General features: G+C 32.0%; 52 protein-coding genes (1 of these 52 running past the window's edge). 16 read left to right on the top strand and 36 right to left on the bottom strand.

Annotated elements, in window-relative coordinates:
- The 9 genes from Q0050_RS09975 to Q0050_RS09935 all read right to left on the bottom strand — a co-directional run.
- Positions 1–775, bottom strand: the 5' end (the start) of a protein-coding gene (locus Q0050_RS09975; protein WP_298394989.1) for a PDZ domain-containing protein. 1,085 nt of this gene lie to the left of the window's left edge; 775 of the gene's 1,860 nt are visible here — the first part of the coding sequence; its start codon is at positions 773–775; its stop codon lies beyond the left edge, outside the window.
- Between the two features lie 51 nt (positions 776–826).
- The gene (locus Q0050_RS09970; protein WP_298394987.1) at positions 827–1,765 is read right to left on the bottom strand and encodes an alpha/beta hydrolase; all 939 of its coding nucleotides are present in this window, start codon (positions 1,763–1,765) and stop codon (positions 827–829) included.
- A 57-nt stretch (positions 1,766–1,822) separates the two neighbouring features.
- The gene (locus Q0050_RS09965; protein ID WP_298394985.1) at positions 1,823–2,098 is read right to left on the bottom strand and encodes a TIGR03643 family protein; all 276 of its coding nucleotides are present in this window, start codon (positions 2,096–2,098) and stop codon (positions 1,823–1,825) included.
- A 100-nt stretch (positions 2,099–2,198) separates the two neighbouring features.
- Positions 2,199–3,026 (bottom strand): sterol desaturase family protein, encoded by an 828-nt coding sequence (locus Q0050_RS09960; RefSeq protein WP_298394983.1) that lies wholly within the window; start codon positions 3,024–3,026, stop codon positions 2,199–2,201.
- A 32-nt stretch (positions 3,027–3,058) separates the two neighbouring features.
- Complete coding sequence (locus tag Q0050_RS09955; RefSeq protein ID WP_298394981.1) at positions 3,059–3,661, bottom strand: alpha-ketoglutarate-dependent dioxygenase AlkB; 603 nt, start codon at positions 3,659–3,661, stop codon at positions 3,059–3,061.
- A gap of 80 nt (positions 3,662–3,741) precedes the next feature.
- Positions 3,742–4,113, bottom strand: a complete 372-nt coding sequence (locus tag Q0050_RS09950; protein WP_298394978.1) for a DoxX family protein — start codon at positions 4,111–4,113, stop codon at positions 3,742–3,744.
- A 76-nt stretch (positions 4,114–4,189) separates the two neighbouring features.
- Complete coding sequence (locus Q0050_RS09945) at positions 4,190–5,095, bottom strand: DMT family transporter (protein WP_298394976.1); 906 nt, start codon at positions 5,093–5,095, stop codon at positions 4,190–4,192.
- 71 nt (positions 5,096–5,166) lie between these two features.
- Entirely contained in the window at positions 5,167–6,333 is a 1,167-nt protein-coding gene (locus Q0050_RS09940; RefSeq protein ID WP_298394973.1) for a DUF1501 domain-containing protein, read from the bottom strand.
- 19 nt (positions 6,334–6,352) lie between these two features.
- Complete coding sequence (locus Q0050_RS09935; RefSeq protein ID WP_298394970.1) at positions 6,353–7,747, bottom strand: DUF1800 domain-containing protein; 1,395 nt, start codon at positions 7,745–7,747, stop codon at positions 6,353–6,355.
- A gap of 95 nt (positions 7,748–7,842) precedes the next feature.
- Here Q0050_RS09935 and Q0050_RS09930 point away from each other — a divergent pair, with 95 nt between their 5' ends.
- Positions 7,843–8,436: a murein L,D-transpeptidase catalytic domain-containing protein gene (locus tag Q0050_RS09930; protein WP_298394969.1), complete on the top strand. Its 594-nt coding sequence runs from the start codon at positions 7,843–7,845 to the stop codon at positions 8,434–8,436.
- Between the two features lie 59 nt (positions 8,437–8,495).
- On the opposite strand, the gene Q0050_RS09925 is transcribed toward Q0050_RS09930, so the two are convergent.
- From Q0050_RS09925 to htpG, 7 genes are all read right to left on the bottom strand, one after another.
- Positions 8,496–9,356 (bottom strand): hypothetical protein, encoded by an 861-nt coding sequence (locus tag Q0050_RS09925; RefSeq protein ID WP_298394967.1) that lies wholly within the window; start codon positions 9,354–9,356, stop codon positions 8,496–8,498.
- Positions 9,357–9,416: 60 nt separating this feature from the next.
- Positions 9,417–9,713: a hypothetical protein gene (locus Q0050_RS09920; protein ID WP_298394964.1), complete on the bottom strand. Its 297-nt coding sequence runs from the start codon at positions 9,711–9,713 to the stop codon at positions 9,417–9,419.
- A 125-nt stretch (positions 9,714–9,838) separates the two neighbouring features.
- Positions 9,839–10,450, bottom strand: a complete 612-nt coding sequence (locus tag Q0050_RS09915; RefSeq protein WP_298394961.1) for a response regulator transcription factor — start codon at positions 10,448–10,450, stop codon at positions 9,839–9,841.
- The gene (locus Q0050_RS09910; RefSeq protein WP_298394958.1) at positions 10,447–12,219 is read right to left on the bottom strand and encodes an ATP-binding protein; all 1,773 of its coding nucleotides are present in this window, start codon (positions 12,217–12,219) and stop codon (positions 10,447–10,449) included. The genes Q0050_RS09915 and Q0050_RS09910 overlap by 4 nt, the downstream gene beginning before the upstream one ends.
- A gap of 58 nt (positions 12,220–12,277) precedes the next feature.
- Positions 12,278–12,814, bottom strand: coding sequence for a hypothetical protein (locus tag Q0050_RS09905; protein ID WP_298394955.1), 537 nt, complete (start codon positions 12,812–12,814; stop codon positions 12,278–12,280).
- A 111-nt stretch (positions 12,815–12,925) separates the two neighbouring features.
- Entirely contained in the window at positions 12,926–13,333 is a 408-nt protein-coding gene (locus Q0050_RS09900) for a DUF2721 domain-containing protein (RefSeq protein ID WP_298394952.1), read from the bottom strand.
- A 109-nt stretch (positions 13,334–13,442) separates the two neighbouring features.
- Positions 13,443–15,329, bottom strand: a complete 1,887-nt coding sequence (gene htpG, locus Q0050_RS09895; protein WP_298394949.1) for a molecular chaperone HtpG — start codon at positions 15,327–15,329, stop codon at positions 13,443–13,445.
- 195 nt (positions 15,330–15,524) lie between these two features.
- On the opposite strand from htpG, the gene Q0050_RS09890 reads away from it, so the two are divergent.
- The 4 genes from Q0050_RS09890 (at position 15,525) to Q0050_RS09875 (ending at position 18,899) form a co-directional block, all read left to right on the top strand.
- Positions 15,525–15,998, top strand: a complete 474-nt coding sequence (locus Q0050_RS09890) for a lipocalin family protein (protein WP_298394946.1) — start codon at positions 15,525–15,527, stop codon at positions 15,996–15,998.
- A 21-nt stretch (positions 15,999–16,019) separates the two neighbouring features.
- Positions 16,020–16,715, top strand: a complete 696-nt coding sequence (locus Q0050_RS09885; RefSeq protein ID WP_298394943.1) for an OmpA family protein — start codon at positions 16,020–16,022, stop codon at positions 16,713–16,715.
- A 152-nt stretch (positions 16,716–16,867) separates the two neighbouring features.
- Positions 16,868–17,539, top strand: coding sequence for a TetR family transcriptional regulator C-terminal domain-containing protein (locus tag Q0050_RS09880; protein ID WP_298394940.1), 672 nt, complete (start codon positions 16,868–16,870; stop codon positions 17,537–17,539).
- Positions 17,540–17,585: 46 nt separating this feature from the next.
- Complete coding sequence (locus tag Q0050_RS09875) at positions 17,586–18,899, top strand: AarF/ABC1/UbiB kinase family protein (protein ID WP_298394938.1); 1,314 nt, start codon at positions 17,586–17,588, stop codon at positions 18,897–18,899.
- A 67-nt stretch (positions 18,900–18,966) separates the two neighbouring features.
- On the opposite strand, the gene Q0050_RS09870 is transcribed toward Q0050_RS09875, so the two are convergent.
- From Q0050_RS09870 to Q0050_RS09860, 3 genes are all read right to left on the bottom strand, one after another.
- Entirely contained in the window at positions 18,967–20,574 is a 1,608-nt protein-coding gene (locus Q0050_RS09870; protein ID WP_298394935.1) for a hypothetical protein, read from the bottom strand.
- A gap of 133 nt (positions 20,575–20,707) precedes the next feature.
- Positions 20,708–22,801: a hypothetical protein gene (locus Q0050_RS09865; protein WP_298394932.1), complete on the bottom strand. Its 2,094-nt coding sequence runs from the start codon at positions 22,799–22,801 to the stop codon at positions 20,708–20,710.
- Between the two features lie 90 nt (positions 22,802–22,891).
- Positions 22,892–27,013: a MopE-related protein gene (locus tag Q0050_RS09860; RefSeq protein ID WP_298394929.1), complete on the bottom strand. Its 4,122-nt coding sequence runs from the start codon at positions 27,011–27,013 to the stop codon at positions 22,892–22,894.
- A gap of 500 nt (positions 27,014–27,513) precedes the next feature.
- On the opposite strand from Q0050_RS09860, the gene Q0050_RS09855 reads away from it, so the two are divergent.
- Positions 27,514–28,434 (top strand): ABC transporter ATP-binding protein, encoded by a 921-nt coding sequence (locus Q0050_RS09855; protein ID WP_298394926.1) that lies wholly within the window; start codon positions 27,514–27,516, stop codon positions 28,432–28,434.
- Positions 28,435–28,485: 51 nt separating this feature from the next.
- Here Q0050_RS09855 and Q0050_RS09850 read toward each other — a convergent pair whose 3' ends face one another.
- Positions 28,486–30,894, bottom strand: a complete 2,409-nt coding sequence (locus Q0050_RS09850; protein ID WP_298394924.1) for a prolyl oligopeptidase family serine peptidase — start codon at positions 30,892–30,894, stop codon at positions 28,486–28,488.
- A gap of 152 nt (positions 30,895–31,046) precedes the next feature.
- Between Q0050_RS09850 and Q0050_RS09845 the strand changes: the two genes are divergently transcribed.
- From Q0050_RS09845 to Q0050_RS09810, 8 genes are all read left to right on the top strand, one after another.
- Positions 31,047–32,306 carry a T9SS type A sorting domain-containing protein gene (locus tag Q0050_RS09845; protein ID WP_298394922.1) on the top strand — a complete coding sequence of 420 codons (1,260 nt, stop codon included), beginning with the start codon at positions 31,047–31,049 and terminating at the stop codon, positions 32,304–32,306.
- Between the two features lie 82 nt (positions 32,307–32,388).
- Positions 32,389–32,721, top strand: coding sequence for a YegP family protein (locus tag Q0050_RS09840; RefSeq protein WP_298394920.1), 333 nt, complete (start codon positions 32,389–32,391; stop codon positions 32,719–32,721).
- Positions 32,722–32,882: 161 nt separating this feature from the next.
- The gene (locus Q0050_RS09835; RefSeq protein ID WP_298394918.1) at positions 32,883–33,890 is read left to right on the top strand and encodes a 3-oxoacyl-ACP synthase III family protein; all 1,008 of its coding nucleotides are present in this window, start codon (positions 32,883–32,885) and stop codon (positions 33,888–33,890) included.
- Positions 33,891–34,273: 383 nt separating this feature from the next.
- On the top strand, positions 34,274–36,049 hold the full coding sequence (gene argS / locus Q0050_RS09830) for an arginine--tRNA ligase (RefSeq protein WP_298394916.1): 1,776 nt from the start codon (positions 34,274–34,276) through the stop codon (positions 36,047–36,049).
- Between the two features lie 113 nt (positions 36,050–36,162).
- Positions 36,163–36,627, top strand: coding sequence for a hypothetical protein (locus Q0050_RS09825; protein WP_298394914.1), 465 nt, complete (start codon positions 36,163–36,165; stop codon positions 36,625–36,627).
- A gap of 125 nt (positions 36,628–36,752) precedes the next feature.
- Positions 36,753–38,090: a signal recognition particle protein gene (ffh, locus tag Q0050_RS09820; RefSeq protein WP_298394912.1), complete on the top strand. Its 1,338-nt coding sequence runs from the start codon at positions 36,753–36,755 to the stop codon at positions 38,088–38,090.
- A 96-nt stretch (positions 38,091–38,186) separates the two neighbouring features.
- Positions 38,187–39,071 carry a bifunctional 5,10-methylenetetrahydrofolate dehydrogenase/5,10-methenyltetrahydrofolate cyclohydrolase gene (locus Q0050_RS09815; protein ID WP_298394909.1) on the top strand — a complete coding sequence of 295 codons (885 nt, stop codon included), beginning with the start codon at positions 38,187–38,189 and terminating at the stop codon, positions 39,069–39,071.
- Position 39,072: 1 nt separating this feature from the next.
- Complete coding sequence (locus Q0050_RS09810) at positions 39,073–39,564, top strand: GNAT family N-acetyltransferase (protein WP_298394907.1); 492 nt, start codon at positions 39,073–39,075, stop codon at positions 39,562–39,564.
- 32 nt (positions 39,565–39,596) lie between these two features.
- On the opposite strand, the gene rluF is transcribed toward Q0050_RS09810, so the two are convergent.
- The 5 genes from rluF to Q0050_RS09785 all read right to left on the bottom strand — a co-directional run bounded on the left by rluF (position 39,597) and on the right by Q0050_RS09785 (position 43,816).
- On the bottom strand, positions 39,597–40,388 hold the full coding sequence (gene rluF, locus Q0050_RS09805; RefSeq protein WP_298394905.1) for a 23S rRNA pseudouridine(2604) synthase RluF: 792 nt from the start codon (positions 40,386–40,388) through the stop codon (positions 39,597–39,599).
- 70 nt (positions 40,389–40,458) lie between these two features.
- Positions 40,459–41,289, bottom strand: a complete 831-nt coding sequence (locus Q0050_RS09800) for an alpha/beta fold hydrolase (protein ID WP_298394903.1) — start codon at positions 41,287–41,289, stop codon at positions 40,459–40,461.
- A gap of 42 nt (positions 41,290–41,331) precedes the next feature.
- Positions 41,332–42,111, bottom strand: a complete 780-nt coding sequence (locus Q0050_RS09795) for a C4-type zinc ribbon domain-containing protein (protein ID WP_298394891.1) — start codon at positions 42,109–42,111, stop codon at positions 41,332–41,334.
- 3 nt (positions 42,112–42,114) lie between these two features.
- A complete protein-coding gene (locus Q0050_RS09790) occupies positions 42,115–43,230 on the bottom strand; it encodes a Nif3-like dinuclear metal center hexameric protein (RefSeq protein ID WP_298394889.1) in 1,116 nt (371 codons plus the stop codon).
- A gap of 22 nt (positions 43,231–43,252) precedes the next feature.
- A complete protein-coding gene (locus Q0050_RS09785) occupies positions 43,253–43,816 on the bottom strand; it encodes a hypothetical protein (protein ID WP_298394886.1) in 564 nt (187 codons plus the stop codon).
- A 50-nt stretch (positions 43,817–43,866) separates the two neighbouring features.
- Here Q0050_RS09785 and lpxK point away from each other — a divergent pair, with 50 nt between their 5' ends.
- Together lpxK and Q0050_RS09775 are read left to right on the top strand one after the other, a co-directional pair.
- Positions 43,867–44,883, top strand: a complete 1,017-nt coding sequence (gene lpxK, locus Q0050_RS09780; RefSeq protein ID WP_298394883.1) for a tetraacyldisaccharide 4'-kinase — start codon at positions 43,867–43,869, stop codon at positions 44,881–44,883.
- On the top strand, positions 44,855–45,667 hold the full coding sequence (locus Q0050_RS09775) for a purine-nucleoside phosphorylase (RefSeq protein WP_298394880.1): 813 nt from the start codon (positions 44,855–44,857) through the stop codon (positions 45,665–45,667). The genes lpxK and Q0050_RS09775 overlap by 29 nt, the downstream gene beginning before the upstream one ends.
- A 30-nt stretch (positions 45,668–45,697) precedes the next feature.
- Here Q0050_RS09775 and Q0050_RS09770 read toward each other — a convergent pair whose 3' ends face one another.
- The 11 genes from Q0050_RS09770 to Q0050_RS09720 form a co-directional block, all read right to left on the bottom strand.
- Positions 45,698–47,866, bottom strand: a complete 2,169-nt coding sequence (locus Q0050_RS09770; RefSeq protein ID WP_298394875.1) for an ATP-binding protein — start codon at positions 47,864–47,866, stop codon at positions 45,698–45,700.
- Between the two features lie 42 nt (positions 47,867–47,908).
- Complete coding sequence (gene gap, locus Q0050_RS09765; RefSeq protein WP_298394872.1) at positions 47,909–48,901, bottom strand: type I glyceraldehyde-3-phosphate dehydrogenase; 993 nt, start codon at positions 48,899–48,901, stop codon at positions 47,909–47,911.
- A complete protein-coding gene (locus Q0050_RS09760) occupies positions 48,894–49,775 on the bottom strand; it encodes a cation diffusion facilitator family transporter (protein ID WP_298394869.1) in 882 nt (293 codons plus the stop codon). The genes gap and Q0050_RS09760 overlap by 8 nt, the downstream gene beginning before the upstream one ends.
- Positions 49,776–49,781: 6 nt before the next feature.
- The gene (lipA, locus tag Q0050_RS09755; RefSeq protein ID WP_298394867.1) at positions 49,782–50,651 is read right to left on the bottom strand and encodes a lipoyl synthase; all 870 of its coding nucleotides are present in this window, start codon (positions 50,649–50,651) and stop codon (positions 49,782–49,784) included.
- A 178-nt stretch (positions 50,652–50,829) separates the two neighbouring features.
- A complete protein-coding gene (locus Q0050_RS09750; RefSeq protein ID WP_298394865.1) occupies positions 50,830–51,651 on the bottom strand; it encodes an energy transducer TonB in 822 nt (273 codons plus the stop codon).
- Positions 51,652–52,074: 423 nt separating this feature from the next.
- Complete coding sequence (locus Q0050_RS09745) at positions 52,075–52,626, bottom strand: sigma-70 family RNA polymerase sigma factor (protein WP_298394863.1); 552 nt, start codon at positions 52,624–52,626, stop codon at positions 52,075–52,077.
- Positions 52,617–53,723 (bottom strand): glycosyltransferase, encoded by a 1,107-nt coding sequence (locus Q0050_RS09740; RefSeq protein ID WP_298394860.1) that lies wholly within the window; start codon positions 53,721–53,723, stop codon positions 52,617–52,619. Before Q0050_RS09740 ends, Q0050_RS09745 begins: the two co-directional genes overlap by 10 nt.
- A 126-nt stretch (positions 53,724–53,849) precedes the next feature.
- Positions 53,850–54,863 carry a UDP-N-acetylmuramate dehydrogenase gene (gene murB / locus Q0050_RS09735; RefSeq protein WP_298394858.1) on the bottom strand — a complete coding sequence of 338 codons (1,014 nt, stop codon included), beginning with the start codon at positions 54,861–54,863 and terminating at the stop codon, positions 53,850–53,852.
- Positions 54,864–54,956: 93 nt separating this feature from the next.
- Positions 54,957–55,631, bottom strand: a complete 675-nt coding sequence (locus tag Q0050_RS09730) for a DUF2461 domain-containing protein (protein WP_298394855.1) — start codon at positions 55,629–55,631, stop codon at positions 54,957–54,959.
- A gap of 47 nt (positions 55,632–55,678) precedes the next feature.
- A complete protein-coding gene (locus tag Q0050_RS09725; protein ID WP_298394852.1) occupies positions 55,679–56,371 on the bottom strand; it encodes a rhodanese-like domain-containing protein in 693 nt (230 codons plus the stop codon).
- 56 nt (positions 56,372–56,427) lie between these two features.
- The gene (locus Q0050_RS09720) at positions 56,428–57,507 is read right to left on the bottom strand and encodes a DNA replication/repair protein RecF (protein WP_298394849.1); all 1,080 of its coding nucleotides are present in this window, start codon (positions 57,505–57,507) and stop codon (positions 56,428–56,430) included.
- Positions 57,508–57,671 lie beyond the last annotated feature (164 nt).

Below are 57,671 nucleotides of genomic sequence, written 5' to 3'. Positions count from 1 at the left end.
CGGCACCTAAAAATTTCTTTTGGGCACGCATGCATTTTTCTAAATCTGCAGAAAGTGTTTTGGCTGTGTGCTTATCATTTGGTGAATAGACACTTAAAAGAATGTCCATTCCGTCAACGTTGAAGGTAACGTAATCAGGCTTTGAATACATTATCGGATTGTCAACCAAATCATTATATCTTGAAACAACAAAAGTATCCGATAAATTGCTGCTGTCAGTGTCAATCAAAGAGGTTGCGCCAAACAGTTTTTCAGAATGGGTAATATTCAATTTATAAGTTAAATCTTTTTTGTTTTCAAAATATCCAACAAAACCGTGATTGTTTAACATAAAGTTTTTACCTTCAAGTATATTTGTTCCTGCAGGCGAAAAAATACCACTACCAAAACCACCGCCACTTTCAATATCGTAGGTGTCGTTCACTAAATAAGTTAATTTATCTAATTTTTTAGCTTCTTTAATTGTCCACGAATTAGTGCTTAGTTTCTCAACTTGAAGCGGATTTCCTTTTGCATCAAATGCTTTTACATCCTCAATAAATTTTCCATAATCATCTTCAGAATAGGTTCCAGGAATTATTTTCGGAACGTGATAAACTATTTCGTCTGTAGTTATTGTTGGCGCTGTTACGGTAACAAGAAGTTTGTCTTCTTTTACATCGTTTAAATTTATTGAAACATTAATTTCTGATTTTTCTTTTGTAGCAACAGTTGATGCTGATTTGCAACCATACAACAAGGAAACAAGCGCAATGGAAAGGATGTATTTTTTCATTAATAAATATTTTGAAGTATTAGTAGTTTAAAAATCAGTTTTGTTACAGAATTAAATGGAATTTGAAAATTTTGAAATGCACTCAATTAGTTCCGGTATAACTGGCAATTTTGAATTGGAATAAGATTTTAAATTCTCGTCGTCAACCTTTATTTCTTTAAAAACGTGATTCATATTTTCAATAATTTTAAGTTCCGATTTTGGATTGGCTTTGTTTAGTAAAACGGCATCTGATTCTGGAACTTGTAAATCTTTGGTTCCATTGATTATCAAAATTGGGATTTTTAATTTTTTTATTTCAAGCGTTGGATTGTATTTTATCCAAGAAATTAAGTAGGGTTGAATGGTCTCATTAAATAACGATTCCAGCATGGTGTTTTTGTTTTCAAATGTTTTTCCTTCTTTTAAAATAGCTAAACTTTTATCAGCAGCTTCTTTTAAAAATGGCGAACTTTTACCTATTTGTTCTGATAAGATTTCGTCAATTGGTCGTCCAGGTCCAGCAATCGATACATAGCCATCAGCGGTTCCGTTAGAGGCAATCATTCCTATCAAAGATCCTTCGCTATGTCCTGCGATAATTATTTTGTGGTATTTTTTTTGTGATTTAAAATAATTGATAACATTTTCGGCATCTTTTATATAATCTTCAAATACAATTGATTTTACTTCTTCTTTGGTAATGTTTTTTTTATTCAATCCTCTTTTGTCATAACTAAATACAGCAATTCCATTTTTTGTTAATCCTTCTGCTAAAAATTTTAAGGAATTATTTACACCACCAATGGTACTATTTCCATTTCTATTAGTCGGACCAGAACCAGCAATTAAAATTACAAGGTTCGTGTTTTTAGTAACTTCGTTCGGAGAAAATAACGATCCTTTAATAATTGTATTTACCTCAATCTCTTCTGTAAGAACTTCTTTTTTTTCTTGTGAAAATAAATAGGAGTTGCAAAGCAATAAAACTACCAGTGTAATTTTTTTCATTTTTTGTTTATTTAGTATAGTGATAAAAAAAACTCTTGCATAACAAGAGTTCTAATCTTAATCGAATTTATTTTTCATATAATATTTGCCATCCAAGTCGTCAAAGTCATCGTCAACCATTGGTTTTGGTTTTGGTTTACTTGCTGCAACTTTCTTCTTCCAAAGTTCAAAATTGTCTTTAGATAATCTTTTTCGCATTAATTCGGTAACTTCATTTTCAGTGATACCAAATTCAGCTTTTAATACTTCAAAAGGTTTTCGTTCCTCTTGAGCCATACTAACAACGCGTTCTAGTTGTTCGTTGTCAAGTTCTACTCTTTTACTTTTTTTCATTAGTTGAAAAGCACAATTTATGTTAATTCTTTACTAGCATTCAATTTATATACCAATATTAAGAAAAAAAATAATTACTTTTTAAAATGTTTAAAAAAAATTATTCTTCTTGTGGTGAACGTGTTGGTTGAAACGGAATTTTTAACAAACTAACTAATTTGTTATTTTCACTTGGATCCATATGCGTATCTACTCCATAAATGATTTGTTCTCTTTCGATGTAACTAAAAGTTCCAAAAATGCGATCCCAAATAGAGAAAATGTTACCATAATTACTGTCGGTATAAGGTAGCTTATAATGATGGTGTATTTTATGCATATCAGGTGAAACCAGAACATAGCTCAATAGTTTATCAAGTTTTTTGGGCAAACAAATATTTGCATGGGTAAATTGGGTAGCCACAACAGAAAGCGTTTGATACATAAAAACCATCCACATTGGACTACCAACTAGTAATACGCCAAGGGTTGTAAAAATAAATCTAATTACGCTTTCACCCGGATGATGACGATTGCCCGACGTGGTATCGATATAAGTATCAGAATGATGTATTAAATGAAAGCGCCATAAAAATTTGATTCGGTGTTCTGTAAAATGTGCTAGGTAGGCTCCAACAAAATCTAGCAATAATAAGCCTACAATAGTGAAGACAATCAAGTTCATTTTAGGCAACCAATTTAAAATCCCAAATTGAGATACGGTTACAAAATCAGCCGTTTTTAATAAAATAAAGGCTAATGCAAAATTGATTATAATCGTTGTTAAAGTGAAGAAAATATTAATTCCGGCGTGTTGCCATTTGTTGTATCGGAATTTAAAAAACGGCACCGCACTCTCAATGAGCCAAAATAATGCAATTCCACCAGATAAAATAAGCGCTCTATGACTGGAAGGAATGGTTTCAAAATATGATATAATGTCGTACATATGAATTTGATTTTATCAAAAATACTAAAATTTTATTTGATTATCCGAAAGGTCAAATTAATTCTTGGATCAATAGTTTTAGCCGTTTTCGGAATTTGATGTTTCCAAAAATGTTGTGTTTCACCTTTCATAACCAACAAACTTCCGTGTTCTAAGGTGATTTTTAATTTTGCATCAGCAATGGTGTTATGTTGCAAATGAAAACTTCGTTCGGATCCAAAACTTACCGAAGCAATGATCGGATTTCGACCAAGCTCTTTTTCGTTGTCTGCGTGCCAGCCATTACTATCTTTTCCATTTCTATATAAATTTAGTAATACTGTAGTGAAATTTTCTTGAACCACTTCTTCGATTTCATTTTTAATAAACATCAACAACGGATTCCATTGATGAGGTTGCATAACGATGTTAGAATAGGCGTAGGATTTTCCTTCATTTCCAAACAAAGCCGTTAATCTTGGTTGCGGATGAATTTTCCCGAAAACTTTAATATCGTCTTGTTGCCAAGGTATTTCGTTTAGCAATTTTTCAAAAAGTGTTTTGGATTTTTCGGCATCAAAAAAATTTGGATAATATTCAATTATCGCATTAGGTAAATCAAAGTTTATTTTTTCGGATGGAAATAATGAGTTCATTTTTCAAAATTAAAAAAAAACGACCAAGTTATTTGTGTCGTTTCAATTTAATTCGAGTAGGATATTAATTTTATCCAATATTATACGATTTTAGTAAAATCAGCATATTGAGAAGCCCAATAAATTAATACTAATTGTAGAGGTAATCTCAATAGCAAAACCCATTTCGGAAATCCTAAACCTGCTTTTTTATTGATAAGCATGTAGATATTTGCCGGAAAAATAAGTATTAATAAAATGATAATTGAAATAGCAGCCAAATTAGAAAAGATTGGAATAAATAGATAAACGCCAAACATAATTTCTAATAAACCGCTTAATTCGTTTATTAATTTTTTGTTTTTTAAAATTGGTGGGATTATTCTATAGTATACATCAGGCTTTCTAAAATGATTGATTCCGGCAAGGATATAAAAAACTGCCATGACATAGAGGTGCCAAGGTTTGTCCATAAGGTGTTAAATTTTAATTGCGAATGTAATTAAATTTTAACATCAAAATGTATTTTGTAGAATATATTCGACAAATTTATTGTTTTTTTGATAAAAAAGCCAATTTCATATTCATTATTACAATGGCTATGATTATTAAAAGGATACCCATCCATTGTAGAAAAACTACTTTTTCATCAAGAATAATAAAAGCCATCATTACTGATACTGGCAATTCTAAGGCCGAAACAATACTTCCTAAACCAATTCCGGTTATAGGAAATCCTGCATTCATTAATATTGGTGGAATTATGGTACCGAATAATGCCAAGAATATTCCCCATTTTAAGAAAATATCAAAATTGAAAGGTGTGTCTTGGGTGAATAATGCAAATCCGAAGACGATAACTGCGCCGCCAAGAAGCATAAATAAACTTCGTTGTGCCGATGAAATTGTAACCGCAATTCTATTGGCAGTAAACATTGTGGTTGTAAATGAGGCTGCTGCTAGTAATCCCCAAAAAATTCCTCTCCAATCAATCGCAATGGAATTGTTTAGAATATTGGTTGCTAAAATTGTTCCGATTAAAACGATGAACACTGCAATTGTTTTTTGTGTAGATGGCCTTCTTTTTTCTAAAAACCATTCTAATAAAACGCCCATCCAAACAGTTTGCATCAATAAGACAATCGCAATAGAAACGTCGATGTATCGAACACACAAATAATAAAACACACTAGTCATTCCTAATGATGTTCCAGCAAGCATTAGTTGAAAAATATTTTTTGGAGTTGCTTTTTCAACCACCTTTTTAGAAGTCGATTTTTGGAAAGCATTGATTAGTAACATACCTAGTATGCCATAAATAAATTGAGAAATGGTTACTTCTGCAGTTGTAAATTTTTCTTCATAAGCCAATTTTACAAAAGTGGCTAACATTCCATAACTAGATGCACCAAGTCCGACTAAAAAAACTCCTTTTAAGATACTATTTTTCGACATTTTTTAATTTTTAAAAAGCCGACAAAGATAGTCGTTTGTTTAAGAGTTCAAAAGTTTATTCTGCTTAATGTTTAGAATAATCCTTCTAATGGTTTGTTTGCAATACCAATTTTGGTGTAATCAAAGTTCATTTTTTGCTTTAATAAAGTTGCATAAACGCTTCTAAAATCTATCTGATGTTTTAAATCACCATTATCCAAGTCGGATAAATTTGGATTATTTCCGATGATTTTTGACTTATTGTTTCCGCCTATAATAAACATTGGCGCAGCTGTTCCGTGGTCGGTTCCGTTACCGTTATCTTTTACACGTCTTCCAAATTCTGAAAAAACTACAATAGTTACATTCTGAAGTAAATTGGCTTTTTTCAAATCGGTATAAAAACTAAAAATGGCATCGTTTAGTTCGGTTAATTTTCTTTTGTGAATGTCTAGCTGGTTATCGTGAGTATCGAATCCGCCAAGTGATGAATAGTATACTTTTGAATTTAGATTTCCTTTAATCAATCGTGCAATCCACTCTAAATTTTTAGCTAAACCAGTTTTGGGATAACTAATTTCTGCGGTAGATTTAGCTAAAGCTTTTTGAATTTCATCAGAACCTTCGGTCACAGAATTGGCAATTTTTCTAACAAAATCTAATTGCGGATTGTCTGATAATTTTACATTTTCATCTTTATCAAATCTGATTTTAAATCGATTAGGATCTTTTACTGTAATAGTGTTTGGCTCAACTCCTTTTAAGGCCAAATTATCAATAGAATCGATGTTTATTCCTGCAGTAGGTTGGTGTTCTTTGCATTGCAAATCTAAATACCTTCCGAGCCAACCTTCATTTAAATATTGATTAGATGCGGTTGCTGTTTGCCATATTTCTTGACTTCTAAAATGTGAACGCACAGGTTCAGGATAACCAACGTTTTGTATTACCGATAAGTCACCGTTTTGTTGCATTTGAGCAAAATCTTTCAATGCCGGATGAAAGGCCATTCCTTTATTTTTTCCGATGACTTCATTTTTATCGATGGCGATTTTGGTTCTTAAATCATAATACAGCGGATTTTCATAAGGTATAAAGGTATTCAATCCATCATTTCCGCCATTTAATTGAATAAAAACCAAGCATTGTTCACCAACAACCAAACTGTTTTGAGAACCAAAAGCGTGTAAAAAATCAGGTAGCAAAAGCATTCCTCCAGTAAACGTTCCGGTTAAGGATAAAAAATTTCTTCTGTTCATTTCTTTCGGTTTTAGGTTTTTAGATTAATTGGTATTCTGGAGTTTTGGTAATATAATTGAATAGTCTTAAAACGGCGTAATTGGCATTTTCACTTTTTGGATCAAAATCATATTTTAGTACATTTTCCATATCTTTTTGCATCGATTCATCAACTTTAAAAAGTAATCTATTTGATAATTCTGAAATGATTTTTTTATTGTTGCCATTTTTATCAAATGTAACTGCGACTTTAATATTTTCTATTTTCGTTTGCGGTTCATCATCTTCTTGCATCGCGTCTGATGTTTTTCGGCTTATGTTTTTACCATTGCATAGCAAATCACTGGTATTGTTTCGTTGCAAATAAATTTGAGACGTAAGCCAAGAATTTCCGCCATCCCAACCTTTTACATTGGGTTGGTTGAATAGGTCCATTCCTTGTTGCTTTAGAAATAAAGCTATTAAATTGCTGTTAGATTTGTCAATATTAAGCTCATTGCTGAGTTGAAATAAATAAGTTAACGGATCTTTAATTTTACTTCCGGCAGTATTTTTTGGATATTCTTCGTTAAAAATTTTTACTAATAATGGCTGGATTTCAAAATTCATTTTTTTAAAATAATCACCATAATAAACAACTAAATCTTCTGACGGATTATCATATATAAACCATTTTAGAAGCTTTCGTGTAATTAAATAAGGCGTATTTTTTTGTTCGAATATGATATCTACTAAGTCATCGGCTTTAAAATTTCCTTTTTTTCCGAAATATGTTTTGATGGAATTATCTTCTAGAAATCTTCTATAAACCGCACTTTCTTCGCCTAAATTTAATCCTGCCAAAGCTTTTGCACCTTCTTTAATATCATTTTCAGTATAATTTCCGATTCCGATGGTGAAAAGTTCTAATAATTCACGACTTAAATTTTCATTGATTTTGTCTTTTCGATTATCAACATTATCCAAATAACGAACCATTGCGTTGGATTTTACAATTTTTTTGGTGAGTTCTTTAAAATTTCCGAAGGCATTTTCACGCAAAATAGTGTTGTGCTGATAGATCCAATAAGTTGATTTCACTTTTAGTGATGTCGCTACAAAATGGTTATGCCAAAAGCAAGTCATTTTTTCGCGTAACGGATATTCTTCAGTTTGAAATTTATCAATCCACCATTTTTTTAGTTGAACGGCATTTCTAATTTGTTTTTTTATGGCTTTCTTTTGTTCTTCAGCATCGGCAGTTTTAAGAGATTGACGCAAAGCTTTCAATTCAGCAATTGTTTTGGGCTCATCTTCAAGAAAATCAGGTGCCTTTTTATCAAATGATGTTGCAAACGATTGATTTAAGAATTTTTCAATTCCCATTTTTTCAATAAGTGGTGCTTGCTTACTCGAAAAACCTAGTCGAAGTGACCAAAGATTGCTTTTGTTCATAATTAAAGTATTGAAATATAAAATTAGACTATAATTAACACAAATGGTTTAAATATTTTTAAAAAAATTGCGTTGTTTTATTTAAATCGTGTTTTATGAAATCTATTTTATTTGGATTGTTTTTGAGTTTTGTTTGTTGCAATAATGCTAAAGTAGAACCTGTGGTTAAAGAGTATGAAACTATTGGTGTTGAGGCTTTGGAGTATTGCAAGAAAAATGGCTTTAATGAAGACTATTATTTCTTAGTTGATTTAAGTATTCATCCCGGTAAGAATAGATTTTTTGTCTATGATTTAAAAGAGAAGAAGGTTATGGATAAAAATATAGTGACTCACGGAAGTTGCGATCAATTTCAAGAAAATCCTGATAAATGGGTGAAAGCTAAATTCAGTAACAAAACCGATAGTCATTGCTCTATGAAAGGGAAATATAAGATAGGTAAACGAGATTATAGTTCGTGGGGAATTAACGTGAAATATTGGTTACACGGGTTGGAAAAAACCAATGATAACGCGGTGAAAAGGGTAGTGGTTTTGCATTCTTGGAATGCCGTTGCAAATGAAGAAATTTATCCAGAAGTTTTGCCACTAAGTTGGGGTTGTCCAGCGGTTTCAAATGAGTTTATGAAAAAATTAGATGCTAAATTAAAATTGACCAAGAAACCAGTTTTATTGTGGATTATTGAATAAAAAATCCCATAAGTGTTTATGGGATTTAAAGAATTCTGCAAATAAATTAACTAACCTTATTATCGTCTACCACCAGAAGTTCTTATTCGTGCTGGTGTTTTTTTAACTTTAACTGCTTTAACATTTCCTCGTCTGTTTTTTGTAATTACAGTTGTATTACGATTGTTGCTTCTAACTACAGTTGTTCTTCTGTTGTTATGAACCACTACAGTTGAGTGATTCCTTCTTGGAGTGTATATTTTATGTGCAACAACAACTCTTCTTGTTGGAACTCTATGATAGTTTATTCTATGCGGCGCACATCTTCCGTAAAAAGTAACATAGTTGTATGGTCGCCAAGGTCGCCACCATTTTGGATAAAATCCCCATTTCCAAGGTGAGCGCCAAACTACATAAGTTGGAGCATATATAAATCTTACACTAGGCCAAAACCAAACATTGACAACAATGGGTTTTAAAATTAAATCGATAGTATTTGGACCGCCTTTTCCACCATTTAATTTTTCGATTACTTCATTTGGCTCTACAAAAGTGTTTTCTGCATACAATTCGACATCGCCTTCAATTTGCAAAGTGGCGCTTTCGTTTCCTGTTTTTTCAATTCCGATGGTAGCAATGTCTTGTTTTTCTTTTTCATCAATGAATGTGCTCAACACAATTGCGTGGGCATCACCTTCTTTAATATCTTCCACTAAAATATAATCAATCTCACCATCATCATTTAAATCAAGGTTGTTTACATTGTTGTTTTCTTCGTTGATTAATTTTTCAAATTCTTCGAGCGAGTTTGATTTTTTGAATAAAGCTAAAGCTCCTTCTAAACTAAAATTATCACCTGTATGTTCCGGTCTTTCGTCTTCTTGACTAAATCCGATATTTAAACAAAGAAGTCCTACTAAAAGTGTTGTTAGTTTTTTCATATCAAATAAGTTTTATTATTAGACCATAAAAAAAGCAAAAGGTTTAAGAAAATGAGTTTATTATTTTAATACTTCAATTTTTCGCCAATTCAATTGAATCCAGGTAGCAACATCTTCTTGTTTGTTTATTTTTGGAGGTAATTTCTCTCTGATGCAACGTTCAATTTTGATGCAACTTTCTTTTCGTTCCAAATCCCATAAATCAGCTAATTTATTAATTAAATACAAAACTTCATTTCCTTGCATTTTGTTGAATCTAGTTTCATCAAGTCTTCCGGATACTCTATCATCAAAGTTAGGTATCAAAGACCATTCGTAGTCTTGATAAAATAAATCGGTTTTGGTGAAAGTGATCATATAATTGGTTTTTAAATCTTTACAAGGTAGTTTATAAATTAGCTTTTGATTCTGATTTTTTTATGAAATGCAGGGTTTATTTTCTGAAAGCGGTTTTTAATTTCACAAATGGATAAAATGAGGTTTTAAAAATCATATTTTCTTTCGACTGCAAATCGAATTAAATCGGTTTTTCCCTGAATGTTTATTTTTTTTATAATGTTTTTTCGATGCGTATCTACTGTACTTTTTCCTATAAATAAGTTATCGGCTATTTCTTGAGATGTTTTACCTTCACCTATTAATTTCAGAATTTCTTTTTCACGAGAACTTAAAATTATTTCTTCTTTACTGATGGTATCGTTGGTTTGTATGGTATCATCAAAATAGCTTCCGTTTTTAGCAACAATTCTTATAGCATCTAAAACTTTTTTTAAAGAAGAATTCTTCATTATGTAGCCCGAAGCGCCGGCTTCTTTCATTTGATGAATGGCTTCTTCTTGATCAAACATACTAAAAGCAATTACTTTAGTATTCGGAAATTCTTTTCGTATTATTTTGGTAGCCGAAATCCCATCGCATTTAGGCATTCTAATATCGGTTAATACTACTTGAGGTTCTTTTTTTCGGACCAAATCAATTAATAGTTCGCCATCATTAGCTTCTCCAACAACACTAATATCGTCTTCATATTCTAAAAATGAGCGAATTCCGTCGATTAAAGCTTGGTGATCTTCTGCAATTACAAGTGTTATCATATTGGCATATCAATTATAATGGTTGTTCCTTTATTTATTACCGAATCAATTGTGAAAGTGCCTTCCATTTGTTCTACTTTTTTTTCAATGCTTTTCAAACCAATACCATCTTTTTTTGAAACTTTTTTTAAATCAAATCCACGTCCATTATCTTCAATGATAATATTAATATCAATTTTGTTGTGCTGCGTTAAGTAGATGTTTACTTCGGTGGCTTGTGAATGTTTGATAATATTTGTGCATAACTCTTGAATCATTCTAAAAAGTATGATTTCTTTTTGATTATCTAATCGTTCATCCATCCCAAAAGGAATTACATTGATGGTTAGTTTTTTAAGAATACTCATTTTTTCAGCCATTTTTTTAACGGCTATTTCCAATCCTTGACTACCTATAACACCAAGATTTTTTAAATGTGAAATATTTCTAACTTCTTGGTAAGCTTCATCAATGAGCGAATCTGTTTTTTCATAAAGTGCACTTTCTTTGTCTTTAAGATCCTGATTTTGACGCTTCAAATTTTGAAAGTTGAATTTAAGTGTCGATAATAAACTGCCGAGGTTATCATGCAATTCATTCGCAATTCTCTGTCGTTCTTTTTCTTGACTTTCAAGCATTACGTCTATTTCATGTAGTTCTTGTTCTTTTAAGGCTGATTCAAGTTTTTGAGTTTGAATTAGTTGTTCTTGTTCTGCAATTGTTTTCTTTTTGGAAACATTTTTATATGCTAAGATTCCTATAGTTACAATTATTATAATCAATGCTAAACCAGTTAATAATAAAATCCTGTTGGTTTGCAGTTTTGTTTTTAAAGTTAAATTTTGGAGCTTTGTTTCTTCAGTATTGTATTTTGTATCTAATTCTTTGATAGCTATTTTTTGTTCATTTTCGTTGATAATATTGATGAGCACTTTTTGTTTTTCAATAAATTCAATGCTTTTTTTGTAATCACCTTTTTCTTTATACAACTCTGATATATAACCGTATAATATTTCTTTGTTTTTATTTAAGTAACCCACTAAAGGAATGGAATCTGCTTTTTTGAAATAATATAGTGCATTGTCAAAATCCTTTTTTTTGTTGTAAGCAACGCCAGTATTAGTATATATATTAAAAAAGAAACTAGTTATCTTTTGTGAATTTGAATCAATTATTTTTTCATTTTTTAAAATGTTCAATGCTTGTTTATAAACCAATAGGGCAGAATCAATTTTGCGAATTTTATCGTGCGAATAAGTAGCACCCATATTTTGTAGGATTCTAACTTGGTTGATTTTATCGTTGGTTTTTAAGTTTTCGTTTGCTGCTTTTTTAAAATAATTTAAGGCAATTTTAGGAATAGTATCATAAAATGATTTTCCAATTTGGATGTAAAATTCGGTTAGTATTTTTGGATTTCTATTTTGCTTTGTATACTCATTATATTCATTTAGAAACGGTTTGTAATCTACTTTATTGGTGTTTATTGCTAGTAAAAGTGAAACAATTTCAATATTGATTTTTGCTACTTTATCAAGGCTATCAATGGTTTTATACAGTTTTTTTGATTCGATATAATGGTTGTAAGCGAGATCATCACGATTGTCTTGCAGACGAATTGTAGCTAAAGCGTAGTTATATCGCGCAAGTTCTGCGGTATTAAATTTTTTTGTATTTATTTTATTTATCAGACTTTTTGCATTTTCAAAGTCTTGATTAATAATATACTTATCAAGCGTTTTCAAAGCTGATGATTGCGAATAAACCAAAGCAACACTCAGTAAGAGCATTGCTTGGAATAGACATTTTATAAATTTTTTCAAACTCATTAATTGAAATTGATATTAATTACACACAATCAGTAAATGTTAGAATTCCGCCATTACCGCGCATTGGCTCGAATATTTTTTCAATGCTTTTGGGAAGAACTTCTTTAACATCTAGAAAAAAGTGCACTGGTCTATCAAAGTTTGGTAAGTCAGCTTGACAATTTTTTAAAATATTTAGTTGCGCATTGTTTATATCAAAATTCCTATCGTGAAAACAGATAAAACTCACTTCGTCTTCTTTCGTTAAATTAGAAAAATCTTTATCTCCAAAAGGTAATAAATCTTTAAGTAAATCAATTGGTTTTGCATCAACTACGCGCAGTTTACTGGTAGTAGCTGCATCAGGATATGTTATTAAAGAGTCGTTTGGTTCACCATTAATAATAAGTACTCCTAAAATTCCGTAGTGGTCTTTTGTTGATATGTTATAGTAATTTACATACTGATATTGACCTCCTTTTTTTAGTTCAGGCAGATGAGTTTTGACTGTAAATGTTTTTGCATTTGTAAATTGGTCAATTTCTAATTTACCACAAGATTCGTAGACTCTTCTCATATTTTTAATGTTTAAAGGTTTAAAGGTTCAAAATTCAGCTATTAAATTATAAAAAAAATCCCTACAAATAGGGATTTTTCACTTTAATATAATAATTTAACGTTTTGATAATTAATCTTTTGAAGGTTCTTGATCGGTTAAGTCGCTTAAATGCACTCGTAAGGCTTTAACCGAAATGCTAATCTCCCAAAATGAAATGCCTAGTGAAATTAGTAAGGATAACAAACTTGCTCCAAAAATGTAAATCCCAATTAATTTTAATTCAATAAATAAAAGTAACATTCCGAAGACAGAAAGAAATAAACTTAGTACACCAAAAAGCTGCATGTATCTTATTAAAGTTAATCTCAAGTTGAGGTTTTTTATTTCAATTAAAATGCTTTTGTTGTGGTTGTCATCATAATTTTTCTTTAATCCGCGAACAATCTGTGCGATAGTTAAAAATCGATTGGTATACGCCAAAAGAATTAAGGACGTTGCAGAGAACAATAAAGCCGGAGTTTCTATAGATAAATTCATTGAATTGAAAAGTTTGATATAAAGGTACAAAATTCGATAGTAATTAATGAAACAAAAAAACCTGCAAGATGTAACTTACAGGTTTTATTCATTTTAATTTTCTAAAGTCTTATTTAATAAGTTCAAAACTTCTTTTTACAAAAGCAGTTAGTTCTTCTCCTTTTAATAAACCTTGAGAAATTTTCGCTAAATCTAACGCTTGTTTTACCAAATGTTCTTGAACGTTTTTGTCTTCGGTGTTTAAAATGGTTGTAGCCAATTCTGAGTTAGAATTTACCACCAAATTATACATATCAGGCATATTTCCCATTCCGAACATTCCGCCACCGCCAGACTGACTCATTTCTTTCATTCTACGCATAAACTCTGGTTGCGTAATCATAAAAGGTGCAGCATTGCTATCTAAAGCTTCTAATTGCACATTATAAGTTGGTTTTGGAACTAAAGTTTCTAAAACCGTTTTTAATTTTTCAGATTCATCCTCTGATAATTTTGAAATTTGAGTGTCTTCTTTTGCGATTAATTTTTCAATAGAATCACCGTCAACTCGAACAAAAGTTAAGTTTTCATTATCTGATTCTAGTTTCTGAATCAAATGTGACACAATTGGTGAATCTAAAAGTAAAACTTCATATCCTTTTTCTTTTGCACTGTCGATATAACTGTGCTGAGCATCTTTGTTTGAAGCATATAAAACAACAAGTTTGCCATTTTTATCAGTTTGATTTGGTGCAAGCGCATCTTTCAATTCAGATAAAGTGTAATATTTATCCTCAACTGTTGGATATAATACGAAATCACCTGCTTTTTCATAGAATTTTGGTTCAGATAGCATACCATATTCTAAAACAATCTTGATATCGTTCCATTTCTTTTCAAAATCTTCACGGTTTTCGTTGAACAAACCTTTTAGTTTATCGGCAACTTTTCTAGTGATGTAATTCGAAATTTTCTTAACATTACTATCTGCTTGCAAACCAGAACGCGATACATTCAACGGAATATCTGGTGAATCAATTACACCTTTTAGCATTCCTAAAAATTCAGGTACAATTCCTTCCACATTATCCGTTACAAAAACTTGGTTTTGATACATTTGGATTTTGTCTTTCTGCAATTGCAAATCAGAAGACATTTTTGGGAAGTATAAAATTCCGGTCAAATTAAAAGGATAATCCACATTTAAATGAATATTAAAAAGTGGTTCTTCAAATTGCATTGGATACAATTCTCTATAAAAAGATTTGTAATCTTCGTCTTTTAACTCGGTTGGTTGTTTTGTCCAAGCTGGAGTCGGATTATTGATGATGTTATCAACTTCGATAGTTTCAGCTACGAAATCTTCAGCAGCATCTTCTGGTTTTGGTAAAGTTTCAGTGCGTGTTCCAAATTTAATTGGAATTGGCATGAACTTATTATATTTTGTAAGTAATTCTCTTATTTTGAAATCTTCTAAAAATTCTAAAGAATCTTCTGCAATGTGAAGAATAATTTCGGTACCGCGTGAAGTTTTGTCAGAAGGTTCTAAAGTGAATTCTGGACTTCCATCGCACGTCCAATGCGCAGCAGGTTCGTCTTTGAATGATTTGGTAATGATTTCAACTTTTTCAGCAACCATAAAGGCAGAGTAAAATCCTAATCCAAAATGACCAATAATACCTGAATCTTTTGCTGAGTCTTTATATTTTTCTAGAAATTCTTCGGCTCCAGAAAACGCTACTTGATTGATGTATTTTTCAACTTCATCAGCAGTCATCCCTAAACCTTGATCAATAATGTGAATTTTTTTTCCTTCTTTATCAATCTTTACTTCAATAATAGGTTGACCATATTCTACTTTGGCTTCACCAATACTTGTTAAGTGTTTTAATTTTAAAGTCGCATCTGTAGCATTGGAAACCAGCTCACGAAGAAAAATTTCGTGGTCATTATAAAGAAATTTCTTGATTAAAGGGAAAATGTTTTCTACTGAAACATTAATTTTTCCTGTTGACATATTTTGAACTTTTAAGCCTGTTGGAAGACAGGTGAATTAAACAATTAAATTACATCGATGTATTCAAATTCAATACCAAAAACTAAAATATGACAAAATGACGTAGAAGAAATTCTATAATATTATTTGAAAAACGTGTAATTCTTTTCATTCTAAAAGTCAGTATATTTGTAAAATAAATTAATATTAAAAAAAATGAAAAAAAGTATTTTATTATTACTGTTGGTTACTTTTGTAATTAGCTGTAAACCAAAGCAAGAGGTTGTTAATACCAAACTTGATAGAAGTTCTCAAGTATTATCTAAAGGAACTTGGACTGTAAGTGCGGTTACTTATCCTGGATCAGATTATATTAAAGTATCTTCATTTGACATTGCCGATTCTAAATGTTTTGTTGGAAGTTCTTGGAAATTTGTTTCTAACAACAACAAAGGTGAAATGTCTTTAAACAATGCTAGTTGTACTTCATTCAGCTCACCAATCACTTGGTATATTAATAAAGATGGTAATTTTATTTTAAAAATTATTAATGAAAATAAAGCCAAAAAAGTCACTGACGGTTATGTTTTGACTGTGGCTAACCAAACAGAAACTTCTTTTCAATTGATTGATAAAGCTAATGTTGGAGGAAAATTAATTGATGTAGTATATCAATTTCAAAGAAATTAATTAATTAAAAATATATAGAAAATGAAAAAGGTAACAATTTATTTATTGATAGCGGTTTTAGGTTTAGGTTCTTTTTTTACAAGTTGTGAATCTGTAAAAAATACTAACAAAACGCAACGTGGAGCTGCGATTGGAGCTGTCGCAGGTGGCGTTCTAGGAGCTGTTTTAGGAAACAACATTGGAAAAGGTGGAAATGGCGCAATTGGAGCTGTTTTAGGTGGAGTAATTGGTGGTGTTGCTGGTGGCGTAATTGGCAATAAAATGGACAAGCAAGCGCGCGAAATTCAAAAGGCTTTGCCTGGAGCCCAAGTAGAACGCGTTGGAGAAGGAATCAGATTGGTTTTAGGTGAAAACTCAGTACGATTTGATACCAATAAATCTACGTTAACAGCTGCTGCTAAAGCAAATTTAGATAGGCTTGTTCCCGTTTTTCAAAGTTATGCAGATACTGATATCGTGATTTACGGTTATACCGATATCACAGGTAAACCAGAATACAATTTGACATTATCTGAACAAAGAGCTATTGCAGTAGAAAAATATTTAGAATCTAAAGGATTGAATATGTCGCGTTTTAAAATGGTTGGAATGGGAATAGCTGATCCAATTGCGACTAATGATTCTCCTGAAGGTCGTTCTCAAAACCGTAGAGTTGAATTTGCAATTACTGCAAATGATAAAATGGTTGAAGATGCTAAAAAGCAAGCAGGAAACTAAATTCAAGCTACTTATAGAATAGGAAAACGATCAATTTTTATTGGTCGTTTTTTTTATTTCATATATTTTGAAAAACTTTTAACAAAATTTTTGTTTAAATAATTTTAATAATACTTAAACAATAAGTAACTTTACAATCAAATTTAATTCAAATGGAAACAGCAAAGAAAACAACTAGTAAAAAGAAATTAATTACTGATGATGCGATTGTATCAATGTATATGGATTATGTTTTAGACAAACATATGGAACCAAAGAATGTGTTTTCTTTTTGCAAAGAACACAAAATAGAAGAATCAGATTTCTATAAATTTTTTGGTTCAATTGATTCTTTAAAGCAAGAAATTTGGGTTAAGTTTTTTGAGAATGCTCAAAATTCAATAACAAATGATGAAGCTTTTGATTCCTATTCAGAAAAAAATAAGTTACTAACATTGTACTTTACTTTGTTTGAAATCTTAACCTTAAATAGAAGTTATGTACTGTTTTCATTGAAAGAAAATAAAGAAGGTTTGAAGAATTTAAAAACTTTAAAACATTTTAGAAACCAATTTAAAGATTTTATCGTAAATATTATTGACAACAACGAAAATATGGTTAGTGATAAAATTTCGAAAATCACAAAGCCTGTGTTTTCAGAAGGTGCTTGGATACAGTTCTTATTTTTATTGAAATTTTGGATGGACGATACGTCGGCTGGTTTTGAAAAAACTGATGTATTAATTGAAAAATCAGTCAATACAGTAGTTGATTTATTAGATACCAAGCCGCTTGAAAGTTTATTTGACTTAGGCAAATTCCTTTGGAAAGAAAAAATGAATTAGTAATTGATTTCTGAAATTTCAGAAGACAAAATTCAGATTAAAAAAAATGAAAACATTAGATAAAATTCCAACAGGAAAAATAGAGCGTGCCAGTCAGTTAGTCAAAACCGGGTTTAAAGTAGGAGGAAACTATGTTGCTTATTATGGTGAAAAAATAGTAAATCCTTCATTGAACCGCGATAAATTAAACGAAAGTAATGCAGAGGATATTTATGACGGCCTAAAAAACTTGAAAGGAAGTGCTTTGAAAGTAGCTCAAATGTTGAGTATGGACAAAAGTATTATGCCACAACAATATGTAGATAAATTTTCGTTGTCGCAGTTTTCGGTTCCGCCATTGTCTGCGCCGTTGGTTAGAAAAACTTTTAAAAAATATCTTGGTCAATATCCAGAGAACTTATATGATTCTTTTACGCCAGATGCTATGAATGCTGCGAGTATCGGTCAGGTACACAAAGCGACCAAAGATGGGAAAAATCTTGCTGTGAAAATCCAATATCCAGGTGTAGCAGATAGTATAAGTTCGGATTTGGCTTTAGTTAAGCCGTTTGCAGTTAGAATGTTTAATATAAAAGGTAAAGATTCTGATAAGTATTTTAAAGAAGTTGAAGATAAATTATTAGAAGAAACGGATTATAATTTAGAATTAAAGCAAAGTTTAGAAGTTTCAGATTGGTGCAAGAATATTGATAATTTGAGGTTTCCAAAATATTATCCAGAATTGTCATCAGAGAAAATCTTGACTATGGAATGGATTGATGGTGAGCATTTGTCAGAATTTGCAGCGCATAATCAGGATAGAGAAAAAGGTGATAAAATAGGACAAGCATTATGGGATTTTTATATGTATCAAATGCATCATTTAAAACAAGTACATGCTGATCCGCATCCGGGTAATTTTTTGATTGATAAATCAGATCGTTTAGTTGCAATTGATTTTGGTTGTATAAAACACGTTCCTTTAGAATTTTATACTCCTTATTTTGAATTAGCAAAGCCAGAGGTTATTGATAATCCTGAGTTGTTTAACGAAAAATTATACGAGTTAGAAATTTTAAGATCAGATGATACCAAAGAAGAAATAAAATATTTTACGAAATTATTTCACGATTTATTGAGTTTGTTTACGAAGCCATTTCACGGAGATTATTTCGATTTTTCAGATGATGATTTCTTTGGTCAAATTGCTACAATGGGAGAGGACTTTGCTAAAGATACGCAGCTAAGAAAAATGAATGGTAATAGAGGATCAAAACATTTTTTATACATCAATAGAACATTCTTCGGGTTGTATAATTTATTACACGATTTAAAAGCTAGAGTTGATACTAAAAATTTCGAAAAATATATAAATAATTAAAGACAGTTTGTTTATTGGTTAGGTTGATAAGAGCGATCGCTATTTTTTTAGCATCGCTCTTGTCTTTTTATCTTGTTTTAGGTTTTTCAGCTGGCATTCCTGTGCTATATTTTCCATTACCTAATTTAATTTTTCCAGCATTAGGTCCAGCAGGAATGACATCACCTATAGCGACATAATCTTCTGGATTATACTTATAAACTATATGGTCTGTTGGCCAACTAAAAACTTTTCTTCCATCTGCAGGTTGGTTTTTAGCTTTTGCTGCCATAGGTTCTTTATCAGCTTTTAAATAACTTGGACCGGGAGCTTGAGGAAAACGTCCTTCTCCAAAATTTGTTTTTGGCTTTGCTACTAGTTGGTATTGTAACTTTCCTGAATGATTTCCACCATTCAATTCTAATATTTCAACTGAGTTTTTAGTCTGCGACATAATCGTAATTCCATTGAAATAAGGCATTCCCACAGGTGTACAAATTACCCTTAATGGGTTTTCTTCATCTACTACAATGATGTCGGCTAAAATTTCATCCACAATTATTGTTGCTTTACCATTGATCATCTCTACTGTTCCGTAATCTTGATACCAATATTCAGGTGATTCAGGACACGTTAAAGTAACTCTACCGTGATTTTCTGTAGGAATTATTTCAGATACCGAACCTGTTCCAATAATTTTTCTTTGGGTTACTCCACTATTTATTGTTCCGCCAACATAAGCATAAGCTTGTGAAACTCCAGGATAGGACAATCCTTCAAAATAGCCACCAATTCTTATCGCGCCATTACTGAAAGATAAACCTTGAACACCCATACCATCTTGATTTTGACTATCTGCAATACCTTGTGCACCAACAGAAAATCCTGGATTGCCTGCTGTTGTGCCTCTAGAATTAAATCCTCTTAGTGCTATTTGAGTACCTCCTAAAGTAGCGTTTGTTACATTTAATTGATTATAGTTTGCTGGTGGATTCATTGTTGCTGAGTTGTTTTGAACGTAATTATAACTTCCAATCCAAACATCAGAAAAACTAATATTAGCTGCAACAGTTGCACTTCCTGTAGATTGAGAAAACATACTAGTGTAACCAGCAGATGGATTATTTGCATAAACACCTGCTCCAAGTAATGTTTGTGCTGGTGTGCCGAAACTGAAATTAACTTCACGTCCTAAAATTCCGCCAACATTGTTGGAATGTCCGTAAACAGCATCGCTTGTTGCTCCACTATTAACATCAAGTTTTGTATTTGTAGTGATTGTTGAGGTACCAATTCCAACATTACCAGTATGAAACATATCATCAGTAATTGCATTTGGTGCGATAGTTGAACCAACCTCATACCAATCGTGATCGCCGTTAGCTGCAGAACTTAATCCAATCCAATCAGAAGTTGGGTTGTTCCAATAATAAAATCCAGGTTGTCTTGTAGTAGCTAAAAATGTAGTTGATGTTGTCAAAAAAACTAACATTCCTTGTTGAGCAGCAGTTGGATTTGTAGCAGGAAACACATTAACCTTTGGGATTAATATTCCGTCATTATTAGCTGGTGTGGCTTGATTACTTGAACGAATGTCAAGTTGTGCATTGGGCAAAGCAGTACCAATACCAACTTGAGCATTTGAAAAAAAGAAGCTAAAAAGTAGTGCGCTGAGAAGTAATGTTATCTTTTTCATAATCACTTTTTGTTTTATAAAAATTAGTACTTTTATTGTATTAAATTTATACAAGAAAATTTGTAACTAAAATAGATTAACGACAAAGTGCTATAAAAAACGATAAAGTGTTATAAATTAGTGGTATTAAGTCTTATTTTAGTTGTTTAACTTCAAAAAATGTCTTGCCTAAAAAAGAATCTATTTCGACAAAAGGCTGATAATTTTCGGCAAATATTTCTACATAATCGCCAGCATTTAAACTAACGATGCAGTTAATTGTTCTTGCAATTGGTCCTAAGTTTGAATGATTAGCAGATGTTTGTTGATATAAGCTTCCATTAACATATACTCCAATAGAATAAAATTGGGTGTTACTTTGATTATTAGTATGATAACCTGCGTTTATCTCATAAATACCTGTTCTAGTTGCAGTAAAACGATTTCCTATTAATTCAGAATTGGTGTCAATTATTTCATTTGAAAAATTAATAATTTGCCATCCAGCAGTTGTTAAAACTTGATTACTTCCAAGATTGGTTCTAGTAATTGAAATAGTTGCATTTGCTGATGTCCAAGTCAATATTCCATTCGCATCACTTACTAGATATTGATTTGCAGTTCCGCGAGCTATCGGAAAGACATAGCCAGTTCCTGCTGGATCACCAATTTGAAATGTGCTATTAGTGCGTAAAATTCTGGTACCACTAAAATCACCATATAGTAGCGAAGTTGTTGGTGTGGTATTAGAATTTGTGATATAAAATTTATTAGAACCAGTTTCAGAAAAACCAGCTTGATAGCCTATTGCAACATTTCCCGAACCGCTAACATTGTTAACTAAAGTACTAAAACCTAGAGCGGTATTGTTAGTTGAAGTATTTATGGATAAAGAATTATTTCCTAAAGCTACATTATTTGCAGACGGACCAGTTGCAATTAGAGCATTATGACCAACTACAGTATTGTTAGCACCTGTAGTTCCTTGACCAGCTTGAAATCCGACAAAAGTTCCAGCTCCAGTAGTATTACTTGCAAATTGTCCTGCGCGAAAACCTACAATAGTATTTCCGCTTCCAATTGCTGCGAATCCAGCTTCCGTTCCGATTGCGGTGTTATTGTCGCCTGTAGAATTATTGTTTAAAACGCTAAAACCAACACCGGTATTTCCAACGCCACCACCAATTTGTCCTTGCAAAGCATTGTATCCAACAGCAGTTGCGTTTGAAGCTGTATTTTGGAATAATGCATTAGCACCAATTGCAACAACATTAGATACAATTCCGTTGCCTGCAAACATTGACTGAAATCCGATAGCAGTATTAAATCTTGAAGCGACGTTATTTATTCCAGATAACGAACTGTGCCCAAAAGCTGTATTTTCACTACCAAGGTTATTAAAAAGTGCAATATGTCCTACTGCAGTATTTTTACTTCCGGTTGCATTAGATCTTGATGCTTGAAAACCAACGGCTGTATTTTCTGAACCAAAAGTATTATTGAGCATTGTTTGAAACCCAATAGCCGAGTTGTTACTTGCAGTATTATTGTTGTATAATGCTTGAAATCCAACAGCAGTTCCATTAATTCCCGATGTGTTTGATCTTAATGCTTCAAACCCTATTGCGGTTGATGCACTTCCTGTATTTAAAGATAGCGCGGCATTTCCTACAGCTGTATTTTGAATTCCTGTACTATTTGTGGCCAGTGTTCCATTACCAAAAGCAACATTATTTAATCCAGTGTTTAGTGTTAAGGCATTGGTTCCAAAGGCTGTGCTATTCGTCGCTGCGCCTATATTTAAAGCTCCAACTCCAAATGAAGTACTTGAAATTCCAATTTTGCCTGCACTTAAATTATTTCTTCTAAAGGCTACGTCAACATTAGTAGCGGCAGCAGTTCCGATGAAATTTATTCCATCGACAATTGCCGTGTTACCGGTAGTAGTCCAATTATTAGTAGTTCCAGCAGCTAATCTTACCCAAATTAGACCATTCCAATAATAATATCCAGGTGTTACATCAGCAATCGTTGCATTGTTGTAAACTAATTCTGATATTGTTGGTAAAATTAATGGTAGTGCACTGGTTGTTGTTGTTAAAGCAACACGTGGTATTAATAAGCCATCTGTCGCTGAACTAATGTCTAATGCAGCATCTGGTGAAACCGTTCCTATTCCTACTTGAGCTTCTGAAACAAGAGTAATTAAGAATAAGATTATGATTTTTATTATATTATTTTTTTTCATTACAACTTCTTATTAAATGGATGAAAAATGAAAATATCAAAAATACCTCTCACAGTAGGAGAGGTATTTTTTACTATTTAGTTAATTTTATTATCTTCTAATAACGCGAAGTGTTTTGGTATTCGACTCCTGAGATATCACAATATTATAAACTCCTGACGGATATTGATTTCCTATTTCAAATTCTTGAATGTCAGCAGCGTTTATCATTTTGTCTTCTACCAATTTACCAATCATATCATAAACTCGGATTTGAATATTTGCTTCACTATTGGTTTTAATATCCAATTTAAAGTTTGAAATAAACGGATTTGGATAAGCAAATGCCTCAAAGGTGTTACTTACTTCCAATTCAATTTGTGATGAGATAAACCTTGCTTGTAATGGCGTTTTGATATTACATACTTTACTGTAAGGTCCAAAATTAGATTCATTTGCAAGTTTTACTGCAACTTGCACAGAATAAAGTGTGCCATTTGGAACTAATCCCGGGAAATTATTTAATGTAAAACGATTTGTTGTATTATCATAAAACGTATCATAATCAACACCATTATAAACTCTAAATCTATACATTGTTGCGCCTGAAACGCCGTCAGCAAGAATCAACTCGGAGTTGCTTACTACTTGATAGTTGTTGCATTGAACTGTACGAATTTGTGTGGTCGGATAAGCAGGTGTGTTAATGTCACAAGGCGCATTGTAAGGTAAGAATGTACCGTCAGTATTTCTTAAAGAAACTTCTACTCTATAAGTGCTAGCAAACAAAATTCCTGCCAATTGTGCCATATTAAATTTATTAGACGCTTGCGTAGTTTCTTGCGAAATTCCTGTCGGAATACCATTTACAACTCGGGTTACTCTAAACCTATAAGCTGTAATATTTGGTATTGGAGTAGCTGAGATAAACTGATTCATTGAGGTCAAAGTACTTCCGCATTGTGCGCCAACAGTTGATATCGGATTTGGAGTATTTAAATAACAAGGTGCTCCAAAAAACGGTTGCCATACATTATTATATTTAACAGCAATTTCAAACATGTATTTTGAATTATACGTTGTGCCCGGAACGTTTGCTAATGAAATGTTATTTACTGCTCTGTCAATAATTATTGGCTGAGCAATTGGTGCATTAGTGTTCATATCTACTTTAGTAATTTTGAATCGGTAACCTTGAGCAAAATTTGTCCAACTTGCAGTAACAGTAGAATACCATCCTGCTAATGTTGTACCACAAGTTCCTGCTGGCAATGATCCAACAATTGGGGTACAAGAATTATCAATAATTCCATCGCAATCATTATCTAAACCATCATAACAAACATCTAAAGCGCCAGGATAAACGGTAGCATTAGTATCATTACAATCTAAATTATTCATAACTGAACCTAAAGGTTGTCCGATTACTGGAGAATTAGGATTTCCGAAACCATCTCCATCAGCGTCAGTATAGTATGTGTCATCACTAAAGTAAATATTATCTACATAAATTTGTAACGGTACTGGTTGATTTTGTTCAAATTTTAAACCATATACATTGGATAAGTTGGCACCTGCAAATTCGGTTAGATCTATATTAATTGAATTCCAACCAGGAACGAGATTGGTGATATCTCTTCTTTGATCACCATCGGTTAAAATCCAAAAGAATAAATTTGAAAAAGGAGCATTAACATATACGTCAAGGTGAAGATTAGTCATAGTAGAAACATTCAAACGTCTTTCAGAAACTGTGTCAATTAATCCGATATAACCTAAATTATCTACTCTTAAAGCAGTATTTGTGCCATTAGGAATTTCTGTTAAAGTTGCTCCTGCAGTCCAAAAGGCTCTTCCTAAATTATAGTTTGGAGTTGTTGCATATACCGATGGGCTTCCAGTGTAAAGTGAAATAACTTTAGATGCAGTTCGCGCTGGCGGAATAGGTGAAGCGCCTGGAGCAGGAAAATTTACTGTAAATGTTGCCGTTCTGCTAGTTGGTCCATAAGTTCCGTCAGTTACTTGAGAAGCAGTAATTGTGCAAGTTCCACCAGTTCCAATTTGAATTTGATTTCCGTTTACAATAGTAGCAACTGAATTATTATTACTAGAATAAGTAAAAGGGCTTGTGTTATTAGATGTTGGAGGTATTATTGTAAAATTTGGATCACCAACATTTTTACTAGGTAAAGAAAACGTTCCTACTGTTGCAGGAAATAGTGTTGCTGGTCTATAGAAATAAACGTTATCTACATAAACTGTTTTGCCCGGACCATTTAACCCTTCAAACTTAAGTTGATTAATTCCAGTCATTATTAAGCCATTATTTACATAAGTTGATAAAGGAATATCTACACTGTACCAGCCATTTAAAGTTGGAAAAAACTGTGCATTTCTGTCTCCATTATTAAGTAACCAAATGTTAAATCCGGTACAATCAGGAGTGTATATATCCATATGAAGCATCGTCATCTGAGATACATCAGTGGCCGCAAAATTTATAAATTCAACTAAAAAGTTATTCATTTTTTTAGTTTCGTTTCCTTGAAGTAGTTCATCTGTTAAACCTGAAGCTCCTACCCAAGTTGCAGAAGGTAAATTTGAATAGGCATTACTGTAAAGTGAAATTACATCCCAAGCATTTCTTACTGGCGGTGTTGGTGCAGCTGTAGCCAATGGCGGAGCAGCTACAACTAAGGAAGCTGTAATCGAACCTGAGTCAAAACTACCGCTTGCTGCTTGCAATGCCGTAATGGTTGAAGTACCTATGCCAACAATTTGAATTTCATTACCATTGGTTATTGTAGCAACGTTTGTATTGCTACTTGTGTATGAAAAACTTCCTGGACTATCAGATGAAGGATTATTTATTACAATATTAGCATCACCCAAAACAGCTGATGGTAAGCTGAAATTACTTAAAGTAGGTTCTGTACCAGCCACATAAAAGTAAATGTTATCTAAATAAATTTGTCTTGCAGCTCCTTGATTATGTTCAAATTTGAAGCCATAAATGTTAGATAAATCTGCGCCAGGATAATTAGATAAATTAATGTCTAACGAATTCCATCCAGCTACAAGTGGTCCAGTATTATATATTTGATCACCGTTAGATAATAGAAAAATAAACATGTTGGCAATTGGAGTATTCATATAGACATCTACATGAAGTTTTGTCATACCAGCAACACTGAATCTTACCGGTTCTGTACTTGTTACATAGCCAAGAAAACCAAAATTATCAACTTGTAAACAGGTATTTGTTCCGTTAGGAATTGTAGTCATAGTGGCGCCAGACCAAGATGCTCTTATCATATTAAACCCAACAGGATCGGCGTAAATAGCAGGATTTCCTGTGAACATTGAAATCACATTTCCGGGATTTCGCGGTGGTGGTAGAGGTGAAGGTACAGGCGTTGGATAACTTGCTGTGAAAGTTGTAAACGCACTTCCAGCACCATATGGTCCATCGGCAGCTTGATTGGCCGTAATTGTTGAAGTTCCACCACCTACAATGTGTAATTGATTGCCATTAACAATGGTTGCAACATTTGTGTTACTACTTGTGTAAGAAAAGGCTCCAGCGCTATTTGATGTTGGTGGAGTTAAGGTAAAATCTGATGCGCCAACAGGTTGTGAGGGAACACTGAATACTCCTAATGTTGGTGGTTGAATCGTTGCAGGTCTATAAAAATAAACATTTGTTATAAAAAGTGTGGTATTATTTGGATTGAAAGTAACTGGAACTATCCATCTTAAGTTTGTTAAATCAACGCCGCCAGGTCCATTTGAGTAGGTGCTTAAATCTAAATCATAAGAGTTCCACGAACCTTGAGTTTTTGTGAATGGTACTTCTAGCTCTCTGTTACTTCCGTTAACGGCTTCCAATTTGATCTTAAAGGATACAAAATCTGGTGACCAAACGTCAATGTGTAAATGAGTCATCGCAGATACATTTAGAGTCATTGCTCCACTTGTAGAAATTCCTGAATAACTATGGGCAACATATTTTTTGACACTACTTAAGTCAAGAGGAAGCGTAACATCGCCGACAATTGTACTTCCGCCAAAACTGTCAAAAACAACTCCGGGTTGGTTGCTGTAAGCACTTCCATACTGAGAGAGTACATCCCAATTGTTTCTGGTAGGAGGATTTGATGGTCCTGAAACAGGTGTTTGTGATACTCCTATTGAAAAATTCAAAAAGAGCATAAAGATTAATAATTTTTTCATAATTGTTTGATTTTGTTTAGAATCAAACTTACAAGTTTAATGTTCTGATGAGTTGAACTCGCTGTGTATAAAAACTATACGAAGTTTATTTATTAATAAAATCATTGCTGAAGGGTTATGTTTGTTAAGTTTTTCTTACAAAAAATTTAAGGTTTTGTACATCAAAATACAGTATAGTTTGTTGTAATGTTGTATAAATGTATAGGTAAATAAAGTTGATATTTTTAAATTATATCGATGTAGTTGTTTGTTATTTAAAAAAATAACGTATTATTTATAGCTATCATAATAATTTATATTAAATTTTATTAATTATATAAAAATATTTTTATTTAAAAATTTTAATTATTTGTGAAATATCAATAGTAATACAGTTAAATATTTAAATTATTAATATTGGTTGTTAATGGTTTAAGTTGTATCGTTTAAAAATATTTAAATTAATTCAAAAAGAAGCCGTAGAAATAAGAACTCAACTAAATTTGTAAAAATTTAGGTTTATGCTATTGGTTCAAAACGTCTCATTTTCGTACTTAAAAGATAATACACTTTTTGATATAAATTTTTCCCTTGATAAAGGGAACATTCTTGCTGTTATAGGCGAAAGTGGTTGCGGAAAAAGTACGCTTTTGAAATTAGTTTATGGATTATATGATTTAGATGAAGGTCAAATTTTTTGGAAGGATACTGAAGTTTTGGGTCCGAAATATAATTTGATTCCGGGAATGGATTTTATGAAATATCTTGCTCAAGATTTTGATTTGATGCCTTACATCACTGTGGCTGAAAATATTGGAAAATATTTGTCAAATATCGATTCAGAAAAAAAATGGAATAGGGTAAGAGAACTTTTAGAACTGGTTGAAATGACCGATTTTTTTAATGTTAAAGCCAAAAATTTAAGCGGTGGACAAATGCAAAGAGTGGCTATAGCACGAGTTTTAGCATTAGAACCTGAAGTTTTACTACTCGACGAACCTTTTAGTCATATCGATAATTTTAGAAAAAATAATTTACGCAGAAAGTTGTTTGCCTACATAAAAGAAAAACAAATCACTTGTCTCGTCGCAACGCATGATAGTACTGATGTTTTGTCTTTTGCTGATCAAATAGTGGTGATGAAAGAGGGCAAAATTATTAACCATAATACCTCAAAGTCAGTTTATGAAAATCCTAAAAATAAATATACTGCTTCTCTTTTTGGTGAAGTGAATGAAGTAATTTTTGATAATAAATTGAGATATATTTATCCTCATCAATTCGAAGTCGTTGAAGAATCTAACTTAAAAGTTGAGGTTTTAAATTCCTATTTCAAGGGAAGTCATTATTTAATTGAAAGTCGATTTGAAAAGGATATTTTGTTTTTTGAAAATGAATCTGAAATTTTAAAAGGCTCACAGATTTTTCTAAAAATAAAATAGACCTTCAAATTTCTTCAAAGGTCTATTTAGTTTTCATTAGAAATTAATTTCTTAGTTTTTTAGGTACTTCTCTAAAAACTGATCTTGTTCCCAAAGTAAGTGTAAAATGTTTTCTTTAGCAGCATATCCGTGAGATTCTTTCGGTAATAATACCAATCTTGCTGGCGCTCCAAGTCCTTTTAAAGCTTGAAAATAACGTTCCGATTGTAATGTAAAAGTTCCTGGATTATTGTCAGCATCACCGTGCACTAAAAGCAATGGTGTTTTCATTTTTTCAGCATTCATAAACGGAGACATTTCATTATAAATTGCTGGAACATCCCAATAGTTTCTTTGTTCACTTTGAAATCCGAAAGGCGTTAAAGTTCTGTTGTATGCACCACTTCGTGCAATTCCGCAAGCAAATAAATTAGAATGCGACAACAAATTTGCAGTCATAAATGCTCCATATGAATGTCCACCAACGGCAACTTTTTTGGTATTGATATAACCCAATTTATCTACAGCATTGATGGCAGCTTCAGCATCATCAACGAGTTGTGTTATAAAAGTGTCATTAGGTTCGGTTGTACCTTCGCCAATTATTGGAAATGACGCATCGTCAAGAACAGCGTATCCTTTTGTAACCCAGTATACAAATGAACCATAATTTGGAAACGTAAATTCATTTGGATTTTTGTCGTTTTGGCCAGCAGAGTTTTTATCTTTAAATTCAGCTGGATAAGCCCAAATTAATAAAGGTAGTTTTTCTTTTTTAGTACGATCATAATTTGCCGGTAAATATAAAGTACCAGACAAGTCAACGCCATCTTTTCGTTTGTATCTAATTACTTCTTTATATACATTTTTAATGCTTTCGAATGGGTTTTTAAAAGTAGTAATCGGAGTTAATTTTCCTGATTTTATATTTCTAAAATAATAATTTGGATAATCGTTTTTAGACTGAATCATCACCAAAACATCACCTTTTTTGTAATCTTCAATAGACAGTAAATCTTCTTTTTTGTCTTTGATTTTTGAAGTATAAAGTCGTTTTGTTTTTAATGTCTTTAAATTGAATTCGTCGATGAAAGGAAATTGTCCTTCTTTGGTGTTTCCGTCTCCAATTAAGTATGCATTTCCGTTTTCTGTTGCAATTACGTATCTTCCAAATTCATTTTTTTTAGTTTCAAAATTCCCTGGATCAGAATAAATATCTTGTGAGTTTCTATCCGAAATTACTTTTGGAGTTTCGTTTGGATTTGAAGGATTTAGTAAATAAGTTTTAGTATTTCTAGTATCATACCAACTATCATATGCAATAGCGAAACTATCATTACCCCAAGAAATTCCTCCAAAACGATGTTGTGTCTTCATCATTGAACTTGCAGGTGAATTGAAAGGCGCATTCCATTGAAATACTTCATCTCTAAAATCAACTTTCTTTGATTGATCACCTTCATCTAAGGCTTCAACATACACTAAAGTTGCTGGTTTGTCAGCTCTCCAACTCATACTTCTTTTTCCTTTTCTAACTGATGAAAATCCTTTAGGCATAATTTCGGTTAGCGGAATTTCATTTACAACTTTGACTTCTTTTCCAGAAAGATCATAAACAATAGATTTTTGTGGAAAACGACTCATTGGCACAATATAAGAATAAGGCTTTTGAATTGTTGTTAGCATTAAATAATTGCCATCTGGCGAAAGACTTTCTCCTGCATAAATATCAGCTGATTTATATAAGGTTGCAGTTCCAGAAATTGATATTTTATATAATTCTGAAGTTACTAATGCATCAAAATTAGCTTCGTCATTTTTGTTTTTTAGCAAATCTTGATAAGTTCTATTTTGAGATTTTGACCCATCACTCACGGATACTGTTGGACCTTTTGGCAAATCTTTTTTCTCGTTAATTAGTGCTGGTCTATTTTTCGGCAATACTTTTGCTAATAACGTTTGATTGTCATTCATCCAATTATAAGGACTTCCTAAATTAGCATTTAAATTGTCAGCAGTTATTTTGTTTGCTTTTGCTGTAGCTACATCAATAATCCAAAGTTCTACACCTGAATTGGTGGTGTTGGTAAACGCAATTTTCTTTTCGTCTGGTGACCAAGAAATATTGGTTAATCTTGCATTTTGAGGAAGTCCAATCACTTGCGTTTCGTCTTTTGCAGCAATCTTTCTTATTTTCAAATTGTTTACATACGTAACTGTGCTAGAAATATTTGTTATCGGATTGATTCGTAAACCACCCAAACGCATCTCTTCTTGATTTAAATCATCTAATGTTTTGTAAGTATTTCTGTAGCTTAACAGCATGTATTCTTTTTTGGAATCCATACTTACAGTTGGAGCTCTTTCATAATCAGCTAACGCCAATATCTCAGCAGAAGGTTTTTGATAACTAAGATTTTCTTGTGCAATTGCAGTTGCAGATAATCCTAATAGGAATAACAAAATTAATCGTAATTTCATAAAATGTAGTTTAAGTGAAAATTAATTGGTCTAAAGTAAAACAAAGATGTTACATAATTACTTTGGTTAATGTTAAAAGTAGCGATAAAAAAAGCAGATGATTTTTAAGTTACTGTCTATTAATTTTATAATTTTATAAAAAATAAAGCTTGATGAAAAAAATATACTTTTTATTACTAATAACAACTTATGCATCGGCGCAATTAACTTGGTCACCTTTGCCCAATGCAGCAGTAAATACCAATGGGCAACGATTTGATGATGTGTTTTTTTTAAATGAAAATTTAGGATGGGCAGCTAACGGTTTTTACGCCGCGGTTTATAAAACCACAGATGGTGGTGCAACGTGGGTGCAACAACTTAATAATGCCATATTAGGAAGCAATAATTATTACAGAAATATTGAATTCATTGATGAAAATATTGGCTTTTTAGGAACTTTAAACGGCAGGTTTTATAAGACTCTTGATGGTGGTGCAACTTGGAATTTAGTACCTATTTCACCAAATCCTGCTGCCATTTGTGGTTTAGATTGTGTTGGTACAACAACAATTTACGGCTGTGGTGCTTATTTTTCGCCAGCTTATATGATAAAATCATCCGATGCAGGCGTCACTTGGCAATATACTGATATGAGTGCTTATGCCACTTCTTTAGTTGATGTTTTGTTTCTAGATATCAACACAGGATATGCAGCAGGAAACAATGCAAATGGAGCCGTAATTCTTAAAACAACCGATGGAGGTTCGACTTGGACAACTATTTATAACGGAACAATTCCAGGTGAATATGTGTGGAAATTACAAACCTTAGCAAGTAATCCAAATATTATTTTTGGTGCGGTTTCATCCGTTGCTCCAAATGATGGTAAACTAATTAAATCTACAGATGGTGGTGTAACATGGATTACGAAAATTGCACCCGATGTAGACATTCAAGCGGTTGGTTTTGTTGATGAAAATCACGGATGGATGGGCGGACATTCAACAGGTTTTTATGAAACTACTAATGGTGGTGATACTTGGATAAACACTAATGTGGGAAGTAATTTGAATCGTATTTTTGTTTTAAGTAATGATTTGGCTTACGCCTGCGGAACTACAATATATAAGATGACTAATAATTTAGCTATGAATCAATTTCAAGAGCAAGCACGCATACCATTGATTGTGAGAGTTGCACCTAATCCAATCAAAGATAAATTAATGATTGAAATAGATTTTAAAGGTGTTGACCATTTGATGTTGGGATTATACTCAAACACAGGTCAATTAATCAAGCAATTAACCTTAGATGAAATTAATGGTGCAACAACTAAAAAGTATACTTTCGATTTTCCTTATCCATCAGGAATCTATTTCATCAATTTACACACTAACACTGGAAGACAGTCGGTTAAAATTATTAAATAGTTTAATTTGAGAGTTTTAATTTGTTTTTATAAAATATTTTTATAATTTTATTCTGCTATAAACAAAAAACTAAAACATACTAATGGGAAAATTTGTAATCACAACAAGAAAAAATGGTGAGTTTCAATTCAATTTGAAAGCAGGTAACGGTCAAACAATTTTAGCAAGTGAAGGCTATACAACCAAAGCTGCTTGTCTGAATGGTATTGAATCCGTAAGAAAAAATTCGCAGGACGATGGTCGTTTTGATAGATTAGAAGCTAAAAGCGGGAAACCTTATTTTAATTTGAAAGCTGGAAACGGTCAAATAATTGGTAACAGCGAAATGTACGAAAGTGTTGCATCAAGAGATAACGGAATTGAATCAGTTAAAAAGAATGCTGCTGATGCAACAGTAGACGATCAATCGGAATAAGTTTTACTTGAAAAGTAATTTAAAAAACCAGTTTTGTACTGGTTTTTTTATTTTAGGGTAAGAAACACATTTGATAAAATCAAAATTTCTTGATATAAATGTGGCTGTTTTTTAAAAGATGACTAATTTTGTGCTACTAAAATTGATAAAAAGATAATACGATGTATAATTCAAAGATAATAGGATTAGGGCATTATGTTCCTGATAATGTAGTTACAAATGAAGATTTGTCTAAAATAATGGACACAACCGATGAGTGGATTCAAGAACGAACTGGTATAAAAGAACGTCGTCACATTATTAAAGGTGAAGACACAACAACTTCAATGGGAGTTAAGGCTGCTAAAATTGCAATTGAGCGTTCAGGTGTTGCTGCCGAAGATATTGATTTTATTGTATTTGCAACCATTTCACCAGATTATTATTTTCCTGGTCCAGGTGTTGCTTTACAACAAGAATTAGGATTAAAAACTGTTGGCGCTCTTGATATTAGAAATCAATGTTCCGGATTTGTTTATGCACTTTCTGTTGCAGATCAGTTTATAAAAACTGGAATGTACAAAAATATTTTAGTAGTTGCCTCTGAGCTTCAATCAATTGGTTTAGATATGACTGATAGAGGTCGAAGTGTTTCTGTTATTTTTGGAGATGGAGCTGGAGCAGTAATGCTTTCAAGAGAAGAAGATACAACCAAAGGAGTGCTTTCTACGCATTTACATTCAGAAGGTCAACACGCTAAAGAATTGGCGGTTTTAGCTCCAGGTATGGGCGGAAGATGGATAACCGATATCATCGCAGATAATAATCCTGATGACGAAAGTTATTTCCCACACATGAACGGACAATTTGTTTTCAAAAATGCGGTCGTTCGTTTTAGTGAAGTAATCAACGAAGGTTTACAAGCTAATAATCTGCAAGTTTCCGACATTGATATGTTGATTCCGCATCAAGCTAACTTGAGAATATCGCAATTCATTCAACAAAAATTTAACTTGTCAGACGATCAGGTTTTTAATAATATTCAAAAATACGGAAACACAACTGCAGCGTCTATTCCGATAGCTTTATCTGAAGCTTGGGAACAAGGAAAAATAAAAGAAGGTGATACCGTTGTTTTAGCTGCTTTCGGAAGCGGATTTACTTGGGCTAGCGCCATAATTAAATGGTAATTTACTAAATTTTTAGAAACAAAAAATCCCGAATTGCACTTCGGGATTTTTTTTAGTTCAAATGTAATTTGAATTAAATAGGCTATTTTTTGTTGGGGCAAAAAGGCGCTTATGTCGAATTCTATTTTTAGTTAGGTTTAATCTAAAATCATTGTTTTACCGATTGATTACCGATTTTGACTTCACAAAGATTATAATAAAAAACGATAAAATGCAAATAAAATCGTTGAAATGCATTTATTTAATTTTATTATGTATTATTTCTTACAAATATTACTAATTCATTTCGCTAATTTCCAATTTTAAATAAAAAAACCGCTCCAAAATTTTTAAAAACTTTTTCTAATTATATTCTATCTTTGCAACCTTAAAAAAATAATAAAATGACTTTACAACAAATCTTGACTCCAGCAATTATTGAAGCAATTCAAAATCAATTCGATACCACTATCGACAAAATTGAGTTTCAAGCTACAAGGAAGGATTTTGAAGGCGATATTACGATGGTAATCTTTCCTCTTCTTAAAGTCATCAAAGGAAATCCTGTTGAAATCGGTACAAAAATTGGAAATCATTTAGTTGAAAATTTAGACGTAGTTGAAAAATTCAACGTAGTGGCGGGATTTCTAAATATCGTTATCTCTGATGCATATTACTTAAATTTTTTCAACGAAATAAAACTCGATACTTCGTTCGGATTTGTTGAAGTATCTCCAAATTCAAAAGCGGTAATGGTTGAATATTCTTCGCCTAATACCAATAAGCCTTTGCATCTTGGTCACGTTCGAAATAATTTATTAGGTTATTCTGTTGCCGAAATAGTAAAAGCTTCGGGAAAGAAAGTTTACAAAACCCAAATCATCAACGATAGAGGAATTCACATCTGTAAATCGATGTTGGCTTGGCAGAAATATGGCAACGGTCAAACTCCAGAAACATCAGGTTTAAAAGGAGATAAATTGGTTGGAAATTTTTATGTTGCTTTTGATAAAGAGTATAAAGTTCAAATTAATGAACTTATGACTCAAGGTAAAACGGAGGAAGAAGCCAAAAAACAAGCGCCAATTATTTTAGAAGCACAACAAATGCTACTAGACTGGGAAGCAGGAAAACCAGAAGTTATCGAACTTTGGAAAACTATGAACCAATGGGTTTATGATGGTTTTGCTCAAACCTATAAAAGTTTAGGTGTCGATTTTGATAGCTATTATTATGAATCAAATACTTATTTATTAGGAAAAGAGGTAGTTCAGTTCGGATTAGAAAAAGGAATTTTCGAGAAAGATGCAGATGGTTCGGTGTGGATTGATTTAACGCCTGATGGTTTAGATAGAAAAATCGTACTTCGTTCAGACGGAACTGCGGTTTACATGACGCAAGATATCGGTACAGCAATTCAACGTGTGAAAGATTTTCCAGATGTTGGTGGAATGGTTTATACTGTTGGTAATGAGCAAGATTATCATTTTAAAGTGTTGTTTTTAATTCTGAAAAAATTAGGATTTGAATGGGCTGAAAATTTATATCATTTATCTTACGGAATGGTAGAATTACCTACGGGAAAAATGAAATCACGTGAAGGAACAGTCGTTGACGCTGATGATTTAATGCAAGAAATGACTGCAACTGCACAATCAATTTCAGAAGCACTAGGAAAATTAGAAGGTTATTCCGATGATGAAAAAGCTAAATTATATAATACGATTGGTCTTGGAGCCTTAAAATATTATATGCTAAAAGTTGATCCTAAAAAGCAAATGATGTTCAATCCAGAAGAATCTGTCGATTTCGCCGGAAATACTGGACCATTCATTCAATATACTTATGCAAGAATTCAATCTATTTTACGTAAAGCAGATTTTGATACCACACAATCGGTTACGATTGATTTGCATCCAAAGGAAAAAGAATTAATCAAGCAAATTCAACTTTTTCCCGAAGTAATTCAAGATGCGGCTAAAAATCATAGTCCGGCATTAGTTGCCAATTATACTTATGATTTAGTAAAAGAATTTAATTCCTTTTACCAAAATGTTTCTATCCTTGGCGAAGAAGACCAAGACAAAAAAGTTTTCAGAGTTCAATTATCTAAGAAAGTTGCCGACAATATAAAATCAGCCTTTCAATTGTTAGGTATTGAAGTTCCTGAAAGAATGTAAATATTTACTAATTGTAAGTATTTGTTTTTTTGTATCGTTATTTAAAGTAATAATTTAATACTAAAAATCATTTAGTTACGTTCTACTTTTACCTAATCATGAAACTAGAAAGTATGAAAACATTTAAATTAATTCCAGTACTACTTTGCATTTTTATGCTGAATGTAGCATCAATGTGCAGTAAAGATGATGACAATTCGTCTTCAAGCAATACTCATCTTAACAATGTTATGAATACAGTTTCATCAGGAACATGGAAAATTACACTTTATAATGATTCAGGTACAATAAAGACAAGTAACTACTCTGGATATAATTTTACTTTCGGTTCTGGAAATGCATTATCTGCATCAAATGGTACAAATTTTAATACTGGAATATGGTCTGTTGCTGATTCAAATAGTAATGATGATTCAATTGACGATTTAGATTTAGTTATTAACTTTAATTCTCCAGCCAATTTTGCAGAGCTTACCGATGATTGGGATATTGTAACTTATAGTGCTTCAAAAATTGAGTTGAGAGATGTTAGCGGTGGTAATGGTGGAACCGACTTGTTAACTTTCCAAAAAAATTGATTTTATCAATAGTATACTATTTAAAAACCATTCATCAATTGAGTGGTTTTTTTCTTTGTAATACTTTCATACTTCAAATTCAAATGCTTAAATTTGCATTTCATTTTTAGAAACACCAAAGAATTATGTTCAATAATTTAAGCGATAAATTAGATAAAGCATTCCATATCCTTAAAGGACACGGAAAAATTACCGAAGTAAACGTTGCCGAAACCCTTAAAGAAGTGCGTCGTGCTTTGCTTGATGCCGACGTAAACTTTAAAATTGCTAAAGATTTTACTACCTCCGTAAAAGAAAAAGCAATGGGTCAAAATGTATTAACTACATTAGAACCAGGCCAATTAATGGTGAAATTGGTTAAAGACGAATTAACCGAATTAATGGGTGGTGATGCTGCTGGAATCAACCTTTCAGGAAATCCAACTGTGATTTTGATGTCAGGTTTACAAGGTTCTGGTAAAACCACGTTTTCTGGTAAATTAGCTAATTATCTAAAAACTAAAAAGAACAAAAAACCACTTTTAGTAGCTTGTGATATTTATCGTCCTGCGGCGATCAATCAATTGCACGTTGTTGGAGATCAAATAGGTGTAGAAGTATATTCTGAACCAGAAAATAAAAATCCAGTTGATATTTCTTTAAAAGCTATTGCTTATGCTAAGGCAAATGGATTCAATGTAGTAATTGTCGATACAGCAGGTCGTTTGGCAGTTGATGAAGAAATGATGACCGAAATTGCTAATGTCCACAAAGCAATTCAACCACAAGAAACGTTATTTGTTGTTGATGCTATGACCGGACAAGATGCTGTAAATACAGCAAAAGCATTCAACGATAGGCTAAATTTTGATGGTGTAATTCTTACTAAATTAGATGGTGATACTCGTGGTGGAGCTGCAATTACAATTAAATCTGTTGTAAATAAACCAATTAAATTTATTGGTACTGGTGAAAAAATGGATGCTATTGATGTATTTTATCCTTCACGTATGGCGGATAGAATTCTTGGAATGGGAGACGTTGTTTCGCTTGTAGAAAGAGCTCAAGAGCAGTATGATGAGGAAGAAGCAAGAAAAATCCAGAAAAAAATTGCTAAAAATGAGTTTGGTTTTGATGATTTCTTAGCTCAAATTCAGCAGATTAAAAAAATGGGTAGTATGAAAGACTTAGTCGGAATGATACCTGGAGCTGGAAAAGCAATGAAAGACGTTGAAATTGAAGATGATGCATTTAAACATATAGAAGCCATCATTCATTCAATGACTCCAATAGAACGTAGTAAACCATCGATCATCGATATGAAAAGAAAAACTAGAATCGCAAAAGGTTCTGGTAGAAAAATTGAAGAGGTTAATCAATTGATGAAACAATTTGATCAGATGAGCAAAATGATGAAGATGATGCAAGGTCCAGGCGGAAAAAATATGATGCGAATGATGGGCGGAATGAAAGGAATGAGATAATGTAAAGACGCGATTTATCGCGTTTTTTTTATAGATATAATTACTAAAATACTCAACGTAATCTGGTGTAAATCAGATTAAAACAACACAACTACAATGACAATTTTAGACGGAAAAAAAGTATCAGAAGACATCAAAAATGAAATCGCTGCCGAAGTTCAAAAGATGAAAGACAATAGCGAAAAAGTACCGCATTTAGCAGCAATAATCGTCGGAAATGACGGTGCAAGTTTGACTTATGTTGGCAGTAAAGTAAAGGCTTGCGAACGCGTTGGATTTGAATCAACATTGATAAAAATGCCAAGTACAACTTCAGAAACTGAATTACTAAAGAAGATTAAAGAACTCAATTTGAACGATGATATCGATGGTTTCATTGTGCAACTTCCTTTGCCTAAACAAATTGATACACAACAAATTATCAATGCCATTGACCCGAGCAAAGATGTTGATGGTTTTCATCCCGAGAATTTCGGAAAAATGGCTTTAGATATGAGTACGTTTATTCCTGCAACACCGTTTGGAATATTAGAACTTTTAGAACGATACAATGTCGATACAGAAGGAAAACACACTGTAGTTATCGGAAGAAGTCACATCGTTGGAAGACCAATGAGCATTTTAATGGGAAGAAAAGGATTTCCCGGAAATTCTACTGTCACTTTAACTCATAGTCATACAAAAAATATTAATCAAATCACTTCTCAAGCCGATATTATTATTACAGCCTTAGGTGTTCCTAATTATCTAAAAGCCGAAATGATTAAAGATGATGCCGTAATTATTGATGTGGGTATCACAAGAGTAATTGATGAATCAACCGAAAAAGGATACCGCATTACAGGTGATGTTGATTATGAAAATGTTTCTAAAAAAGCTTCTTTTATTACGCCAGTTCCGGGTGGAGTTGGACCAATGACTATTGCAATGTTGTTAAAAAATACGCTTTTGGCAAGAGAGCAAAAACGTTTAAAAAAATAAAATGAATATTATTGTTGCTTCTAAAAATCAGTTGTCAGTAGTAAGAGATTTAGCTTATAAAATATGGCCAGATGCTTATAAAAAAATACTTTCTACAGAGCAATTAAATTATATGTTGGAGCTGATTTATAACATCGATTCTTTAGAAAAACAACTTCATAATGGTCACGTATTTCTTTTAGTTGAAGATGATAATGGTTTCATTGGTTTTGCGTCATATGAATTAAATTGTAATAATTCGAACAAAACTAAACTTCAAAAAATATATGTTTTACCCGAAATTCAAGGACGAGGCGTTGGCAGATTTTTAATTGATTACATTTTAAAGAAAGTTGAAGAAGCTCAAAATACAGCCTTGTTTTTAAATGTAAATAAATTTAACAAAGCAAAAGATTTTTATGAAAACTATGGTTTTCAAATCATTAAAGAAGAAGTAATCGACATTGGAAGTAATTACGTAATGGACGATTATGTAATGGAAAAAACACTTTAAAAATATATCCAACTGAAAAGTTGGATATTTTTTTAGTTTCTATTTCTAAAATCTCTTCTAGGTGACGTTGCACTTCTTGGCGTAACCTTTGGTAGACTTGCTTCTTCCGTTTTGCTTGATGGTTCGATTAGTTGATTTAGTTGAGTTATTTCTGCCTCAGTAAGTTCACGATATCTTCCTAGTGGTACGTCAAGTGAAATATTGATGATTCTTGTTCTTTTTAAGGCAGTTACTTCATAGTCAAGATATTCACACATTCTACGAATTTGGCGATTTAATCCTTGAGTTAAAATAATTCGAAAGACATATTTGCTAACTTGTTCTACTTTGCATTTTCTAGTGACCGTTTCTAGAATCGGAATTCCATTGGCCATTCTTTCTATAAATCGATCGGTAATTGGTCGGTTTACTGTTACGATATATTCTTTTTCGTGATTGTTTCTAGCTCTTAAGATTTTATTTACAATATCGCCGTCGTTTGTCATAAAAATCAAACCTTCACTGGCTTTATCCAATCGTCCGATAGGGAAAATGCGTTCTAGATAATTGATGTAGTCTACAATATTGTCACGAACTTCAAGATTTGTTGTGCACTCGATTCCTGGTGGTTTATTGAAAGCCAAATACACACGTTTTTTATTAGATTCTCTAATAAGTTTTCCATCAACTCTAACTTCGTCGTTGGGAGCAATTTTGGTTCCCATTTCTGGAACAATACCATTAATAGTTACTCGTCCTTGATCGATGAGTTTGTCAGCTTCACGTCGAGAGCAAAATCCAGTTTCAGATAAAAATTTGTTGATGCGTGTTAGGTTCTCTTCCATAGGGCAAAGATAGGATATTTTTCAGTTTGAAGATTTGAGATACTTTTTAAAAATTCAGTAACCAATAAAATTATTTCTGAACAAAATCAACAATAGTTTGATACAAATAAGCATCGTGCAAACTGTGTCCTAGTCCTTTAGTTTCAATAAATTGTGCTTTTTTCCAAGCTTCTGATAATTTTTTTCCTTCTTCAAATAAAACCACTTTATCGTCAATATCGTGTGCTATAATTCCGGCTATAGTGCTATCTTTCAAAAATTTAGAAGCTGAAAATTCTTCGACAGTTATATTAAAGCGTTCTTTAACATAAGCTACTAGTGATTGGTGAATACGCTTGTTAAGACTTAATAATTTGATATAATTATCCAAAATCACTTTAAAATCAGATGGCGCTCCCAACAAAATTATTTTTTCAAAATTATGATTGTAATGTGCTTGAAAAAAAGCTACTGCATTTCCTCCAATCGAATGTCCAATTGCAATTTTAGGATTATACTTTTGAACCACTTGGTCAATGAATTCAGCATATATAGGAACATTAAATTCCTTTCCACTGCTTTTACCGTGAGCTGGACCATCAATTGCAATTATTGTTTTTCCAGTTTTTTTCAAATGAGATAATAATTTTTTCCATCTTGAAGCATTACTTTCCCATCCATGAATAAGTAGAATAATGTCTTCGTTTCCTTTCCATATATAGGTTTGAAATTGATGCTCTTTAAAGCTGTGACTAAGATGTTCAGCCTTAAGTAATGTTTTCGGAATTTTTGGTTCTTGAATTCTTCCTTTTCTAGGTTGGCTAAAAAGTTTATATGCCAAAGCCGATGCTTTTTTAGGAGCAATAAAACTGAGTAGGTTAACATATAACCCAACACTTTTTACTATAACAAATTGAATCATTTTTATATAAAAAAATCCCGAGGTTAGTCGGGATTTAAGGTATTACATTTTTTCAAATATTTTTTCCATTTTTTCTCTTTCTTCATCGGCCAAAGAAGCATCAACTAAAATTCTTCCTGAATGCTCATCAGTAATGATTTTTTTTCTAGAAGCGATTTCAACTTGCGTTTGTGGCGGAATAGTAAAGAAAGATCCTGCAGAAGCACCACGTTCGATAGAAACAACTGCTAAACCATTTCTTACGCTTGAACGAATTCTTTTGTAAGCAGCTAATAAACGTTCTTCGATTTGACTTTCATATTCTGCTGATTTTTCAGATAAGAATGCTTCTTCTTTCTGAGTTTCAGCCATAATATCATTTAATTCTGCTTTTTTATGTTTTAAGTGTGTAGTTTTTTGTTCTAATCTTTCTTTAGAATTAGAAACTACTTCTTTTTTGTGTTCGATTGAAGCTTTCAATTCTTTGATTTGCTTTTCAGCTAATTGAATTTCAAGTTCTTGAAACTCTACTTCTTTAGTCAAAGAGTTAAATTCTCTATTGTTACGAACATCTTTTTGTTGTTCTGTATATTTTTTGATTGCTGCTTGATGATTTTCAATAGCATTCTTTTTAGCTTTAATACTATCTTCTATAGACACTAAATCGCTTTGTAGTTTTTCTAAACGAGTAGTCAAACCTGCTACTTCATCTTCAAGATCTTCAACTTCTAAAGGTAATTCACCTCTTACGTTTCTGATTTCGTCAATTCTAGTATCGATTATTTGTAAATCGTAAAGCGCTCTTAATTTTTCTTCAACGCTCAATTCTTTTGTAGTAGCCATATTTTATAAGTACTTAACTGGATTTGTATTTTCTTCTGATAAAACGATCCTTCCTAGCGGCAAGGAGAGTGCAAAATTAGTAATTTTTTCTTTAAGAAAATCAACAATATAATTTTTTGTATATCTTTCACTCTCAAAGTGTCCGATATCAGCTAAAACTATTTGATTTTCAGATTCATAGAAGTTGTGGTATTTCAAATCAGATGTTAAAAATACGTCAGCATTAGCTTGAATTGCGTGCTTTATTGCAAAACTTCCTGAACCTCCAAGAACAGCTACCTTAGTTACTTGTCTTTCTAATAGTTGCGAATGTCGAATTCCACCACACAACATCTTCTCTTTTACGAAGTTTAAAAAGTCAATTTCACCCATCGGATTTTCTAATTCACCAATCATTCCTAAACCAATATTTTGATGTGAATTTTGTAAATCATAAATTTCATAAGCAACTTCTTCATAAAGATGATTTGCAAAAAGGGCTTTTAAAATGTTGCTTTGCAAATGTTTTTCAAAAGTTACTTCTATTTTAATTTCTTGTGCTGCTACAAATTCTAATCGTTCACCAATTTGGGGATTACTATATTCGTTTCCTTTATAAGTGCCAGTTCCTTGTGAATTAAAACTACAATCTTCATAATTTCCTATTTTTCCCGCACCTGCTTGAAATAGCGCATTACGAACTTTTTCGGCATTTTCAGGAACGGTATAAGTAACTAATTTTTGGATAAAGTTTTGTTTCGGAACCAAAATTTTGGTGTTCTTCAATCCTAAAGCATCACAAAAAATCTTATTAACGCCTTCTTTGTGGTTGTCTAAAGCAGTATGAACTGCATAAATCGCCACATCATTTTTAATGGCTTTTAAAACGGCACGCTCCACATAATTTTTTCCGGTTATTTTTTTTAATCCTGAAAATAAAATAGGATGGAAGCACACTACCAAATTGCATTTTTTATCGATTGCTTCGTTAATAACACTTTCTAGAGCATCGTGGCAAACCAACACACCAGTTACATCATCGTTTTGATTTCCGACCAATAATCCTACATTATCAAAATCTTCAGCATAAGCCAAAGGAGCCATTTCTTCTAGGATATTGAGTATTTCTTTTATTTTCATAATTACCTATAATACGTTCTAATCAAGTACTCCATTCGTTGAGCGTTTCTTTAATTGTCCAAACACCATTATTGTTTTCAAATAAGAAAAAGCAACCCGAATTGTGTTCAATACTTCGGTAAAAAGCTACTTTAACTAAACAATATTTTTGTGCAAAATACATTGGTTTACTAACAATCATTAATCGTTGATTATTATCGTTGAATCTATCGGAGACTTTTTGGAATTCTTCTAAACTTAAACAATTGTTGACTTTACTTTTCAAATATTGGTTTTGATTTGTAAAAAGTAGCTCTAGTTCTTTAGACCAACTTTCGTTCAATTGGATGTTGATCTGATTTTTAATTTCAGTTGCATTCTTTTTTAACAAATCATTTTTGGCAATGACTTCAAGTGTTTCTTCATTGTTCGGAGCTTTGTTGCAGTAGAAACTCAGTAATTGCAATCGGTTTTTCACGATTACTTTTTCGTTGGCATAATATTTAGATAAAAGTACTTTTAAAACCGCAACATCTTTATTTTCTTGGCTAAATCCAATTTGAAAGAAAAACGCAAAAGCAAAAAGTAATTTAAAACCTTGGGTCATTTTGTAAAAATTAATTTCTATTCAAAGATAAAAAATTATACTTTCGTACTATGATTATTTTAAGGTATTTACTTTTTCCATTTTCTATTCTATACGGATTAATTACTTCTTTTCGTAATGTTCTGTTTGATGTAGGGATTTTGAAATCTTATTCATTTGATATCCCAATTATTGCTGTTGGAAATCTCAGTGTTGGTGGCACAGGAAAAACACCTCAAATTGAATATTTGATTCGTTTATTAGCTCCTAATTATAAAATTGCAACATTGAGTAGAGGTTATAAAAGAAAATCTAAGGGTTTTGTTTTAGCAGATTCGCAATCAAATGCCGAAATCTTGGGTGATGAACCTTTTCAAATGCATCAAAAGTTTCCCGAAATTACTGTTGCCGTTGATGCAAATAGAAAAAACGGAATTGAACAATTGTTACAACTTAAAGACAAGCCAGATGTTATCTTGTTAGACGATGCCTTTCAACATCGCAAAGTAAAAGCAGGTTTTTATATAGTTTTGACTACCTATAATGACTTATTTTGCAATGATTACCTACTTCCAACAGGAAATCTTAGAGAAAGTAGGAGTGGAGCCAATCGTGCAAATATGATAATTGTCACTAAATGTCCCAAAGATTTATCGGAACTTGCTCAAGAAAATATTAGAAAACAAATAGGTTTAGATAAGCCGGTATTTTTTTGTTTTATTGATTATGATTCAAAGGTTTACAACGAATTTGAAACAAAAGCAATTGCTGAAATTGAAGCTGTTGATAAATTACTATTAGCAGGAATTGCAAAACCCGAACCCTTTTTTGCATATTTGCAGGCTGAAAAAAATGTAAAATTGGTATATCCAGATCATCATAATTTTTCAGAAAATGATATTCAAGAAATAACAAACAAAGCAAACAATAAGTTAATCATCACAACCGAAAAGGATTACGTTAGATTGAAAAATCAGAATTTGAAATCACTTTTTTATTTACCTATTAAAAGTAGTTTCATTTCTAAAGGTGATGATTTTAACAAAATAATTTTAAATTATGTGGGAACAAGTACAAGAAACCGTTAGTTATATCAAAGAAAAAACAGGTTTCACACCAGAATATGGGGTAATATTAGGATCAGGATTAGGAAGTTTTACCGATGATATTGAAATAGCGTTTACATTACCTTATAATGAAATTCCAAATTTTCCAGTTTCTACAGTTGAAGGACACAAAGGTGCTTTGGTTTTTGGTACGATTGGAGATAAAAATGTTGTTGCAATGCAAGGAAGATTTCATTTTTATGAAGGTTACGATATGAAACAAGTAACGTTTCCAGTTAGAGTTATGAACTATTTAGGTGTTACAAAATTGATAGTTTCTAATGCTTCTGGTGGTGTTAATCCGAATTATGAAGTAGGTTCAATTGTTTTGATAAAAGATCACATTAATATGATGCCCGAACATCCGTTACGTGGAAAAAATGACGAACGTTTTGGTCCAAGATTTGTGAATATGAGCGAACCTTATAGCTTAAAAATGATTGCAAAAGCAAGAGAAATTGCAAAACAAGCCAATATCGAAGTAGTCGATGGTGTTTACATGGGATTGCAAGGTCCAACATTCGAAACTTTATCAGAATATAGAATGGTAAAAAATATTGGCGCCGATTGTGTAGGAATGTCAACGGTTCCTGAAGTAATTGTTGCACGTCATATGGATTTAGAAACTTTCGGATTGTCAGTAATAACAGATATGGGTGATGAAGAAAACATTGAAGAAGTTAACCACGAAGAGGTTTTAAAAGCGGCCCAAAAAGCCGAACCAAGCGTAAGATTGATAATTAAAGAATTGATAAAACAATATTAAAAAGAAAGACGTTAGAAATAACGTCTTTTTTTATAACAAATGCTCCGCGATTATTTTGTAAAACTGCTCTGGATTGAACGGTTTAGTTATTACATCATTCATACCATAAGAAAGTAGCATTTCTCTATTTTCATTTAGTGAAATTGCGGTTAGCGCAATAATCGGTATTTCGTTATTGAATTCTCTAATTTGTTGTGTGGCAATCGTTCCGTTTATTCCAGGTAAATGCACGTCCATTAATACCAAGTCGTAGTCGTTTTTTTCCTTTAAATAAGTAACACTGTCTTCGCCATTATCTACAATTTTGCAAAACATACCTTTATTTTCAATCATTTTCTTGGTTATCATTTGATTGATTTTGTTGTCTTCAACTAGTAGTATTTTTTTGTTTTCAATGGCAACATTATCTATTTGTTGTTCTTTGATAACTAGTACTTCATTCTCACCAATTACAAAAGGTAGCGAAAATGAAAACGTTGTACCAAGTCCGACTTTACTATTGATTTGAATAGAACCACCGAGCAATTCAATAAGTCTTTTTACAATCGCTAAACCAAGTCCGGTTCCACCATATTTTCTATTAATTTCAATAGAACCTTGAGAAAAACTTTCAAATATTTCACTTTGTTTATCCTCAGGAATTCCAATACCATTATCAGATACTTTGAATTGAATTAGCACGCTTTTTTCCTCGACATTTTCAATTTTTGCTATCAGTTTAACGTAACCATTTTTAGTAAATTTTAAAGAGTTACTAATTAAATTAATAAAAATTTGCGAAAGTTTTGTTGGGTCACATATTAGATTATCAGGAATGGTTTCTTCGATTTCTAAAATGAAAGTGTTGTTATTCTCGTGTGCAATTTCTTTAAAAGATTTTTGGATATTAGAAAGTTGCAATTTCAAATCGCTATTGATTTGCTCGATAGGAATTTTTTCTGATTCGATTCTATTAATTTCCAAAATGTCATTTATGAAAGTAATCAAGTAGTTACCTGAAAATTTCAAAGAATTAAGGTAATTCAATTGGCTGTCTTTTGGGTTTTCCTCAAGCAAAAGATGTGTTATACCATTGATAGCATTAAGTGGTGTTCTTAATTCGTGACTAACTGTCGATAGAAATTCAGAACGTGCTCTACTTGCTTTTTCTGCATTTTCTTTAGCAATTTCAAGTTCGTTATTCTTTTCTTTCAACAAAGCATTTGATTGCGTTCTTAGAATGTTGTTTTTGTACAGTGATAAACTTAAAAGGGATAATATTGAAATTAACGCAATGGCTAAAATGCTTATCAATTTGGCAAAAGTATTAGCTTTCTCCTGATTTTTGGTATCCTTATCAATTTGTTCAATAAGTTTTAATTTTTCTGAATCCTTGAAGGTTACAAAATCGTTGGTTCTTATTTTTTGTTCATTTTCTGATAGAAAACTATCTTTTAACCTTAGGTATTGTTTTAACAAAAAGTGGGATTTTTCAATATCTATAGATTTTTCGTAGCATTCGCTTAAAGCAAGTACAATATTCGCCTTTTGTTCTAGATTGTTTTCATTTAATTCTAATGCTCTGTTGAAATAATTAACAGCTAAGTTGTATCTTTTTTTTGTAAATTCTATCGTACCAATTTGATAAAGTGCTTCCGCTTTGGTTTTGTAACGATCATTTGAATTTTCATTTAAGATTAATTTTTCAAACATCAACATGGCTTGATTTATTTGTCCTTTTTCTTTATAGACTATTCCTTTTTGAAGGCTAAGTAATTCATTAGCATCGGTAATTTTGATGTTTTCATAAATTGCTTCTGCTGTGTTAAAGTTTTTTTCGGCTTTAGATAAATCATTTTTATTTAAGTAACACACTCCTAAACTGTAATGCGCTAAAGCTTGTTGAGAAGAGAAAGGTAAAGTCGTATAGATGGCAATACTTTTTACGAAAACATCTATGGCATCATCTATTTTTTTTAACTCTAAATAAATGATTCCCAAGTTAGAATAACTATCGGCAATTGATTTTTGATTATTGATTTTATTAGCAAAGTCAATTGCTTTTTGCGAGTACATCAAACAATTTCTATAGTTGCCATTTTTTTTATTGAATTTAACTAATTCAATATAATAGTTTGTACTATCAATTTTATCCGCTTGTTTCTTTTGAGAAAGCGAGAGTATAGGCAGAAAAAAAAGTAATATAAAAATATACTTCATAGGTAGTCTTAACCATTATTAACGACAACCAAAGTAAAGAAATTATTTTTGAATATAAAATATTAGATCAATTATTCTCGATGAATAACCAATTTCGTTGTCATACCAACCCACAACTTTCACCATTTTGTCAATTACCGAGGTAAGTTGAGCGTCAAAAAGGCAAGAATTTCTATTTCCGATGATGTCTACTGAAACGATTGAATCTTCGGTGTAGTCTAGAATTCCTTTTAAACTGGTTTGTGATGCTTTGAGAAATGCTTCATTGATTTCTTGAATGGTTACCGCTCTTTTTACGTTAAAAGTGATATCGGTCAAAGAACCATCTGGAACTGGAACTCTGATACCACAGCCACCAATTTTTCCTTCCATTTCTGGAAATATCTTTGTCAAAGCTTTGGCTGCTCCAGTTGTAGTGGGCACAATAGATTGGCTAGCACCACGAGCACGTCGCAGGTCTTTATGAGGTTGGTCGTGTAAACTCTGGTCGGTTGTATAAGAATGAACTGTTGTAATGTAAGCTTGTTCTATACCACACAAATCGTTAATTACTTTAATCATTGGTGCAGCATTGTTGGTAGTACAACTAGCATTAGAAACGATAATTTCACTACCGTCAAGTATGGTTTCATTTACACCAAGAACAACTGTTTTTATTTCTGGAACTTCCGATGGAGCTGAAAGTATTACTTTTTTTGCACCCGAAATTATATGTGCGTTGATTTCGTCAAATGTTTTGAATTTACCTGTTGATTCAATAACAATGTCAATACCATCCCAATTAAGATTTGAGATTTGTTTTTGATGGAAAAATAAATAGGATTTTCCATCAACAATAATAGCATTTTCGTTAAAAGAAACCGAATAGGGTAAAACACCGTGAATGCTATCATACTTTACTAAATGTGCCATCGTTCTATTATCAGCAATATCATTGATGGCAACTACTTCAATAGTTGGGTGATTGATCAATAATCTAAACAGATTTCTACCAATTCTTCCGAAACCATTTATGGCAATTTTTGTTTTATTCATTGGGTTCAATATGTATCAAAACGTGACCTAATTGTGGTATTTCTTCACGTAAAGTGTCTTTTAAATTATGAGAAATGTCGTGACCTTCTTTTACTGTAATTTTAGCGTCAACCACAGCGTGAAGATCAACGTGGTATTTCATTCCGGCTTTTCTAATAAAACATTTTTCGGTTGTAATTACACCTTTCACTTGTTGCGAAACTATTCTAATTTCTTCGATTAATTCATCATATAAATGTTCGTCCATAATCTCGCCAAGCGCAGGTCTGAAAATGAGGTAACTGTTATATAAAATAAAACCTGATGCAAAAAGTGCTGCCCAATCGTCTGCCGATTCATATCCTTTTCCTAAAAATAAGGCTATTGAAATTCCGATAAATGCAGCAACCGATGTTATGGCATCACTGCGATGGTGCCAGGCATCGGCTTTTAAGGATGAACTGTTAGTTTCAATACTTTTTTTCATCACCAACTGAAAAGAGATTTCCTTCCAAATGATGATTATCCCAAGTACTATTAAGGTCCAAGCTTTCGGTAAATCGTGCGGTGTTCCAATGTTTAAAATACTTTCGTAGGCAATTATTGTTGCTGAGGTGATCAAAAATCCAACGACAATAAAAGTGATCAATGGTTCCGCGCGACCGTGTCCGTAAGGATGATTATCATCAGCTGGTTTATTCGAATATTTTATTCCGAATAATACTAAAAATGATGAAAAAATATCGGTAGTAGATTCTATAGCATCAGCAATCAAAGCATAAGAATTTCCGAAAAAACCTGCTAAACCTTTTACAAGAGCTAAAGCAGCATTGCCTATTAAACTAAAATAGGTCGCATTAATTGCAGCTTGTTGATTAGCTAAATCTCTAGGCATTTCCAATTATAAAATGTGTTTTTCCGCGTGATAAGAAGAACGAACTAACGCACCACTTTCTACGTGACGAAATCCCATTTCTTTGCCTAACTTTTCGTATTTTTCAAATTGCTCTGGAGTGATAAATTCTTTAACTGGCAAATGTTTTTTGCTTGGTTGCAAGTATTGACCAATAGTGATGATGTCAACATTTTGATTTCGAATGTCTTGCATCGTTTCAATAACTTCGGCTTCTGTCTCGCCCAAACCTAACATAATTCCTGATTTGGTTCTTTTAATACCTTTTTCTTTAAGATATCTTAAAACTTCTAGACTTTTGTCATATTTAGCTTGAATTCGTACTTCGCGAGTTAATCTTCTTACGGTTTCCATATTGTGAGAAACAACTTCAGGATTTGCTTCAACGATACGGTCAATATTTCTTGTGTTTCCTTGAAAATCAGGAATCAAAGTTTCTAATGTTGTATTCGGATTCATTCGTCTTATGGCTTGAACGGTTTCTAACCAAATAATAGAACCCATATCTTTCAAATCATCACGGTCAACACTGGTGATAACAGCGTGTTTGATTTTCATTATTTTAATAGAACGCGCTACTTTTTCAGGTTCATCCCAATCTACATTTTCAGGTCGGCCTGTTTTTACACCACAAAATCCGCACGAACGCGTACAAATATTACCTAAAATCATAAAGGTTGCCGTTCCTTCACCCCAACATTCACCCATATTTGGGCAACTGCCTGAAGTGCAAATGGTATTTAATTTATATTTATCAACCAATCCACGAAGTTCTGTATATTTTTGACCAATTGGTAATTTTACCTTCAGCCATTTTGGTTTTCCAACTGGTAAATTATTTTCGGTAACCGTTTCCATAATTCAAATTTAGATTTGCAAAGATACGAATGTAGATTGTAGTTATTGAATTTTCCATTTCAGAATTTTTGTCATATTAAGAAATATTTATCATTTGTTTTAACAAAAAAAACTGCCTCATTCAAGAATAAGGCAGTTATCATTTGGCAACTTAATTTTCAAGTCAATGAATCAATAATTACAGCATTACCGTTATTGGAAGCGTAAACTGAGTTCTAACAGGTTGACCATTTTTTATTCCTGGTTCCCATTTAGTTTTTAATGTTTTTAAAACTCTAATGGCTTCTTTATCTATTTCTGGTGTTGTTTTTCTAGTAACTTCAATATCAGTCATTGTGCCATTTTTTTCGATTACAAATGAAACCAAAACTCTAATGGATTGACCTTCTTCTTCTTCAATGTTTTGTTTTTCGAAATTAGTTCCAACATATTCATAGAATTTTTTTATGCCACCAGGAAAGAACGGTTGCTTGTCTAATTCAGATGTTCTAACTGGTCCAGTTGGAATTGATGGCGCTACATAAGGTTCTTTTCCGCCACCATCATCAATTCCTGGCGTGCCTGAAGTTCCAGGTGTTCCCGTTGTGGCAATTGGCGCATTGCTTTTCGGTAGTTCATCATTAGTTGGAATCTTTTCTTTGGCCTCTGATTTTGGTGCTACGACTAATTTTTTATTAACAAGTTCTTGTTCAACTGGTGCTTTCTTGTTTGAAATCGGTTCAATTGGCTTTGGTTCATCTCTTTCTGGCTCAACATAATTGTCGATTGTGATGACGGTATCAATAATAGGAGGCGCCGGACAAATAACTGGTTTCGGACTAAAAGAGCTAAATAATAATCCCATTCCTGATACAAAACCTATAAAAAGCAATCCTGAGAAGAATGCAATTATGGTTGTTTTAGAGCTGTCTTGACGCAATTTATATGCACCATACTCTTGGTTTTTTCCTTCAAATACAAGGTCTAACCACTTTTTTTCAAAGATACCTAATTTTGACATAGTTTATAGTTTTAATTGTTAAGTATCAATGTTACATATGCGTTGAATTTTAGATTTTAGATTTCAGATTTTAGATTTTAAAAAACTTTGTAAGGTTATTGCAATCTGTTTTATTTTTTAATAACGCAGAGATTATTCTAATATTGTGTGATTTTTGTAATAAAATGTAATTAATTATACTATATAGTTTAAAAACTGAAGTTAGAGATGGTTTTTTGATAATTTGAAAATCTGTTCAATACCTAAACTAAATAACCCTGATTACTTCACAGCGTGTTTTTTTATATTTGAATGCAGTGAATGCAAAGTATTTGTAATGGAAATCCTTTGTTGATAAACAAAGATTGAAATGAAAAGCAGGAAAATGGAAACCAAAAGCAACCAAGCTATTCGTTTCTTCCTTCAATAAGTTCAGGATAACAATTATTGTTTTGTTTGAATGATTTCTGCTAATAGTTTTTTAGCACGAAGTAATTTAATTTTAACATTGCTTAAAGGTTCGTCAAGCTGTTCTGCAATTTCTTGGTAACTCATTTCTTGGAAGTATCTTAACTGAATAACTTCTTGATAATGAGGTTTTAATTCTTTAATGAATTGCAATAGTTGCGATAAGTTTTGTTCTGTAATAAGTTCATCTTCTGCTGATGGTGAGGTGTCGGCAATATTATAAGCTTGTTGGTCTTCTTCGTCAGTGATTTCTACAAAAAGCGTTGATTTCTTTTTACGTAATAAATCAATGTGAACGTTTTTAGCAATTGCAATTAGCCAAGTATTAAATTGAAATTCAGGATTGTAAGTTGCTAATTTGTCAAATGCTTTAGAAAAAGTTTCGATTGTAATATCTTCGGCATCAGTTTCATTTTCGGTACGTTTAAGCATAAAACCATATACCTCATTCCAATAATGGTCGAGTAGGTAAGTGAAAGCAACTTGATCGCCTTTTTTAGCTTTTTCTATGTACGGAATTATTTCCACTGCACTGGTTTTGAAAAGGTGTTAGTAAAAAACACATTGAGTTGGGTAACTATCAAGATGATTTCAATTATTGGAAACCAATACATTACATCTTTTTCTTTTAGTTTTCCTGCAGCAAATCCTAATGAGATCCACGCAAATAGATAACGGAAACCAATCAAACTTAGTACAACGATCCATTGAAATTGAAAGGCTAAAAGTACAATTGGCAAAATTAAAAATAATAATTGTGTAGCATAAAAGATGGCCAATTGTGTTCTGTCCGATGCTTTGTAATGTTTAGCTGTTGCAACGTGACGTCTTTTTTGGGTAAACCAACTTTTAAAACTTGTTTTTGGTTTAGAGTAGGTAAAACTTTCAGGTGAATAACAAACAGCAGTATTTGTTGCACGAGCAGCTTGATTGATGAAAAGATCATCGTCACCAGAGCGAATTTTCATATGATCAATAAAACCATTTACTTTAAAAAATTCTTCTCTTTTGTAGGCCATGTTGCGACCAACACCCATATAAGGTTTTCCTAATTTTGCCCACGAGAAGTACTGCGTAGCAGTCAATAAAGTTTCAAATCGGATGATTTTATTTAGAAACGAACCTTTTATTTTTTCGTAAGCACCATAACCCAACACAATTGTTTTTTGCTGTGTAAATTGCGCCGACATTTCTTTGATCCATTCTGTTGATGTTGGATAACAATCGGCGTCAGTGAAAAGTAAATATTCGTTTGTAGCGGCTTTAATTCCTAATGTTAGAGCAAATTTTTTGTTTCCCCAAAAGGCTTCGTTGTTTTCAACTTTAACTAGTTTAATATTTGAATATTGTTTTTCAAAGGCTTCAAAAACCTCTAAAGTTTCATCACTTGATGCATCATCAATAAGTACAATTTCATATTCGGTATAGTTTTGTTCGGCTAATAAAGGTACAAATTTCTTAACGTTTTCTTCTTCGTTTTTTGCACAAACAATTACTGAAATCGGCACTCTCTTTGGTGTTGAGGTTTGCGGTTTAGCAAAAGAAAATTTACCAAAAAATACTACATAATATAGGAATTGAATAACTACAACAGCAATAAATAAACAAAGTAAAATTAGTAACATAATGGCTTTTTTGTCTTATTTTAAAACGACTGCAAAAGTATGAAATTCAATTTTGATTAACGAATTATGCTTTGTGAAATTTTTTTAACATTTCTTACACTAAAAGTGTAAAGTTGAAATACCACATTATATTACATTAACTTCCGCCTCAATTGCAATTCCGTATTTATCGAAAACCGTTTTTTGAACGTATTTTGATAATTCTAAAAGTTCTTTTCCTGTGGCATTTCCATAGTTTACAATGACTAATGCTTGGTTTTTATGAACTCCGGCATCGTCTTTTCTGTAACCTTTTAATCCTGCGTTTTCAATAAGCCATCCTGCTGGAACTTTGACTTCTTTGGGAGAAACTTCAAAATATTTTACATCCGGAAATTGCTCTTGTACTTTAAGAAATTGTTCTTTTGAAATCACTGGATTTTTAAAGAAACTTCCGCTATTTCCTAACTCTTTTGGATCTGGTAATTTGCTTTTACGAATTGCAATTACAGCATCAGAAACATCTTTTAATGTTGGAGTTATAACGTTCTGTTTTTCTAATTCTTTGGTAATGTCACCATATGAAGTGTTGATTTTATGATTGCGTTTTGTGAGTTTGAAAACTACCGATGTAATCACATATTTATCTCTAGCTTCTTGTTTGAAAATACTTTCTCTGTAGCCAAAATTGCAATCTTCTTTTGTGAAGGATTTCATTTCTTGCGATAGAATATTCATAGCTTGGCACGAAACAAAAGTATCTTTAATTTCAGTTCCATAAGCGCCAATATTTTGCACCGGAGTTGTACCTACATTTCCCGGAATCAAGGACATATTTTCTAAGCCACCAAAATTTTGATCGATGGTCCAAAGTACAAATTCGTGCCAATTTTCACCGGCTTGACTTTCAACCCAAACAAAATCGTCGTCTTCTTTTATGATTTTTTTTCCTTTTAAATCAATGTGAATTACCAAAGCATCAATATCTTTAGTCAACAACATATTACTACCGCCGCCAAGAATAAATTTTTTGTCTAAAGCGTGATTTTTCAGAATTGATTTCAAATCATCTAAATTATGAACGGCTACAAATTGTTTGGCTTTGGCTTCAATACCAAAAGTGTTGTATTTTTTTAAAGAAAAATTATTGTGGATTTGCATTTTTTTTGAAATTTTACAGCAAAGTTCGCAAGTATTTTTTTTGCAAAGTTCGCGCAGAGAAAGTTAGATGTTGGTATTTCTTTTTATGGGATTTTAATCGGCTGTTTCTAAAGCTCGTGTTAAAAAATCATTTAGTGGTTTTAATGCAATTAATTGTTGTGCAATTTTTTTGCTAAAATCAGGTTTTGTGAAATCTTTTTCATCAATTTTAGACGAAGCAGTGTAACTTTTTAATTTCAAAAACTCAATGGCTGGATGATTAGGATCAAAATCTTTCGGTGCTTTTTTCAATACATTGCTTTCGGCTCGATCCAAATCACTAAATTCTTTTTTGAAATTCTTATTTTCAACTATGGCTTCTAAATCGTCGTGAAAAAATTCGATTTCCTTTCGAATTAATTTCAACTCACTTGGTTCCGGACACCAAACTCCACCAGCAATAAAACTGTTTCCAGATTCAAAATGAATGTAATATCCTGGACTATTTTTACGGTTTTTATTTTGACTCATCCAAACGCCCATATTGGTTTTATAGGGTGATTTGTCTTTGCTAAAGCGAATATCTCGATTGATTCTAAACGTACAATTTTTTATTTCTAAATCTTCTAGCGATTTGTCCAAAGGTTTCATTTCGTTTAAGATAGATGCAATGAAATTATGATAGTCTTTTTTGTAACTTTCATAACGTTTTTTATTTGCGTGCATCCATTCAGTATTGTTATTGGCAATTAAATCGGATAGAAATTGAAGCGCTTCTTTTGTTATCATTTTGTATAGTTTCTAAAATCAAAAATCGTTAATCTTCAATTATTATTTTAAAGTTGTTTTCTAAAATCCTCTTCAGATAAATAACCTAAATGTTGCCAAGTTTTTTTACCATTTTCGTAGATTAAAATCACTGGTAATTCGTCAAGTTTCATTGCTTCTAAAAGCGATTTATTTTGGTCTGCATCTAATCGGATTAGTGAAATTTTGCCTTTTAATTCTTCTTGCATTTTAGTTAAATAAGGAGCCATTTTTTTACAAGGCGCACACCATTTTGCTGAGAAATTAATTATTACTTTTTGGTTAGAATTAATTAGTTTTTCAAACTCTACACCATTCATTCCAGTTGGTTTTGCACTTGAATTAATCGTTTTTTTACCCGTCCATTTCATAATGCCACCATCTAAATTATAGATTTCTTTGAATCCTAAGTCTGATAGTTTAGTAGCGGCTTGACTGCTTCTTCCTCCAACTTTACAATACACAAAAACAGGTTTTGATTTATCTAGTTTAGCTACTTTGTCAACAAAATCATTTCCATTCCAATTGATGTTTGAAGCGTTTTCAAGGTGTTCAACAGAAAATTCTTCTGGCGTTCTAACATCAATTAATTGTGGACTTTCAGTTTTTGCTAATTTTTCAGCATAGGAAGCACCATCAATAGTTGAAACCGTTTTCGGTGTTTGACCTTGACAACTAGTAAATAAAATAAAAATAAGTACTAAGGAAATAAATTTTTTCATATCGTTTTTTTAAACTACAAAATTAAACAAGTAAAAATAGTACAATATAACAAATGTTACAAACTAAATATTTTATAACTCTGGTGCGTCGTTTTTACAATAGCCTCCGTGCGTTCAGGATGTGTATCCGATATAAATAATTGCCCGAATTCTTCTTCATTGACCATTGCAACAATTTTGCTGACGCGCGTTTCATCTAGTTTATCAAAAATATCATCAAATAGAAGAATTGGTTTTTCGCCACTTTGTTTTTTTACGAATTCAAATTGTGCTAATTTCAAAGCAATTAAAAAGGATTTTTGTTGTCCTTGAGATCCAAATTTCTTAATCGGAAATCCATCGATTTGAAAAGCCAAATCATCTTTATGAATTCCAACAGAGGTATATTGCAAGGCTCTATCTTTGCCAAGGTTTTGATCTAAAAGTGTTAACATATCGCCATCGAATAAATGACTTTCATAGACTAATTGTACGTTCTCTGCGGAATCAGTTATTGCTTGATGGTGCTTGTTGAAAATAGGAAGAAACTCGGCTAAGAATTTCTTGCGTTTTTCAAAAATATTGTGACCTAATCCATCTAATTGTTCATTATAAATTGCTAAAGTATCTGACTCAAATACATGATTTAAAGCAAAATATTTTAGCAAGGCATTGCGCTGGCTGATAATTTTTTGGTACTGAATTAATTCTTGCAAATAAGAAGCATCTAATTGCGAAATTACCGTGTCAATGAATTTTCTTCTAGTTTCACTACCTTCAATAATAAGGTCATTATCAGCAGGAGAAATAATTACTAAAGGTATAAATCCAATATGGTCGGAGAATTTTTCATATTGTTTTCCGTTTCGCTTTAAGATTTTTTTCTGTCCTTTTTTAAAACTGCTAACGATTTGTTCGTTTCGTTCTAATTTTTCAAATTCACCATCTATAACAAAAAACTCTTCATTGTGTTTAATATTTTGCACCGCTAACGGATTAAAATAACTTTTTCCGTAGGCTAAATGATAAATAGCATCAAGTACATTAGTCTTTCCGATGCCGTTTTTTCCGACAAAGCAGTTGATTTTGGCATCAAATTCGAAGCTAGCTTCTGAAAAATTTTTGTAATTGAATAAAGAAATTTTTTTTAAAAACATTTGTGATGGCTTACTATTGCTGGGAAAAGAGCTAAAATTAAATCTCTTTTTTTTGGTGGGTGCAAATTATTGAAAAATATCGACAAAAATCGCTTTTAATTATCAATAAAAATTTTATTTTTGCGCACACTAAATTAAATTTAAATGGCAACTTATAATAAGAG

Source organism: Flavobacterium sp. (assembly GCF_027483985.1).
Taxonomy (GTDB): Bacteria; Bacteroidota; Bacteroidia; order Flavobacteriales; family Flavobacteriaceae; genus Flavobacterium.
Note: the sequence above shows the minus strand (reverse complement) of the source record. Positions and strands in the feature narration are given on the sequence as shown.

Bases quoted from the DNA above. Each gene is read 5' to 3' on its own strand.
- Q0050_RS09940 (WP_298394973.1), bottom strand. From the start codon at position 6,333: ATGAACAGAAGAAATTTTTTATCCTTAACCGGAACGTTTACTGGAGGA.
- Q0050_RS09825 (WP_298394914.1), top strand. From the start codon at position 36,163: ATGAAAACATTTAAATTAATTCCAGTACTACTTTGCATTTTTATGCTG.
- Q0050_RS09800 (WP_298394903.1), bottom strand. From the start codon at position 41,289: ATGATTCAATTTGTTATAGTAAAAAGTGTTGGGTTATATGTTAACCTA.
- Q0050_RS09795 (WP_298394891.1), bottom strand. From the start codon at position 42,111: ATGGCTACTACAAAAGAATTGAGCGTTGAAGAAAAATTAAGAGCGCTT.
- gap (WP_298394872.1), bottom strand. From the start codon at position 48,901: ATGAATAAAACAAAAATTGCCATAAATGGTTTCGGAAGAATTGGTAGA.
- Q0050_RS09840 (WP_298394920.1), top strand. From the start codon at position 32,389: ATGGGAAAATTTGTAATCACAACAAGAAAAAATGGTGAGTTTCAATTC.
- Q0050_RS09770 (WP_298394875.1), bottom strand. From the start codon at position 47,866: ATGAAGTATATTTTTATATTACTTTTTTTTCTGCCTATACTCTCGCTT.
- Q0050_RS09910 (WP_298394958.1), bottom strand. From the start codon at position 12,219: ATGCTCTTACTGAGTGTTGCTTTGGTTTATTCGCAATCATCAGCTTTG.
- Q0050_RS09850 (WP_298394924.1), bottom strand. From the start codon at position 30,894: ATGAAATTACGATTAATTTTGTTATTCCTATTAGGATTATCTGCAACT.
- Q0050_RS09860 (WP_298394929.1), bottom strand. From the start codon at position 27,013: ATGAAAAAATTATTAATCTTTATGCTCTTTTTGAATTTTTCAATAGGA.
- Q0050_RS09960 (WP_298394983.1), bottom strand. From the start codon at position 3,026: ATGTACGACATTATATCATATTTTGAAACCATTCCTTCCAGTCATAGA.
- Q0050_RS09775 (WP_298394880.1), top strand. From the start codon at position 44,855: ATGTGGGAACAAGTACAAGAAACCGTTAGTTATATCAAAGAAAAAACA.
- Q0050_RS09720 (WP_298394849.1), bottom strand. From the start codon at position 57,507: ATGTTTTTAAAAAAAATTTCTTTATTCAATTACAAAAATTTTTCAGAA.
- Q0050_RS09900 (WP_298394952.1), bottom strand. From the start codon at position 13,333: ATGAATTTATCTATAGAAACTCCGGCTTTATTGTTCTCTGCAACGTCC.
- Q0050_RS09815 (WP_298394909.1), top strand. From the start codon at position 38,187: ATGACAATTTTAGACGGAAAAAAAGTATCAGAAGACATCAAAAATGAA.
- Q0050_RS09970 (WP_298394987.1), bottom strand. From the start codon at position 1,765: ATGAAAAAAATTACACTGGTAGTTTTATTGCTTTGCAACTCCTATTTA.
- Q0050_RS09725 (WP_298394852.1), bottom strand. From the start codon at position 56,371: ATGAAAAAATTTATTTCCTTAGTACTTATTTTTATTTTATTTACTAGT.
- Q0050_RS09930 (WP_298394969.1), top strand. From the start codon at position 7,843: ATGAAATCTATTTTATTTGGATTGTTTTTGAGTTTTGTTTGTTGCAAT.
- rluF (WP_298394905.1), bottom strand. From the start codon at position 40,388: ATGGAAGAGAACCTAACACGCATCAACAAATTTTTATCTGAAACTGGA.
- lipA (WP_298394867.1), bottom strand. From the start codon at position 50,651: ATGGAAACGGTTACCGAAAATAATTTACCAGTTGGAAAACCAAAATGG.
- Q0050_RS09790 (WP_298394889.1), bottom strand. From the start codon at position 43,230: ATGAAAATAAAAGAAATACTCAATATCCTAGAAGAAATGGCTCCTTTG.
- Q0050_RS09740 (WP_298394860.1), bottom strand. From the start codon at position 53,723: ATGTTACTAATTTTACTTTGTTTATTTATTGCTGTTGTAGTTATTCAA.
- htpG (WP_298394949.1), bottom strand. From the start codon at position 15,329: ATGTCAACAGGAAAAATTAATGTTTCAGTAGAAAACATTTTCCCTTTA.
- Q0050_RS09785 (WP_298394886.1), bottom strand. From the start codon at position 43,816: ATGACCCAAGGTTTTAAATTACTTTTTGCTTTTGCGTTTTTCTTTCAA.
- Q0050_RS09890 (WP_298394946.1), top strand. From the start codon at position 15,525: ATGAAAAAAAGTATTTTATTATTACTGTTGGTTACTTTTGTAATTAGC.
- Q0050_RS09760 (WP_298394869.1), bottom strand. From the start codon at position 49,775: ATGCCTAGAGATTTAGCTAATCAACAAGCTGCAATTAATGCGACCTAT.
- Q0050_RS09950 (WP_298394978.1), bottom strand. From the start codon at position 4,113: ATGGACAAACCTTGGCACCTCTATGTCATGGCAGTTTTTTATATCCTT.
- argS (WP_298394916.1), top strand. From the start codon at position 34,274: ATGACTTTACAACAAATCTTGACTCCAGCAATTATTGAAGCAATTCAA.
- Q0050_RS09905 (WP_298394955.1), bottom strand. From the start codon at position 12,814: ATGAGAAGAGTCTACGAATCTTGTGGTAAATTAGAAATTGACCAATTT.
- Q0050_RS09870 (WP_298394935.1), bottom strand. From the start codon at position 20,574: ATGAAAAAGATAACATTACTTCTCAGCGCACTACTTTTTAGCTTCTTT.
- lpxK (WP_298394883.1), top strand. From the start codon at position 43,867: ATGATTATTTTAAGGTATTTACTTTTTCCATTTTCTATTCTATACGGA.
- Q0050_RS09965 (WP_298394985.1), bottom strand. From the start codon at position 2,098: ATGAAAAAAAGTAAAAGAGTAGAACTTGACAACGAACAACTAGAACGC.
- murB (WP_298394858.1), bottom strand. From the start codon at position 54,863: ATGCAAATCCACAATAATTTTTCTTTAAAAAAATACAACACTTTTGGT.
- Q0050_RS09810 (WP_298394907.1), top strand. From the start codon at position 39,073: ATGAATATTATTGTTGCTTCTAAAAATCAGTTGTCAGTAGTAAGAGAT.
- ffh (WP_298394912.1), top strand. From the start codon at position 36,753: ATGTTCAATAATTTAAGCGATAAATTAGATAAAGCATTCCATATCCTT.
- Q0050_RS09955 (WP_298394981.1), bottom strand. From the start codon at position 3,661: ATGAACTCATTATTTCCATCCGAAAAAATAAACTTTGATTTACCTAAT.
- Q0050_RS09855 (WP_298394926.1), top strand. From the start codon at position 27,514: ATGCTATTGGTTCAAAACGTCTCATTTTCGTACTTAAAAGATAATACA.
- Q0050_RS09925 (WP_298394967.1), bottom strand. From the start codon at position 9,356: ATGAAAAAACTAACAACACTTTTAGTAGGACTTCTTTGTTTAAATATC.
- Q0050_RS09845 (WP_298394922.1), top strand. From the start codon at position 31,047: ATGAAAAAAATATACTTTTTATTACTAATAACAACTTATGCATCGGCG.
- Q0050_RS09835 (WP_298394918.1), top strand. From the start codon at position 32,883: ATGTATAATTCAAAGATAATAGGATTAGGGCATTATGTTCCTGATAAT.
- Q0050_RS09915 (WP_298394961.1), bottom strand. From the start codon at position 10,450: ATGATAACACTTGTAATTGCAGAAGATCACCAAGCTTTAATCGACGGA.
- Q0050_RS09880 (WP_298394940.1), top strand. From the start codon at position 16,868: ATGGAAACAGCAAAGAAAACAACTAGTAAAAAGAAATTAATTACTGAT.
- Q0050_RS09945 (WP_298394976.1), bottom strand. From the start codon at position 5,095: ATGTCGAAAAATAGTATCTTAAAAGGAGTTTTTTTAGTCGGACTTGGT.
- Q0050_RS09935 (WP_298394970.1), bottom strand. From the start codon at position 7,747: ATGAACAAAAGCAATCTTTGGTCACTTCGACTAGGTTTTTCGAGTAAG.
- Q0050_RS09920 (WP_298394964.1), bottom strand. From the start codon at position 9,713: ATGATCACTTTCACCAAAACCGATTTATTTTATCAAGACTACGAATGG.
- Q0050_RS09730 (WP_298394855.1), bottom strand. From the start codon at position 55,631: ATGATAACAAAAGAAGCGCTTCAATTTCTATCCGATTTAATTGCCAAT.
- Q0050_RS09885 (WP_298394943.1), top strand. From the start codon at position 16,020: ATGAAAAAGGTAACAATTTATTTATTGATAGCGGTTTTAGGTTTAGGT.
- Q0050_RS09875 (WP_298394938.1), top strand. From the start codon at position 17,586: ATGAAAACATTAGATAAAATTCCAACAGGAAAAATAGAGCGTGCCAGT.
- Q0050_RS09865 (WP_298394932.1), bottom strand. From the start codon at position 22,801: ATGAAAAAAAATAATATAATAAAAATCATAATCTTATTCTTAATTACT.
- Q0050_RS09750 (WP_298394865.1), bottom strand. From the start codon at position 51,651: ATGTCAAAATTAGGTATCTTTGAAAAAAAGTGGTTAGACCTTGTATTT.